Annotated in this window: 51 protein-coding genes and 3 tRNA genes (1 of these 54 running past the window's edge); 21 read left to right on the top strand and 33 right to left on the bottom strand. The window is 65.2% G+C overall.

Annotation, left to right across the window (positions count from 1 at the left end; genetic code table 11):
- Positions 1–146: 146 nt before the first annotated feature.
- From VGG47_RS07605 to VGG47_RS07720, 24 genes are all read right to left on the bottom strand, one after another.
- Positions 147–956, bottom strand: a complete 810-nt coding sequence (locus tag VGG47_RS07605; RefSeq protein ID WP_331537101.1) for a type III pantothenate kinase — start codon at positions 954–956, stop codon at positions 147–149.
- A 118-nt stretch (positions 957–1,074) separates the two neighbouring features.
- Complete coding sequence (locus VGG47_RS07610; protein ID WP_331537103.1) at positions 1,075–1,788, bottom strand: biotin--[acetyl-CoA-carboxylase] ligase; 714 nt, start codon at positions 1,786–1,788, stop codon at positions 1,075–1,077.
- The gene (gene nuoN / locus VGG47_RS07615) at positions 1,785–3,203 is read right to left on the bottom strand and encodes an NADH-quinone oxidoreductase subunit NuoN (protein ID WP_331537105.1); all 1,419 of its coding nucleotides are present in this window, start codon (positions 3,201–3,203) and stop codon (positions 1,785–1,787) included. Before nuoN ends, VGG47_RS07610 begins: the two co-directional genes overlap by 4 nt.
- Positions 3,200–4,717, bottom strand: coding sequence for an NADH-quinone oxidoreductase subunit M (locus VGG47_RS07620; RefSeq protein WP_331537107.1), 1,518 nt, complete (start codon positions 4,715–4,717; stop codon positions 3,200–3,202). The genes nuoN and VGG47_RS07620 overlap by 4 nt, the downstream gene beginning before the upstream one ends.
- 1 nt (position 4,718) lies before the next feature.
- A complete protein-coding gene (gene nuoL, locus VGG47_RS07625) occupies positions 4,719–6,641 on the bottom strand; it encodes an NADH-quinone oxidoreductase subunit L (RefSeq protein WP_331537109.1) in 1,923 nt (640 codons plus the stop codon).
- Position 6,642: 1 nt separating this feature from the next.
- Complete coding sequence (gene nuoK / locus VGG47_RS07630; protein WP_331537111.1) at positions 6,643–6,951, bottom strand: NADH-quinone oxidoreductase subunit NuoK; 309 nt, start codon at positions 6,949–6,951, stop codon at positions 6,643–6,645.
- Positions 6,951–7,586, bottom strand: coding sequence for an NADH-quinone oxidoreductase subunit J (locus VGG47_RS07635; RefSeq protein WP_331537194.1), 636 nt, complete (start codon positions 7,584–7,586; stop codon positions 6,951–6,953). The genes nuoK and VGG47_RS07635 overlap by 1 nt, the downstream gene beginning before the upstream one ends.
- A gap of 10 nt (positions 7,587–7,596) precedes the next feature.
- Positions 7,597–8,085 (bottom strand): NADH-quinone oxidoreductase subunit NuoI, encoded by a 489-nt coding sequence (gene nuoI, locus VGG47_RS07640; RefSeq protein ID WP_331537113.1) that lies wholly within the window; start codon positions 8,083–8,085, stop codon positions 7,597–7,599.
- Between the two features lie 12 nt (positions 8,086–8,097).
- Positions 8,098–9,114 (bottom strand): NADH-quinone oxidoreductase subunit NuoH, encoded by a 1,017-nt coding sequence (nuoH, locus tag VGG47_RS07645; protein ID WP_331537115.1) that lies wholly within the window; start codon positions 9,112–9,114, stop codon positions 8,098–8,100.
- A complete protein-coding gene (nuoG, locus tag VGG47_RS07650) occupies positions 9,111–11,165 on the bottom strand; it encodes an NADH-quinone oxidoreductase subunit NuoG (protein WP_331537116.1) in 2,055 nt (684 codons plus the stop codon). Before nuoG ends, nuoH begins: the two co-directional genes overlap by 4 nt.
- A 4-nt stretch (positions 11,166–11,169) precedes the next feature.
- A complete protein-coding gene (gene nuoF, locus VGG47_RS07655) occupies positions 11,170–12,462 on the bottom strand; it encodes an NADH-quinone oxidoreductase subunit NuoF (protein WP_331537118.1) in 1,293 nt (430 codons plus the stop codon).
- 5 nt (positions 12,463–12,467) lie between these two features.
- A complete protein-coding gene (locus VGG47_RS07660) occupies positions 12,468–13,082 on the bottom strand; it encodes a complex I 24 kDa subunit family protein (RefSeq protein ID WP_331537120.1) in 615 nt (204 codons plus the stop codon).
- 2 nt (positions 13,083–13,084) lie between these two features.
- Positions 13,085–14,284, bottom strand: a complete 1,200-nt coding sequence (locus VGG47_RS07665) for an NADH-quinone oxidoreductase subunit D (protein WP_331537123.1) — start codon at positions 14,282–14,284, stop codon at positions 13,085–13,087.
- Positions 14,281–14,856, bottom strand: coding sequence for an NADH-quinone oxidoreductase subunit C (locus VGG47_RS07670; RefSeq protein WP_331537196.1), 576 nt, complete (start codon positions 14,854–14,856; stop codon positions 14,281–14,283). Before VGG47_RS07670 ends, VGG47_RS07665 begins: the two co-directional genes overlap by 4 nt.
- 16 nt (positions 14,857–14,872) lie before the next feature.
- The gene (locus tag VGG47_RS07675) at positions 14,873–15,430 is read right to left on the bottom strand and encodes a NuoB/complex I 20 kDa subunit family protein (RefSeq protein WP_331537125.1); all 558 of its coding nucleotides are present in this window, start codon (positions 15,428–15,430) and stop codon (positions 14,873–14,875) included.
- Positions 15,431–15,434: 4 nt separating this feature from the next.
- Positions 15,435–15,764 (bottom strand): NADH-quinone oxidoreductase subunit A, encoded by a 330-nt coding sequence (gene ndhC, locus VGG47_RS07680; RefSeq protein WP_408841713.1) that lies wholly within the window; start codon positions 15,762–15,764, stop codon positions 15,435–15,437.
- Positions 15,765–16,043: 279 nt separating this feature from the next.
- Positions 16,044–16,120 (bottom strand) — tRNA-Asp (locus tag VGG47_RS07685).
- Between the two features lie 298 nt (positions 16,121–16,418).
- Positions 16,419–16,490, bottom strand: a tRNA-Val gene (locus VGG47_RS07690).
- A gap of 43 nt (positions 16,491–16,533) precedes the next feature.
- The gene (locus VGG47_RS07695; protein WP_331537198.1) at positions 16,534–16,797 is read right to left on the bottom strand and encodes an HU family DNA-binding protein; all 264 of its coding nucleotides are present in this window, start codon (positions 16,795–16,797) and stop codon (positions 16,534–16,536) included.
- A gap of 134 nt (positions 16,798–16,931) precedes the next feature.
- Positions 16,932–19,343 carry an endopeptidase La gene (gene lon / locus VGG47_RS07700; RefSeq protein WP_331537129.1) on the bottom strand — a complete coding sequence of 804 codons (2,412 nt, stop codon included), beginning with the start codon at positions 19,341–19,343 and terminating at the stop codon, positions 16,932–16,934.
- Between the two features lie 138 nt (positions 19,344–19,481).
- Positions 19,482–20,738, bottom strand: coding sequence for an ATP-dependent Clp protease ATP-binding subunit ClpX (gene clpX / locus VGG47_RS07705; RefSeq protein WP_331537131.1), 1,257 nt, complete (start codon positions 20,736–20,738; stop codon positions 19,482–19,484).
- Between the two features lie 221 nt (positions 20,739–20,959).
- Entirely contained in the window at positions 20,960–21,619 is a 660-nt protein-coding gene (gene clpP / locus VGG47_RS07710; RefSeq protein WP_331537133.1) for an ATP-dependent Clp endopeptidase proteolytic subunit ClpP, read from the bottom strand.
- A 283-nt stretch (positions 21,620–21,902) separates the two neighbouring features.
- On the bottom strand, positions 21,903–23,225 hold the full coding sequence (gene tig, locus VGG47_RS07715) for a trigger factor (RefSeq protein WP_331537134.1): 1,323 nt from the start codon (positions 23,223–23,225) through the stop codon (positions 21,903–21,905).
- Positions 23,226–23,267: 42 nt separating this feature from the next.
- Positions 23,268–23,352, bottom strand: a tRNA-Leu gene (locus VGG47_RS07720).
- A 96-nt stretch (positions 23,353–23,448) separates the two neighbouring features.
- Here VGG47_RS07720 and VGG47_RS07725 point away from each other — a divergent pair.
- From VGG47_RS07725 to gabT, 4 genes are all read left to right on the top strand, one after another.
- A complete protein-coding gene (locus VGG47_RS07725; protein ID WP_331537135.1) occupies positions 23,449–26,025 on the top strand; it encodes an AsmA family protein in 2,577 nt (858 codons plus the stop codon).
- The gene (locus VGG47_RS07730; RefSeq protein WP_331537136.1) at positions 26,022–26,714 is read left to right on the top strand and encodes an ATP12 family protein; all 693 of its coding nucleotides are present in this window, start codon (positions 26,022–26,024) and stop codon (positions 26,712–26,714) included. Before VGG47_RS07725 ends, VGG47_RS07730 begins: the two co-directional genes overlap by 4 nt.
- Entirely contained in the window at positions 26,711–26,998 is a 288-nt protein-coding gene (locus VGG47_RS07735; protein WP_331537137.1) for an acylphosphatase, read from the top strand. The genes VGG47_RS07730 and VGG47_RS07735 overlap by 4 nt, the downstream gene beginning before the upstream one ends.
- 205 nt (positions 26,999–27,203) lie before the next feature.
- Positions 27,204–28,481, top strand: coding sequence for a 4-aminobutyrate--2-oxoglutarate transaminase (gene gabT / locus VGG47_RS07740; protein ID WP_331537138.1), 1,278 nt, complete (start codon positions 27,204–27,206; stop codon positions 28,479–28,481).
- Positions 28,482–28,634: 153 nt separating this feature from the next.
- Here the strand turns inward: gabT and VGG47_RS07745 are convergent, their stop codons facing one another.
- On the bottom strand, positions 28,635–29,891 hold the full coding sequence (locus VGG47_RS07745) for a sodium:proton antiporter (RefSeq protein WP_331537140.1): 1,257 nt from the start codon (positions 29,889–29,891) through the stop codon (positions 28,635–28,637).
- 49 nt (positions 29,892–29,940) lie between these two features.
- Here VGG47_RS07745 and VGG47_RS07750 point away from each other — a divergent pair, with 49 nt between their 5' ends.
- From VGG47_RS07750 to VGG47_RS07775, 6 genes are all read left to right on the top strand, one after another.
- Positions 29,941–30,546 carry an SRPBCC family protein gene (locus tag VGG47_RS07750; RefSeq protein WP_331537141.1) on the top strand — a complete coding sequence of 202 codons (606 nt, stop codon included), beginning with the start codon at positions 29,941–29,943 and terminating at the stop codon, positions 30,544–30,546.
- Positions 30,547–30,735: 189 nt separating this feature from the next.
- A complete protein-coding gene (locus VGG47_RS07755) occupies positions 30,736–31,635 on the top strand; it encodes an AAA family ATPase (RefSeq protein WP_331537142.1) in 900 nt (299 codons plus the stop codon).
- Entirely contained in the window at positions 31,632–32,795 is a 1,164-nt protein-coding gene (locus tag VGG47_RS07760; RefSeq protein ID WP_331537144.1) for a vWA domain-containing protein, read from the top strand. The genes VGG47_RS07755 and VGG47_RS07760 overlap by 4 nt, the downstream gene beginning before the upstream one ends.
- Entirely contained in the window at positions 32,792–33,112 is a 321-nt protein-coding gene (locus tag VGG47_RS07765) for an XdhC family protein (protein WP_331537146.1), read from the top strand. Before VGG47_RS07760 ends, VGG47_RS07765 begins: the two co-directional genes overlap by 4 nt.
- Entirely contained in the window at positions 33,109–33,804 is a 696-nt protein-coding gene (locus VGG47_RS07770; RefSeq protein ID WP_331537148.1) for an XdhC family protein, read from the top strand. Before VGG47_RS07765 ends, VGG47_RS07770 begins: the two co-directional genes overlap by 4 nt.
- On the top strand, positions 33,801–35,396 hold the full coding sequence (locus VGG47_RS07775; RefSeq protein ID WP_331537150.1) for a molybdopterin-binding/glycosyltransferase family 2 protein: 1,596 nt from the start codon (positions 33,801–33,803) through the stop codon (positions 35,394–35,396). Before VGG47_RS07770 ends, VGG47_RS07775 begins: the two co-directional genes overlap by 4 nt.
- Positions 35,397–35,494: 98 nt before the next feature.
- Here VGG47_RS07775 and VGG47_RS07780 read toward each other — a convergent pair whose 3' ends face one another.
- Positions 35,495–36,265 (bottom strand): creatininase family protein, encoded by a 771-nt coding sequence (locus VGG47_RS07780; protein ID WP_331537152.1) that lies wholly within the window; start codon positions 36,263–36,265, stop codon positions 35,495–35,497.
- Positions 36,266–36,375: 110 nt separating this feature from the next.
- Here VGG47_RS07780 and VGG47_RS07785 point away from each other — a divergent pair, with 110 nt between their 5' ends.
- Positions 36,376–37,812, top strand: coding sequence for a mannose-1-phosphate guanylyltransferase/mannose-6-phosphate isomerase (locus tag VGG47_RS07785; RefSeq protein WP_331537154.1), 1,437 nt, complete (start codon positions 36,376–36,378; stop codon positions 37,810–37,812).
- Positions 37,813–37,907: 95 nt separating this feature from the next.
- On the opposite strand, the gene VGG47_RS07790 is transcribed toward VGG47_RS07785, so the two are convergent.
- Positions 37,908–38,195, bottom strand: coding sequence for a BolA family protein (locus tag VGG47_RS07790; protein ID WP_408841704.1), 288 nt, complete (start codon positions 38,193–38,195; stop codon positions 37,908–37,910).
- A gap of 61 nt (positions 38,196–38,256) precedes the next feature.
- Between VGG47_RS07790 and VGG47_RS07795 the strand changes: the two genes are divergently transcribed.
- The 3 genes from VGG47_RS07795 to cobT are packed head-to-tail and all read left to right on the top strand — an operon-like array spanning position 38,257 to position 41,796.
- Positions 38,257–38,850 (top strand): J domain-containing protein, encoded by a 594-nt coding sequence (locus tag VGG47_RS07795; protein ID WP_331537155.1) that lies wholly within the window; start codon positions 38,257–38,259, stop codon positions 38,848–38,850.
- Positions 38,851–38,910: 60 nt separating this feature from the next.
- Complete coding sequence (gene cobS, locus VGG47_RS07800; RefSeq protein ID WP_331537156.1) at positions 38,911–39,921, top strand: cobaltochelatase subunit CobS; 1,011 nt, start codon at positions 38,911–38,913, stop codon at positions 39,919–39,921.
- 6 nt (positions 39,922–39,927) lie between these two features.
- Positions 39,928–41,796, top strand: coding sequence for a cobaltochelatase subunit CobT (gene cobT, locus VGG47_RS07805; RefSeq protein ID WP_331537158.1), 1,869 nt, complete (start codon positions 39,928–39,930; stop codon positions 41,794–41,796).
- 77 nt (positions 41,797–41,873) lie between these two features.
- Here the strand turns inward: cobT and VGG47_RS07810 are convergent, their stop codons facing one another.
- Positions 41,874–42,830: a hypothetical protein gene (locus tag VGG47_RS07810; RefSeq protein WP_331537160.1), complete on the bottom strand. Its 957-nt coding sequence runs from the start codon at positions 42,828–42,830 to the stop codon at positions 41,874–41,876.
- A 170-nt stretch (positions 42,831–43,000) separates the two neighbouring features.
- A complete protein-coding gene (locus VGG47_RS07815) occupies positions 43,001–44,440 on the bottom strand; it encodes an MBOAT family O-acyltransferase (RefSeq protein WP_331537162.1) in 1,440 nt (479 codons plus the stop codon).
- A 116-nt stretch (positions 44,441–44,556) separates the two neighbouring features.
- On the opposite strand from VGG47_RS07815, the gene VGG47_RS07820 reads away from it, so the two are divergent.
- Positions 44,557–45,711 (top strand): ATP phosphoribosyltransferase regulatory subunit, encoded by a 1,155-nt coding sequence (locus tag VGG47_RS07820; protein WP_331537164.1) that lies wholly within the window; start codon positions 44,557–44,559, stop codon positions 45,709–45,711.
- Positions 45,708–46,997 carry an adenylosuccinate synthase gene (locus VGG47_RS07825; protein WP_331537166.1) on the top strand — a complete coding sequence of 430 codons (1,290 nt, stop codon included), beginning with the start codon at positions 45,708–45,710 and terminating at the stop codon, positions 46,995–46,997. The genes VGG47_RS07820 and VGG47_RS07825 overlap by 4 nt, the downstream gene beginning before the upstream one ends.
- 150 nt (positions 46,998–47,147) lie before the next feature.
- Here VGG47_RS07825 and VGG47_RS07830 read toward each other — a convergent pair whose 3' ends face one another.
- On the bottom strand, positions 47,148–47,942 hold the full coding sequence (locus VGG47_RS07830) for an FAD binding domain-containing protein (protein ID WP_331537168.1): 795 nt from the start codon (positions 47,940–47,942) through the stop codon (positions 47,148–47,150).
- A 10-nt stretch (positions 47,943–47,952) separates the two neighbouring features.
- Positions 47,953–48,450, bottom strand: a complete 498-nt coding sequence (locus VGG47_RS07835) for a (2Fe-2S)-binding protein (RefSeq protein WP_331537170.1) — start codon at positions 48,448–48,450, stop codon at positions 47,953–47,955.
- A gap of 249 nt (positions 48,451–48,699) precedes the next feature.
- Here VGG47_RS07835 and VGG47_RS07840 point away from each other — a divergent pair, with 249 nt between their 5' ends.
- From VGG47_RS07840 to VGG47_RS07850, 3 genes are read left to right on the top strand one after another with little or no spacing between them, the layout of a single operon-like run.
- Complete coding sequence (locus VGG47_RS07840) at positions 48,700–49,152, top strand: GtrA family protein (RefSeq protein WP_331537172.1); 453 nt, start codon at positions 48,700–48,702, stop codon at positions 49,150–49,152.
- A 50-nt stretch (positions 49,153–49,202) separates the two neighbouring features.
- Entirely contained in the window at positions 49,203–50,606 is a 1,404-nt protein-coding gene (locus VGG47_RS07845) for an exopolysaccharide biosynthesis polyprenyl glycosylphosphotransferase (protein WP_331537174.1), read from the top strand.
- Positions 50,596–51,591: a glycosyltransferase family 2 protein gene (locus tag VGG47_RS07850; RefSeq protein WP_331537176.1), complete on the top strand. Its 996-nt coding sequence runs from the start codon at positions 50,596–50,598 to the stop codon at positions 51,589–51,591. Before VGG47_RS07845 ends, VGG47_RS07850 begins: the two co-directional genes overlap by 11 nt.
- Positions 51,592–51,645: 54 nt before the next feature.
- Here the strand turns inward: VGG47_RS07850 and VGG47_RS07855 are convergent, their stop codons facing one another.
- On the bottom strand, positions 51,646–52,527 hold the full coding sequence (locus tag VGG47_RS07855; RefSeq protein ID WP_331537178.1) for a tyrosine recombinase: 882 nt from the start codon (positions 52,525–52,527) through the stop codon (positions 51,646–51,648).
- Positions 52,528–52,555: 28 nt separating this feature from the next.
- On the opposite strand from VGG47_RS07855, the gene aroB reads away from it, so the two are divergent.
- On the top strand, positions 52,556–54,199 hold the full coding sequence (gene aroB, locus VGG47_RS07860; protein WP_331537180.1) for a 3-dehydroquinate synthase: 1,644 nt from the start codon (positions 52,556–52,558) through the stop codon (positions 54,197–54,199).
- Between the two features lie 146 nt (positions 54,200–54,345).
- Here aroB and VGG47_RS07865 read toward each other — a convergent pair whose 3' ends face one another.
- Positions 54,346–55,611 (bottom strand): transglycosylase SLT domain-containing protein, encoded by a 1,266-nt coding sequence (locus VGG47_RS07865; protein WP_331537182.1) that lies wholly within the window; start codon positions 55,609–55,611, stop codon positions 54,346–54,348.
- Positions 55,612–55,784: 173 nt separating this feature from the next.
- Between VGG47_RS07865 and VGG47_RS07870 the strand changes: the two genes are divergently transcribed.
- Positions 55,785–56,084, top strand: the 5' portion of a protein-coding gene (locus tag VGG47_RS07870) for a hypothetical protein (protein WP_331537184.1). 93 nt of this gene lie beyond the right edge of the window; 300 of the gene's 393 nt are visible here — the first part of the coding sequence; it begins with the start codon at positions 55,785–55,787; the stop codon falls past the right edge of the window.

Consider the following 56,084-nt stretch of genomic DNA (forward strand, 5'->3'; position numbering starts at 1 on the left):
GCCATAGAGGTTGAAATTCATGCCGATCTCCCCGGTGCCGCCGAGGGGAATGAAAATGAACCCGCCCGGGGCATCGCCCCGGATCGGACCCGAGGATTTGCCGGTGGATTTTGCCATCAGATAAAAAGCTCCTGGAATAAAAGTGTTCAGTCAGTCTCGATAAACCGCGCACGGTCGCGCGGCAAAGGCGGCGGGGAATTGCGCAGCGAGAGCAGGCGCAGCCCGTCCAAAGTCAGATCGGGGTCGATGGCGGTGAATTGCGTGGTCCCCTCGGCGAAGAGCGGAGCCAGGCCGCCGGTGGCGATGGCTTTCAGGGGCGCGCCGAATTCCCCTTCGATGCGCACCAGCAGCCCCTCGATCAGCCCGACATAGCCCCAATAGATGCCCGAGCGCATGGCTGGGATGGTGGAGCGGCCGATCACCGCCTGCGGCCGGCCGATGCCGATGCGCGGCAGCCGCGCCGCCGCCTGATGCAGCGCCTCGATGGACAAATTGATGCCGGGCGAGATCACCCCGCCAAGATAGGCGCCGGTGCTGTCGACCACGTCGAACGTGGTGGCGGTGCCGAAATCCACCACCACCAGCGGCCCGCCATAATGGTTGTGCGCGGCCAGCGCGTTGAGCAGCCGGTCGGCGCCGACCTCGTCGGGATTGTCGACCTTGATCTCAAAGCCCCAATCCAGCGAGGCCTGGGCCACCAGCGGCTCGGAGTCGAACCATTCGCGGCAGAGCCGCCGCAGATGATACAAAGCCGCCGGTACCACGGTGCCGATCACCGCGCGGTTGACCTGGCCGGGCGTGATGCCGGCGCGGGTCAGCAGCGCCTCCAGCCATACGCCGTATTCATCCGAGGTGCGCTGCGCCGAGGTCGCGAGACGCCAGGCGCCGCGCCATTCCGTGCCGTCATGCACCGCGAAGACGATGTTGGTGTTGCCGGCGTCAATGACCAGTAGCATGGGCTCCCGCTTCCCTAGAGCAATGTGCGTTTAGATGGAATCGACCGTTGCCATCTAAACGCATGAAATTGCTCGCCAAAAATAGGTTAGAGCATGATTGATGCAAAGCAATCATGCTCTAGGCCTGCCCGAGCAGGATGTCGCCCGTGCTGATGGGTTCGATACGATCTTTGTCCTGCAACAGCAATTCGCCGGCGTCGGACAGGCCCGCAAAGGCGCCATGACGTTCACCCCGTGCGCCGCGCACGATGAGCTTCGTGCCCACAGGATGCCCCCAAGCCTGCCATGATTCGCAGATTTTCGCGCCCGGCGCGTCGTGCCATGCCGCGATGCGCGCCAGGATCGCGTCGGCGGCGTCATCGGCACTGAGGCTGCCGCCATGATCCCTCAGCGAGGTGGTGCGGCGCCCCGCGATGTCGGGTGCGGCCGCCAGATTCACGCCGATCCCGACCACCACCCACTCAATTTTTGCACCGTCCGTCGCGGCATCGATGAGGATGCCGGCGAGCTTGGCGCCGTCCAGCAGCACGTCATTCGGCCATTTCAGCATCGGCAGCGTTTTGCTCCACGGCGCCAACGCCTCGACCAAAGCGATGCCGGCGATAAGCGAAAACAGCCCTGCCTCGGCGGCGGGTCGGTCGGGGCGGAGCAAAAACGAAAAGGAAAGATTACCTTCGGGCGCGGTCCATTCCCGCCCGCGGCTGCCGCGGCCGGAAACCTGCCGCCGCGCCTGCACCGCCAGTCCGGCTGCCGCCCCCGCTTTGGCGCGGGCGACGCATTCATCCGAAGTCGAGCCGAGTTCGTCGTAACGTTCGAGCCGCCAGGCGATCACCCCATCAAGGCCCGGGCTGCGGCATCGGCGGCGCTGACCAGCGGGCCGGGGATGAACACGAACAGGCAGGTGACGATGGCGCCGACCGCCATGACGAAGCGCACGCCGCCCGCCATTGGGTCGAATTCCGGCCGCCCGGCGTCAAAATACATCACCTTGATCACGCGCAGATAATAGAACGCGCCGATGACGCTTGTCACCACCCCGACCACGGCGAGCGTGTCGAGACCCGCGTTCACCGCGGCGGAGAAGACATAAAGTTTGCCGAAGAAGCCGGAGAGCGGCGGGATGCCGGCCATCGCCCACATGAAGATCGCCAGCGCCAGGGCAAAGCCCGGCTTCTCGGCGGACAGGCCGGCAAGGTCGGCGATGGTCTCCACCGCCTGGCCACGGCGGCGCATGGCGATGACACAGGCGAAGCTGCCGAAGGACATGACCACATAGATCGCCATGTAGACCAAGGTCGCCTGGATGCCGGCCACCGTGCCGGCGGCGAGGCCCATCAGCGCGTAGCCCATATGGCCGATCGAGGAATAAGCGAGCAGGCGCTTGATGCTGGTCTGGCCGATCGCGGCCAGCGCGCCGAGCGCCATGGAGACGATGCTGAGGATCTCGACCAGCATCTGCCACTGATGCAGCAGCGGCCCGAACGGCCCGATCATCACCGCGAGCAGCAGCGCCATGGTGGCGACTTTCGGGGCGGTGCCGAACAAAGCGGTGACCGGGCTGGGCGAGCCCTCATACACGTCCGGCGTCCACATATGGAACGGTGCGGCGGAAATCTTGAAGGCGAGACCGACCAGCACGAAGACGATGCCGATCACCGTCCCGTAGCCCGCGCCATGCGCCAGGACGCCCGCGAGCGAGGCGAAATTGGTGGTGCCGGCAAAGCCGTAGACCAGCGAAATGCCGTAGACGAGCAGCCCGGAAGCAAGCGCGCCCAGGACGAAATATTTGAGGCCCGCCTCAGTGGAGCGCAGCGAATCCCGCGCCAGCGCCGCGCAGATATACAGCGCCAGCGATTGCAGCTCGAACCCGACATAGAGCGTCATGAGGTCCGCGGCGGAGATCATCACGATCATGCCGAGCACGGAGAACAGCACCAGGATCGGGTATTCGAAGCGGGCGATGCCTTCGCGGCGGTTATAATCGACCGAGAGGATCAGCGCCGCGGCAGCACCCAGCATCACCAGCACGTCGGCATAGCGGGTGAAGGTGTTGGTCTGCAGCAGCCCGCCGAACAACGGCCCATCGGGCGCCGCCAAGGTGAAGCCGGCGGCGAGGACCAGCAGGATCAACGCACCGGCGGTACAGCTGGTGGCACGCTCGCGTTTGGCGAACACGCCGAACATCAGCAGCGCCATGCCGCCGATACCCAGCAGCAAGGCAGGAATAAGGGGGGAGAAAGAGATCATTTGCTCACCATGGCGATGGCCGTGTGCGGCGTGAGGGCCGCGACATGCGCCTGCACCATGGCGGTGACCGGCGCATCGAAGATATGCGTGAAGCTGCTCGGATAGATGCCGAGCCACAGCACCATCACGGCGAGCGGCACCAGCATGGCGTATTCCCCGGCGGTGAGGTCTTTCAGGCTCGCCAGTTCAGGCCGCGTGAACTTGTCGAACAGCACGGCGCGCAGCAACACCAGCATATAAGCGGCGCCCAGAACCATGCCGGCACCGCCCAGCAGCGACACCCAGAAATTCACTTTCATCGCGCCGACGATCACGAGGATTTCACCGATGAAGCCCGAGGTGCCGGGCAAGCCCATATTCGCCAGCGAGAACAGCATCAAAGCCGCGGCATAGACCGGCATGCGCGTGGCGAGCCCGCCCAGCTTCGAGAGCGCCATGGTCTCACCGCGCGCCAGCAAAATCCCGGAGCAGACAAACAAGCCTGCGATAACGATGCCGTGCGAGAGCATCTGAAACAGCGCGCCCTCAATGCCCTCGACCGTGAAGGTGAAAATGCCGATCACGATCACGCCCATATGCGCGACCGAGGAATAGGCGATCATGCGCTTCATATCGGTCTGCGCCAGCGCCACGTAGGAGACATAGATCACCGCGACCACGCCGAGGGTGAACATCAGCGGTTCGGCGGCGGCGGAGGCCTGGGGGAGCATCGGCACGGCGAAGCGCAGAAAGCCGTAGGCGCCCATTTTCGACAGCACGGCCGCGAGCATGATGGTGCCCGGCAGCGGCGCCTCGCCATAGGCGTCCGGCAGCCAGGTATGCAGCGGCCACACCGCCGCCTTCACACCGAACGAGGCGAGGAAGGCGATGAACAGCCACATCTGGATGTGCGGCGGGATCGGCGTGTGCAGCAAGGTCACGATGTCGGTGGTGCCGGCGTTGCGCCACATCCAGACCAGCGCCAGCAGCATGAACAGCGAGCCGGCGAGCGTGAAGATGAAGAATTTCACCGCCGCGAAAATGCGCTTTTCGCCGCCCCAGACGCCGATGATGAGATACATCGGCAGCAGCACAGCCTCGAAGAAGATGTAGAACACGACGAAATCGAGCGCCGCGAACATGCCCACGGTCATCGTTTCCAGGAGCAGGAAGGCGATCATGAACTCGCGCACCCGGCGCGTGATCGACCAGGCGGAGAGGATCGCGATCGGCGTGATGAACACCGTGAGCAGGATCAGGGACAGGCTGATGCCGTCCACCCCCATGCGGTACTGCACGTCGATCCCGGAGAGCCAGGGCACGGTCTCCACGAACTGGAATCCTGCCACAGCGGGGTTGAATGCGCTCCAGAGATAAATGCCCAGCGCCAGCACCACGAGGCTGGTCCAGAGCGCGGCGTAGCGGGCGTTGCGCGCCACCGCCGCCTCGTCGCCGCGCAAGGTGACGAGGTAGAACACGCCGACCAGCGGCAGGAAGGTGATCAGCGAAAGGATCGGGAAACCGGCCTGGTTCATGTTAGCGGACCCACAGGAAGAGGCTGAGGAAGACGAGCAGGCCGATCAGCATGATGAAAGCGTAGAGGGCGATCGACCCGGTCTGCAGTTTCACGGTCTGTGTCGAGGCATCGGCAGTGAGCGTGGCGAGGCCTGTGGGCACACCGTCGATCACCTGCTCGTCGCCGAAGCGCCATGCGAATTTCGCGAGCCGCAAGCTCGGGCGAACCAGGAGCGCATCGTAGATTTCGTCGAAATACCATTTGTTCAGGACGAACAAATAGAGCGGCCTGAAGGCTTGCGAGAGCCGCCCCGGCAGCGAGGGGACCAGAATATACATGATGGCGGCGACGGCGAGACCGATGATCGCGGCGGTCAGCGGCGCCAGCGCCGCCCAGGCCGGGATCTGATCGATCGACTGCATGATCGTGCCCGGCACGGCGATGCTGCCGCCCCAGAAGGCGCTGAAGCCACCGCCGATAAAGGCGTTGCGGAACAGGAAGCCGCTGCTCACCGCGCCGATGGCGAGCAGCACCAGCGGCCCGAGAATCACCAGCGGGCTCTCATGCACATGCTCCTGCACATGTTTGGGCGCGCGCGACGTGCCGTGGAAGGTGAGCAGCACCAGCCGCGCCGTGTAGAACGCGGTGAGCCCGGCCGTGACGGTGCCGAGGACCCAGCCATACATGCCGACCGCGCTGTGCGAGGCAAACGCCGCGCCGAGAATCGCGTCCTTGGAATAATAGCCGGAGAAGGGCGGAATACCGGAGAGCGCCAGGCCACCGATCAGCAACGTCACCCAGGTGACCGGCAGCTTGCGCCAGAGGCCGCCCATCAGCCGCACATCCTGCTCGTCGGACATCGCATGGATGACCGAGCCCGCGGCCAGGAACAGCAGCGCCTTGAAGAAAGCGTGATTGATGAGGTGGAACATCGCCACCGGATAGGCGCCGAGCCCGGCGGCCAGGAACATGTAGCCGAGCTGCGAGCAGGTGGAATAGGCGATGATGCGCTTGATGTCGTTCTGCACGCAACCGACCGTGCCGGCGAAGAAGGCCGTGGTGGCGCCGATCACGGTGATCACCTCCATGGCCACCGGAGCGTGGTTGATCAGCGGCGACATGCGCACGATCATGAACACGCCCGCCGCGACCATGGTGGCGGCATGGATGAGGGCGGAAATCGGCGTCGGGCCTTCCATCGCGTCGGCCAGCCAGGTGTGCAGAAGGAACTGCGCCGACTTGCCCATCGCGCCGATGAACAGCAGGATCGAAATCACCTCCAGCGCCGGGAACTGGGTGCCGAACAGCGCGTAGCGGTTGCCGGCATGCGCCGTGACGGCGGCAAAAATGCCGTCGAAGGAGATGGTGTTGAAGACGAGATAGGCGAGCGCAATGCCGACCGCGAAGAACAGGTCCCCGATGCGGTTGACGATCATCGCCTTGATCGCCGCCGCGTTCGCGGCCGGCCGGTCATACCAGTAGTTGATGAGCAGGTAGGAGACGAGGCCCACACCCTCCCAGCCGAAGAACAGCTGCACCAGGTTGTTGGATGTCACCAGCATCAGCATCGCGAAGGTGAACAGCGAGATATACGCGAAAAAGCGCGGCGCGGTCTTGTCGTGCTCCATGTAGCCGACGCTGTAGATATGGATCACCAGCGAGACGGAGCTGACCATCGCCACCATCACCAGCGTCAGCATGTCCTGGCGCAAGGTCCAGCCCGGATTGAAGCCGCCGACCGCAATCCAGTCGGCGACATGCAGGGGCGCCGCCGGCACACCGACATGAAGCAGCGTCACGAAGGACGTCACCCCGGCGATGGCGGAGATGATCATGAACAGGATGCTGGCGCCGATCGCCAGCTGCCTGCCAAGGAACGGGCGGCCGACGCCCGCGAGCACGGAACCGAAAAGCGGTGCCAGAACGGCGATCAGCGTTAACATATCAGCCCTTCATCAACGTCACGTCCTCGACCTCGATCGAGCCGCGGTTGCGGAAATAGATGACCAGAATGGCGAGCCCGATCGCCGCCTCAGCGGCGGCGACGGTGAGCACGAACATGGTGAAGACCTGCCCGACCATGTCGTGCAGCGCGCCGGAGAAGGCGACGAAATTAATGTTCGCGGCGAGCAGGATCAGCTCGATCGACATCATGATGATGATGATGTTCTTGCGGTTCATGAAGATGCCGAAAATGCCGATCACCAGCAGCAGCCCGGCAACGATCAGATAGTGTGAAAGCGGCACGGTCATCACAGCGCATCCTCCTCATGACGCGGCATTTGCGCGCCCGCCCCGACCTTGGCCGGCACCATCACCAGCGTATCGGCCGGCACGCGGGCGTGCTGCACGTCGAGATCCTGGGTCTTGGCGCGGCGGCGCTCGCGATGCGTCAGCACGATCGCGCCGATCATCGCCACCAGCAGGATCACGCCCGCGAGCTGGAACAAAGGCAGATATTTCGTATAGATCAGCTCACCCAGCGCCTGGGTATTCGTCACACCCGCCGGCGTCGGGAACAGCCGCGCGCCGGCGGCACCGGGCGCGATGCTCCAGCCCGAAAGCACCAGCACGAGCTCGATGAAGAGAACCACGGCGACCAGGCCACCGACCGGCGCGTAACGCTGGAAACCCTCGCGCATCTTGGCGAAGTTCACGTCCAGCATCATCACGACAAACATGAACAGGACCGCGACCGCGCCGACATAGACGATGACCAGGAGCATCGCCAGGAACTCGGCGCCGCTCAGCAGGAACAACACCGCGGCGTTGATGAAGGCGAGGATCAGGAACAGCACCGAATGCACCGGGTTGCGGTTGCTGACCACCATCACCGCCGAAGCCAGCAGGATGAAGGAGGCGACATAAAAGACGAGATTGGGGATCATGGCTGGGATCTCACCGATAGGGCGCGTCAAGTTCCAGCCGCTTCGCCAGCTCCGGCTCCCACCGGTCGCCGTTGGCCAGCAGCTTGGCCTTGTCGTAGAGCAGTTCTTCGCGCGTCTCGGTGGCGAATTCGAAATTCGGCCCCTCGACGATGGCATCCACCGGGCAGGCTTCCTCGCACAGGCCGCAATAGATGCATTTCACCATATCGATGTCGTAGCGCGTGGTGCGGCGCGAGCCGTCCTCGCGCGGTTCGGCCTCGATGGTGATCGCCTGCGCCGGGCACACCGCCTCGCAGAGCTTGCAGGCGATGCAGCGTTCCTCGCCGTTCGGGTAGCGGCGCAGCGCGTGCTCACCCTTGAAGCGCGGGCTGATCGGGTTCTTCTCGAACGGATAGTTGATCGTGGCCTTGGGCTTGAAGAAATATTTCAGCGTGAGGCCGAGGCCGGCGACGATCTCGCTCAGCAACAGTCCACGGGCCATACGGTCGAGCCGGATCATGGTGTTGACCTATCAAGCATGGGGCAGCAGCCCGAAGATTTCCAGGAAGCCGGCGGTGATCACCAGCCAGGCGAGAGAGAGGGGCAGGAACACTTTCCAGCCCAGCGACATCAGCTGGTCGTAGCGCAGGCGCGGCAAGGTGGCCCGCACCCACACGAACACGAACAGGCAGATGAGGATTTTCACGAGGAACCAGATCACGCCCGGCACCAGGGTGAAGGGCACGAACGGCAGCGGCGAGAGCCAGCCACCGAGGAACAGCAGCGTGGTCATGGCGCTGACGAGGATCATGTTCGCGTATTCGCCGAGGAAGAACAGCGCGAACGTCATGGCGCTGTATTCCACGAAGAAGCCGGCGACGATTTCCGTCTCGCCTTCGGCCAGGTCGAACGGCGCGCGGTTGGTCTCGGCGATGCCGGAGATGAAGAAGATGATGAACATCGGGAAGAGCGGGATCGCGTACCAGAGGTGACGCTGCGCCAGCACGATGTCGTTCAAATTCAGGCTGCCGGCGCAGATCAGCACGGTGACGATGACGAAGCCCATGGAGACTTCGTAGGACACCATCTGTGCGGCGCTGCGCAGCGCGCCGAGGAAGGCGTATTTCGAGTTGCTGGCCCAGCCGGCGATGATGATGCCGTACACGCCGAGCGAGGAGATCGCGAAGAGGTAGAGGATGCCGACATTGATGTTGGCGACTGCCCAGCCATTATTGACCGGGATCACCGCCCAGGCGGTGACCGCCAGGCCGAAGGTGATCATCGGCGCCAAGGTGAACAGCACACGGTCCGCCCCGGCGGGGAAGATCGTCTCCTTGAACATCATTTTCAGCGCGTCGGCGAAAGGCTGCCACAGGCCGAACGGGCCGGTCACGTTGGGGCCCTTGCGCAACTGGATCGCGCCCATCACCTTGCGCTCGAAATAGGTGAGATAGGCGACCCCGACCAACAGCGGCACGACCACCGCCAGCGTCTTCAGCACCGTGAGAATGAGGAAGCCAAGGTCGGTATGAAAAAAGAACGCGTTCATTCCGCGGCCTCCAGCGCCGGATAATGCGCGGCGACGCAGGCCGCCATGGTCGGGCTGGCGCGGCTGATCGGGTCGGTCTGGTAGTAGTTCGCCAGCACCGGCACCAACGCCTCGCGGCCCACAGCGGAAACCTCACCTTCGGGTGCCGCCGGGTCCGTGCCCGCCAGGCGCCGCACCTCGCCGATGCGGGCAAACAGCTGATAGGTTTCCGCCAGATGCGCGCGCAATTCCGGCAGCGTGTCATAGGGCAGCGCATGGCCGAGATAGGCGCTGAGCGCGCGGATGATGCGCCAGTCCTCGCGCGCATCGCCGGGTGGCTTGAGCGCCAGCTGCGCCTGCTGCACGCGGCCCTCGGTGTTCACATAGGTGCCGTCTTTTTCCGTATAGGCCGCACCCGGCAGGATCAGATCCGCGCGCGCCGCCCCGGCATCGCCGGTATGGCCTTGATAGATCACGAAGGTGTCCGGTCCGATCGCCTTGGTGTCGAGTTCATCGGCGCCGAGCAGCCACAGAATGTCGGTCCCGCCACCCAGCATTTGCGCCGTGCTCTTGCCGCCGGCGCCGGGCAGGAACCCGATATCCAGTGCACCGACCCGTGCTGCCGCATGGTGCAGCACGTTGAAACCGTGCCAGTCCGGGGTGAGCATGTTGAACTGTGCCGCGAGCTTCCAGGCGGCAGCATGGATCGCCGCGCCATCCGGCCGCGCCAGCGCCCCTGCCCCGAGGATCACCATCGGGTTTTTGGCGGTCTTCAGCACTTCGGCAAACGCGTGCGAACCATCGAGGAGGGCCGAAATCGCCTCCGGCCCGGCGCCGAGATGGTCGAACCCGTAGGTCAGCTCATGGCTCTGGCCGATCAGCGCGACTTTCAGCCCGCCGGTCAGCCAGCGCTTGCGGATGCGCGCGTTCAGCACCGGCGCCTCGTGGCGCGGGTTGCTGCCGATGATCAGCAGCGCGTCCGCCTCCTCGATCCCGGCGATCGTGGTGTTGAACAGATAGAACGGCCGCCGGGAAGCGTCGAACACCGCTCCATCCTGCCGGCAATCCAGATTCTTCGAGCCGAGTGCTGTGAAGAATTCCTTCAGCGCGAGCATGCTCTCGACATCGCAGAGATCGCCGGCGATGGCGCCGATGCGCTCCGGCGCCGTGCCCTTGACCTTGGCAGCGACGGCAGCGAACGCCTCTTCCCAGCTCACCGCGCGCAATTTGCCGTTCTCGCGCAGCCACGGCCGGTCGAGGCGGCGGCGCTTCAGGCCGTCGATGGAAAAACGCGACTTGTCGCCCAGCCATTCCTCGTTCACGTCGTCATTCAGGCGCGGCAGAATGCGCAACACCTCAGCCCCGCGCGCATCGATGCGGATGTTCGCGCCGACCGCGTCGAGCACGTCGATGCTGTCGGTCTTGCGCAGCTCCCAGGGCCGCGCGGTGTAGGCATAAGGCTTCGAAGTGAGCGCGCCGACCGGGCAAAGATCGATGATATTGCCCGAAAGTTCCGAACTCAGCGCCTTCTCGATATAGGTGCCGACCTGCATGCTCTCGCCGCGCGCGGTGGCGCCCAGCTCGGCCACGCCGGCCACTTCGGTGGTGAAGCGGATGCAGCGCGTGCAATGGATGCAGCGCGTCATCGTGGTTTTGACGAGCGGCCCCCAATCCCCCTGCCCGACAGCGCGCTTGGCCTCGTCATAGCGCGAATAATCGCGGCCATAGCTCACCGCCTCGTCCTGCAGGTCGCATTCGCCGCCCTGGTCGCAGATCGGGCAATCCAGCGGATGATTGATGAGCAGGAACTCCATCACGCCGCGACGCGCCTTGCGCACGTTCTCGGTGTCGGTGTGGATCACCATGCCCTCCGCCACCGGCTGGCCGCACGAGGCCACCGGCTTGGGCATTTTCTCGACCTCGACCAGGCACATGCGGCAGTTGCCGGCGATCGACAGGCGCTCATGATAACAGAAGCGGGGGATCTCCTTGCCCGCCGCTTCCGCCGCCTGCAGAACGGTCGACCCGTTCGCGACCTCAACCTCGATGCCGTCGACGATGACTTTTGCCATGTTCTTACTCCGCCGCCTGCGCCACAACCGGACGCGGCGCGTCGATGGCACGCGCCTCGACCAGCGGCCTGAACGCCCGCATCAAACCCTGGATCGGCCAGGCCGCGGCATCGCCGAAGGCGCAGATCGTGTGACCCGCCACCTGCGACGTCACCTGCTCCATGAGCGCGATGTCGGCCATGCTGGCCTTGCCCTGCACGATCCGGTCCATCATGCGCATCATCCAGCCGGTGCCCTCGCGGCACGGCGTGCACTGACCGCAGCTTTCATGCTTGAAGAATTTCGAAAGACGCCAGATCGCCTTCACCACGTCGGCCGACTTGTCCATGACGATGATGGCGCCGGAACCCAGGCCGCTTTTCACCGCCGAGAGGGAATCGAAATCCATCAGCTGGGTGTCGCACATCGCCTTGTTCAGGATCGGCATCGACGCGCCGCCGGGGATCACCGCCTGCAGATTGTCCCAGCCGCCGCGCACGCCGCCGGCATGTTTCTCGATCAGGTCTTTCAGCGGAATGCCGAGTTCCTCCTCGACATTGCAGGGCCGGTTCACATGGCCGGAAATGCAGAATAGCTTGGTGCCGGCATTCTTCGGCCGGCCGAGTGCTGAAAACCACGCGGCGCCGCGGCGCATGATGGTCCCCACGCCGGCGATGGTCTCGACATTGTTCACCGTGGTCGGGCAGCCATAGAGGCCCATGGCGGCGGGGAAAGGCGGCTTCATGCGCGGCATGCCCTTCTTGCCTTCCAGGCTCTCCAGCAGCGCCGATTCCTCGCCGCAAATATACGCGCCGGCGCCGCGATGCAGGACGATGTCGAAATCCCAGCCCGAGCCCGACGCGTTCGGGCCGATCAGCCCGGCCGCGCGCGCCTCGTCGATCGCCGCCTGCAGGCGCACGGCTTCGTTGTAGTATTCGCCGCGGATATAGATGAAGGCGGTATGCGCGCCCATCGCGAAGGCGGCGATCAGGCAGCCTTCGACCAGCTTGTGCGGCTCATTGCGGATGATGTCGCGGTCCTTGCAGGTGCCGGGCTCGCTCTCGTCGGCATTCACCACGAGATAAGACGGCCGCCCGTCGCTCTGCTTGGGCATGAACGACCATTTCATGCCGGTCGGGAAGCCCGCGCCGCCACGGCCGCGCATGCCCGACGCCTTCATCTCCTCGACGATCGCGTCCCGCCCTCGCGCGAGAATATCGGCGGTGCCGTCCCAATCACCGCGCGCGCGCGCGCCGGGCAGCTTCCAATCGTGCAGCCCGTAGAGATTTTGATAGATCCTGTCAGCGTCGTTCAGCATCTGGGTTACTCCGCCGGACTGCCGTCTTGCAGCAACGTGGTCTGGTTGGACACCGGCGCCGAGGCGTGCCGGCCGATCGCCGAGCCCGCCGGCGGCAAAGGCTCGCCGGCCTTCAGCTGCAAAAGCAGCGCCTCGGTCTTCTCGGCATCGAGATCCTCGTAATAGTCGTCGTTGATCTGCAGGATCGGCGCGTTCACGCAGGCGCCGAGGCATTCCACCTCGGTCATGGTGAACAACCCGTCCTCGCTGGTCTGGCCGAAATCCTTGACGCCACCAGCCTTCTTGCAGGCCGCCACGATCTCATCCGAGCCGCGCAGCCAGCACGGCGTGGTGGTGCAGACCTGCAGATGATATTTGGCCACCGGCTTGGTGTTGTACATCAGGTAGAAGGTCGCGACCTCGTAGACGCGCACCGGCGCCATGCCGAGGCGTTTGGCCACCACATCCATGGCGATGCGCGGCACCCAGGCGGAGCCGGTCTGCCGGCCCATCTGGCGCTGCACGATGTCGAGCAGCGGCATCACCGCACTCGCCTGCTTGCCCGCCGGATAGCGCGCGATCATTTGAACGACGGCCGCCTCGGCGATCTCGTCAAAGACAAATTCCGTTGGCTCTGCCATATTCACCGGTCAATCTCACCAAAGACGATGTCGAGGGAGCCGAGAATGCCGACCATGTCAGCCAGCATATGCCCCTTGGAAAGCTTCTCCGTCGCCTGCAGATGCGCAAAGCCGGTCGCGCGGATCTTGCAACGATACGGACGATTGCTGCCGTCGGCGACCAGATACACGCCGAACTCGCCCTTCGGCGCCTCCACCACCGTGTAGGTGGCGCCGGCCGGCACGTGATAGCCCTCGGTATAGAGTTTGAAGTGATGGATCAGCGCTTCCATCGAGTGTTTCATCTGCGCGCGGGTCGGCGGCGTGATCTTGTGATCCTGCAGCTTGATCGGGCCCGGTTTCATTTTCGCCAGCGCCTGCTTGATGATTTTCACACTCTCGCGCATCTCGGCGATGCGTACGAGATAGCGGTCGTAAGTGTCGCCATGACGGCCGATCGGCACGTCGAATTCGACCTCGGCATATTTGTCATAAGGCTGCGCGCGGCGCAGATCCCAAGCCACACCAGAACCGCGCAGGCTCGGCCCGGAAAAACCCCAGGCCAGCGCATCCTCGGCGGAAATCACGCCGATATCCACCGTGCGCTGCTTCCAGATGCGATTGCCGGTGAGCAGCGCTTCCACGTCGTCGATGAACTTCGGAAAGCTCTCGGCCCAATCGGCGATCTTCTGCTCCAGCCCGGCCGGCAGATCTTTCGCCACGCCACCGGGGCGGAAATAATTGGAATGGAAACGCGCGCCGGACGCCGCCTCATGAAATTCCAGCAGCTTCTCGCGCTCTTCATAGCCCCACAGGCCGGGTGTCAGCGCGCCGCAGTCGAGCGCGAAATGCCCGACGCTGAGCAGATGGTTCAGCACGCGCGTGATTTCCGCGAACAGCACGCGGATCCATTGCGCGCGATCCGGCGCCTGGATGCCGAGCAGCTTTTCCGTGGCCAGCGCGAAGGCATGTTCGCAGGCCATCGGCGAGACATAATCCAGACGGTCGAAATACGGCACCGCCTGCATGTAGCTCTTGTACTCGATCAGCTTCTCGGTGCCGCGATGCAGCAGGCCAATATGCGGATCGGCGCGCTCGATGACCTCGCCATCCATCTCCAGGATCAGCCGCAGCACGCCATGCGCGGCGGGATGCTGCGGGCCGAAATTGATCGTGTGGTTGTCGACCTCGATCGTCTTGGTGGTCGGCGCCAGCTCGCTCATTTACGCTCTCCCCGCGCTTTCTCATCGCCGGGCAGCGTGGTCATGCCTTCCCACGGCGAGAGGAAATCGAAATTGCGGAATTCCTGCGTCAGCTTCACCTTGTCGTAGACCACCGCCTTGCGCTCGGCGTCGTAATGCACCTCGACATAGCCGGTGAGCGGAAAATCCTTGCGCAAAGGATGCCCCTCGAAGCCGTAATCGCTGAGGATGCGGCGGTGATCCGCCAGCCCCTCGAAGGCGATGCCGAACAGGTCCCACACCTCGCGCTCCCACCAGGTGGCGCACGGCCAGATCGCGGACACCGAGACGACCGGTGTCGCCTCATCGGTCTGCACGATCACGCGCAGGCGCTCGTTGCGGGTGACGGAGAGCAGATTGTAGACGACATCGAACCGTGCGGCGCGCTGCGGCCAGTCGACACCGCAAATATCCATCATTTGCTGGAAACCGAATTTGTCGCGCAGCTCCTGCAGCAGCGCATAGGCCCGGTCGCGCTCGACCAGCACGACCAGTTCGCCGATCTCGCGATATGCCTTAATGGCGCCCGGAAGGGCTGCCATGGTGTCGCGCATGATATCCACGATCTCTTCAGCCACGGAGAATCGTCCCTGTCCGGCGGATTTTCTTTTGCAGCTGCATGATGCCGTAGACCAGCGCCTCGGCGGTCGGCGGGCAGCCCGGCACGTAGATGTCGACCGGCACGATCCGGTCGCAGCCGCGCACCACGGAATAGGAATAGTGATAATACCCGCCGCCATTGGCGCAGCTGCCCATGGAGATCACCCAGCGCGGCTCCGGCATCTGATCGTAGACCCGGCGCAGCGCCGGCGCCATCTTGTTGGTCAGCGTGCCGGCGACGATCATCACGTCGCTCTGCCTGGGGCTGGCGCGCGGGATGACGCCGAACCGGTCGAGGTCATAGCGCGGCATGTAAGCGTGGATCATTTCCACCGCGCAACAGGCGAGACCAAACGTCATCGGCCAGAGGCTGCCGGTGCGCGCCCAGTTCACCAATTTATCCATGTTGGCGACGACGAAGCCCTTGCCGGCGATCTCGCCGGTGATGCCCTTGATCACAGCGTCCTGGGCGGACCCCTGGGGCAGGTGCTCGCGGTTCCAGGCGAGCGCGGTGTCCGGCACGTTCATGCGGCTACTCCCAATCCAGCGCGCCCTTGTTCCACTCATAGATGAAGCCGACGGTCAGGACCGCGAGAAAGCCAAGCATGGAGAAAAAACCAAGCAGGCCGATGCGCGCCAGGCTGACCGCCCAGGGGAACAGAAACGCGACTTCGACATCGAAAACAATGAAGAGAATGGCAACCAGATAAAAGCGTACATCGAACCGCCGACGCGCATCGCCAAACGCCTCGAACCCGCATTCATAGGCCGTGAGCTTGGCCGCATAAGGCTTCTGATGTGCCGCAAAAACCGAACCGAAAACCATCGCCAGACCAATCAGGGCCGCGAGCGCGGCAAACACGATGATCGGGAAATACTGCGAAAGTACCGGCTGCACGGCACGTCTCCCCACGGCTGGATGACAAATTCGTAAGCGCCATGTCGCACCGCAGCAGCCCGAGGTCAATAGTTATCAATCGCTTGATCGACATAGCTGATGGAACAGATTGTATGCGCTGGAATACTTGCACCGGGATCGCGCGACCGCATTATAACACAGCGGCACACGCGCAGACCATCGCAAAGGCTCTCGCCCTGCGATCCAAACGAAACAAATTTTCAAAGGAATTTTCTACCACACTGGCGCGAGTGACGGGGCTCGAACCCGCGACCTCCGGCGTGACAGGCCGGCGCTCTAACCAACTGAGCTACACCCGCGTGGCAGTGGGCGCGGTGTAATGCGTGACGCGCCGAGCGTCAAGCGTCTAAAGCCTGAAATCTATCCGCGCTGCTCAGCAATGAGAAAGGCAAAAGGAAAGGCTTCTTTTTGTGAACAAAAAGAAGCAAAAAAACTTTATTAATCTGGGTCATGGGCGTTGTCGCTGACACTGCCCATGGCCCAGCATCGCCAAAAGTTTTTGCGCCGCTTTAGCTCGAAAAGCGGCTACTTACTTCGCCAAAAAAAACCGCCGCAAGAGATTTGCGACGGCAGCAACGTCAACGAGACAAAATCGTATAGGCGGTGACGGGTTTGAACCGCCGACCCTCTCGGTGTAAACGAGACGCTCTACCGCTGAGCTAACCGCCCACAGGGAAAACGGACGGCTCGCGCCGTCCGAATCGCAAAGTCTTTAGTTCACTGCGTCCTTCAGTGTCTTGCCGGGCTTGAAGCGGACCGAGGTGGAAGCCGGAATGTCGATCTCGGCACCGGTGCGCGGGTTGCGGCCCTTGGAGGCCTCGCGCTCGGAGGTCGCGAACGTGCCGAAGCCGACGAGGCGAACCTCAAGCTTCTGCTTCAGGGATTTTTCAATCGCCCCGAACACGGCGTCCACGACTTCAGCAGCCTTCGCCTTGGAGATATCGGTTTCTTCAGCGACGGCGGCAATCAAGTCCATTTTATTCACGGGTAAACTCCCTGTTATGTGCATACAAAAGCGCCCACCCAGGTCCATCTTTGACCTAGGTGAGCCATGGTGAATAGCGAGCCCAGTTGATAGCCAATCTGGGCCGCGACCGTCAAACCGCTAGTTTAATGCGGCAAAACGGCAGCACGCGCATCGCCTGGGGCGGCCGCGAGATCGTCCGCGGCATCCTCCCAGTCGATCGGTTCCGGCTTCCTGACCAACGCCCGTCCGATGACGTCGTCGACATGCGAGACCGGGATAATGACCAAGCCCTTTTTCACATTGTCAGGGATTTCAATGAGATCTTTCTCATTGTCCTGGGGGATGATCACGGTCTTGATCCCCGCTCGCAGGGCCGCCAGCAATTTCTCCTTTAAGCCGCCGATCGGCAGCACCCGGCCGCGCAGCGTGATCTCGCCGGTCATGGCGATGTCACGGCGAATCGGGATGCCGGTGATCGCGCTGACAATCGAAGTCGCCATGGCGATGCCGGCCGACGGACCATCCTTCGGAGTCGCACCTTCCGGCACGTGGATGTGAATGTCGCGCTTGTCGAAGAAGGGCGGCTTGATGCCGAACTGCACCGCGCGCGAGCGGATATAGGAATACGCGGCCTGCACGCTCTCCTGCATCACGTCGCCGAGCTTGCCGGTTTGCTTGACGTTGCCCTTGCCGGGCAGCAGCACGCTCTCGATGGTGAGGATTTCGCCCCCCACTTCGGTCCAGGCCAGGCCGGTGACGACACCGACCATGTCCTCGGACTCGGTCTCGCCGTAGCGGAATTTCGACACACCGGCGAACTTCTCGAGATTTTTCTTGGTGATCGTCACCTTCTTGACCTTGGAGGTGACGATCTCCTTGACCGCCTTACGCGCCAGGTTGGCGAGCTCGCGCTCGAGGTTGCGCACCCCCGCCTCACGGGTATGCGTGCGGATCAGTTCGAGCAGCGCCTCGTCGGAAATCGACCACTCTTCCTTCTTCAGCCCGTGCGCTTCGCCTTGCTTGGCGATCAGGTGGCGCTTGGAAATCTCCATCTTCTCATCCTCGGTGTAGCCGGGAATGCGGATGATCTCCATGCGGTCGAGCAGCGGCTGCGGCATGTGCAGGCTGTTGGCGGTGGTCACGAACATCACGTCGGACAGGTCGTAATCGACCTCCAGGTAATGATCGGCGAAGGTCGCGTTCTGCTCCGGATCCAGCACCTCGAGCAGCGCGGAGGACGGATCGCCGCGCCAGTCGGCGCCGAGCTTGTCGATCTCGTCGAGCAGGAAGAGCGGATTGGAGGTCTTGGCCTTCTTCATGCCCTGGATGACCTTGCCGGGCATCGAGCCGATATAGGTGCGGCGATGGCCGCGCACTTCGGCTTCGTCGCGCACGCCGCCCAGCGACATGCGCACGAAATTGCGCCCCGTCGCCCTGGCGATCGACTTGCCGAGCGAGGTCTTGCCGACGCCCGGCGGGCCGACCAGGCAGAGAATCGCCCCGCGCAGTTTCGGGCTGCGCGCCTGCACCGCCAGATATTCGACGATGCGCTCCTTGATCTTGTCGAGCCCGAAATGGTCTGCGTTGAGAATGCGCTCGGCCTCGAGCACGTCGTTCTTGATCTTGCTGCGCTTCTTCCAGGGGATCCCGAGGATCCAGTCGAGATAGTTGCGCACCACCGTCGCTTCCGCGCTCATCGGGCTCATGCTGCGCAGCTTCTTCAGCTCCGCCACGGCCTTTTCGCGGGCTTCCTTGCTCAGCTTGGTCGCCTTGATCTTGGCTTCCAGCTCGGCGGTCTCGTCCTTGCCGTCCTCGCCTTCGCCGAGCTCCTTCTGGATCGCCTTCAGCTGCTCGTTCAGATAGTACTCGCGCTGCGTCTTCTCCATCTGCCGCTTCACGCGGTTGCGGATCTTCTTCTCGACCTGCAGCACGCCGATTTCGGATTCCATGTGGTTGAACACGCGCTCGAGCCGTTCGGCCGTGCTGTCCAGCTCCAGCAGTTCCTGCTTGTCGGCGATCTTTAAGCCCAGATGGCTGGCGACCGTGTCGGCCAGCTTCGAGGGCGATTCGATCTGATTGACCGAGACCAGCACTTCCGGCGCGATCTTCTTGTTCAGCTTGATGTACTGCTCGAACTGCGCGACCACGGTGCGGCCCAGCGCCTCGACCTCCTTGCCCTCATCGGCATGGTCCTCGATCGGCGTGGCGAGCACCTCGAAATACTGCTCGGTCTCCTTGAACTCGTCGATGCGCGCGCGCTTGATGCCCTCGACCAGCACTTTCACGGTGCCGTCGGGCAGTTTGAGCAGCTGCAGGATCGTCGACAGGGTGCCGATCCGGTAGATGTCCTCGGCGGCGGGATCGTCCTGTGCGGCGTTCTTCTGCGCGACGAGCAGGATCTGCTTATCCTCCTTCATCACGCTTTCCAGCGCCCGCACCGACTTCTCGCGCCCAACGAACAGCGGCACGATCATATGCGGGAACACGACGATATCGCGCAGGGGCAGAACCGCCAGCGTCTCGGGGGCGGAGGCAGTTTTGGTAACGTCAGCCATAGTGAATTCCTTGTCCTTGCAAAGGCTGCCCTGAAAGGCACAACCTCAGGTGCCGGGGCTCCCGGCCACACTCGACATATCGGCTCCCCATCGCGGGGCTGCAAGCCCCGCGACCCAGTCCCGCGCGCAACGTCTGCCTCAGGAGGCCGTCTCCACGCGTTTTTCGGAGTAGAGGAAGAGCGGCTCGGCCCGTCCTTCCGCCACTTCGCCGCTGATCACCACCTCGTCCACCCCATCCAGCCCGGGCAGGTCGAACATGGTGGTGAGCAGGATGCTCTCCATGATGGAGCGCAGGCCACGCGCGCCGGTCTTGCGCTTGATGGCGCGGCTGGCGACCACTTTCAGCGCGTCCTCAGTGAAGGTGAGTTTCACGCCTTCCATCTCGAACAGCCGCCCATATTGCTTGACCAGCGCGTTCTTCGGCTTGGTGAGAATCTCGATCAGCACGGTCTCGTCGAGGTCATCCAGCGTGGCGACCACCGGCAGGCGGCCGATGAATTCCGGGATCAGGCCGAATTTCAGCAGGTCCTCGGGCTCCACTTCGCGCAGGATGAGGCCGGTGCGGCGCTCGTCCTGGCTGCGCACATCGGCCCCGAAGCCGATGCCCGAGCCCTTGCCGCGCTGCGAGATGATCTTTTCCAGGCCGGCGAAGGCGCCGCCGCAAATGAACAGGATGTTGGTCGTATCGACCTGCAGGAACTCCTGTTGGGGATGCTTGCGCCCGCCCTGCGGCGGCACAGAGGCGACGGTGCCTTCCATGATCTTCAGCAGCGCCTGCTGCACGCCCTCACCGCTCACGTCACGGGTGATCGAGGGGTTGTCCGACTTGCGGCTGATCTTGTCGACCTCGTCGATATAGACGATGCCGCGCTGCGCCCGCTCCACATTATAGTCGGCGGCCTGCAACAGCTTGAGGATGATGTTCTCGACATCCTCGCCGACATAGCCCGCCTCGGTCAGCGTGGTCGCATCGGCCATGGTGAACGGCACGTCGAGGATGCGCGCCAGCGTCTGCGCCAACAGCGTCTTGCCCGAGCCGGTCGGGCCGACCAGCATGATGTTGGACTTCGCGATCTCGATGTCGTTGTTCTTGGTGGCGTGCGACAACCGCTTATAGTGGTTGTGCACCGCCACGCTCAGCACCTTCTTCGCGTGGCTCTGGCCGATCACGTAATCGTCCAGCACCTTGCAGATCTCGCGCGGCGTCGGCACGCCGTCGCGCGACTTCACGAGGTGCGTCTTGTGCTCCTCGCGGATGATGTCCATGCAAAGCTCGACACATTCATCGCAGATGAACACGGTCGGGCCGGCGATCAGCTTACGGACCTCATGCTGCGATTTCCCGCAGAAGGAACAATACAGCGTGTTCTTGGTGTCGCTCGATTTGCTGCTCATAAGCACTCCACAGCCCGAAATAAGTAAAAAGACTAGACCCCCGTCCGCGAGGGCACAAGCACCGATCTCAGGCCTAAAAAAGACCTTCTAAATCAAAAACTTGATACCCCTTGCGGCCCTCCCGAGGGGGGCCGCCGGCGCGCCAGGGTCAAAAAACTGTCAAAAACCGGCCATGTCGAGAGAACATGGCCGGCGTTTTCAGGAGGCGGCCGCGCTCGGCCTTATTTCGCCGTGGCCTTCTCGTCAGTGCCCGATTCGGGCACGATCGGCTGGCTCTTCACGACATCGTCAACGATGCCGAACTCCTTGGCTTCCTCGGCGGACAGGTAGGAGTCGCGCTCCAGCTTGGCCTCGATCGCCTCCAGCGGCTGGCCGGTGTGATCGACATAGATCTGGTTCAGGCGCCGGCGCAGGTTCAGGATCTCGCGCGCCTGGATCTCGATGTCCGTGGCCTGGCCCTGAGCGCCGCCGGAGGGCTGGTGCACCATCACGCGGGCGTTCGGCAGCGCGAAGCGCTTGCCCTTCTGCCCGGCGCAGAGCAGCAGGCTGCCCATCGACGCCGCCTGGCCGATGCACACGGTGCTGACCGGCGAGCGGATGTACTGCATCGTGTCATAGATCGCGAGGCCGGAGGAGACCACGCCGCCGGGGCTGTTGATGTAGAAGGAGATCTCCTTGTTCGGGTTCTCGCTTTCCAGAAACAGCAGCTGCGCGCAGATCAGCGAGCTGACCTGGTCATAAACCTGACCGGTGAGGAAAATGATCCGCTCCTTGAGGAGGCGGGAATAGATGTCGTAGGAGCGCTCGCCGCGCGCGGTCTGCTCCACCACCATCGGCACGAGGTTGTTGTTGAAAACCTCGACAGGATCCCGATCGAACATTTTTGTAATCCTTGTAAAATATAACCGCCTGCCCCGGCATCGCCGCACGCCTGATTGCAGGCCGCACGGCGAACGGAACAAGACGTCATGGACCCAAATTAGTGGATCGGGCGCGTTCGTCTAGTGCAGGAAAGAAAGCAGCCGTTTTTTGAAAAAAGCGGCGCAAAAACTTTTATTTATGCTGGGCCATGGGCGTTGTCGGCGACAAAGCCCATGGCCCAGATTCATAAAGTTTTTTTGCTACTTTTTGTTCACAAAAAGTAGTCTTCTTTCCTTTATTTCCTTAAACTTCCGGATCAGCGGCCAGCTCTTCCGGGGTCACGCTGGTCTCGTTCAGCGTCACCTGGCTGAGCACGTAGTCCACCACCTTGTCCTCGAAGATCGGGCCACGGAAGCGTTCCATCTCGCGCGGGTTCTTGCGGAAGAACTCCACCACCTGCATCGCCTGCTCGCGGTAGCGCATCGCCTCGGCGAACATCGCGCGCTGCAGGTCCTGGTCACCGACGGTGACGTTGTTGACGCGGCCGAGCTCGGCCACCAGCAGCCCCAGACGCACGCGGCGGTCGGCGATGGCGCGGTATTCCGCCTTCAGCGTCTCCTCGTCCTTCGCCGCATCCTCGGGATCGGCCCGGCCGGCTTCTTTCTCGGCCTCAACCTGGCGCCAGATTTCCGCGAACTCGGCATCGACCAGCGAGACCGGCGCCGGGAACGCCGCCCGCTCGGCGAGCACGTCCAGCAGGCCGCGCTTCAGCTTCATGCGGGTCATACCCTCATATTCGCGGCTGATCTGCTCGGACACCTTGGCGCGCAGGTCGGCTTCGGATTCCAGGCCCATCGCCTTGGCGAATTCGTCATCCACCGCCGGCACTTCGGCCACGGCCAAAGCCTTCACGGTGACCTCGAATTCCGCCGCCTTGCCGGCCAATTCCTTGGCGCCGTACTCTTCGGGGAAGGTCACGTTGATGGTGTGGGTCTCGCCCGGGGCCATGCCCACCATCTGCTCGGAGAAACCGGGGATGAACCCCTGGCCGGCAACGATCACGTTGACGTCCGACGCGGTGCCGCCCTGGAACGGCACGCCATCGACGCGGCCGATGAAATCAACGGTCAGCTGCTCGCCGGAAGCGGCCGGACGGGCCTCTTCCACCGGCTTGAAGCTCTGGCGCTGCTCGGCCAGGCGCTTGATCGAGTCGTTGACCGCCTCGTCGGAAATCGTGGCCACCGGCTTGGTCAGGCTGATGTCGGCGAGCTCCGGCAGGGTGATCTCCGGCAGCAGCTCCAGCTCCATGGTGAATTCGAGGTCCGAATTCTGCCCGGGCTTGGTCACTTCCAGCTTCGGCTGCATCGCCGGACGCAGGTTGCGCTCCTGCAGCAGGCGGTCGGTCGCCTCGTTCACCGCGCCCTCCACGATCTCCGCGGCCACCGCGTCGCCGTAGCGCTTGCGCACCATCGACATCGGCACCTTGCCGGGGCGGAAGCCAGGCATCTGCATGGTGCGGCCAAGTTCGGCCAAACGCTGCTCACGCTTGGCTGCAAGCTCGGGTTCGGGAACCACGACCGTGAAGCCGCGCTTCAAGCCGTCGGAGAGCGTTTCGGTAACCTGCATCGACGATAAATTCCTCAATTATCAACCACAACAACATCAACCTGGTGCGGGCGGAGGGACTTGAACCCCCATGACTTTCGCCACCAGAACCTAAATCTGGCGTGTCTACCAGTTTCACCACGCCCGCTTCGCGCCAGCTCAAGCCGCGCCCTCTAGCGCGACTCTGCGTCTTTCACAAGCGCGGGCCTCGTTTATCGGGGCGAATCACTATATCTGCCGGGTCATGAGCAAAAACACAGACCAAGCGGCGGCGCGCCGCCGCCGGCATCGGTTGATCCTCCTGGCGGTGGTCATCATCCTGGCGCTGCCGGTGCTTGGCGCCGCGGTGCTGATCGCCAGCTTCAACCCCAACCGTTACGCGCCGCAGATCATCGCCGCGGTGGCGCGGGCGACCGGGCGGCAGCTCACCATCGGCGGGCCGATCAGGCTGCGCCTGTCGCTTTCGCCGCTCATCGAGGCGCGCAGCCTCAGCCTCGCCAACCCGCCGGGCTTCCCCGACGCCAATCTCGTCACGCTGGACCGCGTGGACGCACAGCTGGCGCTGCTGCCGCTGCTGCTCTCGCATCGCCTCGACATTCTGCACCTGCATCTGGTCGGACCCAACATCGTCCTGGAGCGCAACGCAGCCGGCACGCCTGACTGGATTCTTGGTCCAGCCACCCCAGCCACCACCCCCACCTCAAGCGTAACGCCCGCCCCGGGCGCCGCACCGGCGGCGCAGGCGCAAAAATACACGGTCGCGCTGCAGGAGGTAGACATCAGCAACGGCCAGCTGACCATCAAAAACAAGGTCGGCGCGCCGGTTATCATCTCCCTGCCCAGCTTCACCGGCACGGCCACCGCGCTCGACGCCCCGCTGCGCCTCAAGGCCAGCGCGGAAATCGACGCCACCCCCTTCACCCTCGCCGGCACGGTCGGCCCGGTCGCTCGACTGTTCGGCACCGGCACCGGCCCCTGGCCGGTCGATCTCACTTTCACCCTCTCCGATGCCACCGCACATGTCAGCGGCACCATCGCACATCCGCTCAACCTCAAAGGCTATGACGCCACGGTCAGCGCCGACATCCCGGCGCTGAACAACCTCACCGGCAGCCTGCCGCCCGCCTGGATCGGCGGTCTGGCGCTGCCGCCGGTGCAAAATCTGACCGCCTCGGCCCGCATCGTCGACCAGAACTCCCTTGTCCCCGCGATCGACCATCTGGTCCTCAAAGCCGGCGTCGCCGATCTTTCGGTCCTCCGCCCGGGGTTGATGCTGAACAGTCTGGACATCGAGATGGCCTCGCTCGACCAGCCTTTGTCGCTGAACGCCGCCGCCACGCTGGATGGCACCGCGCTGACGCTGACCGGCCGTTTCGGCCCGCCCCAGGCGCTGCTGCCCACCGCCTGGCTGCCCGCCAGCATGCCGCCGCAGACGAATTACCCGGTCACCGCCAAGGCGGCCTTCGGCAATGCCTCCCTCACGGTCAACGGCGCCATCGCCACGCCGGAAACCCTCGCCGGCGCCGCTCTGGCGCTGAACGCGACCATCCCCGACCTCGCGGCGCTGAGCCCGCTCACCGGCAGCCCGCTGCCCGCCTGGAAGAACATCTCCGCCCAGACGACGCTGGTCGATCCCGGCGGCCAGGGCTTACGCAACGCCATCGGCCTGCAAGGGCTGGCGGTGACCATCGACAATGCCGCGTTCGGCGGCGATGCCAGCCTGTTTCTCGCCAAACCGGCAAATCTGAAGGCGGCGCTGACCGCCTCGCAGGTGAATCTCGACGCGCTGCTGGCGGCCATGCCGCACACAGGAGCGACCGCCGCCCCTGTTCCATCCCCCGCCGCCCCTCAACCCAATGCCGGCGCACAGTCCCCGGCGGTGTCCGGAGCAAAGATCCCGGTCTTGTGGCTGCACGAAGGCAATGCCGACCTCCAGCTCTCGGCCAACACGCTGGTCTGGAACCACACAACCTATTCGGCACTGCAGGCCCATGCAGTGCTGAACAACGGCGTGCTGACCCTCGCCCCGGTCACCGGCCAGTTGCCCGGCGGCAGCGTGACCGCCAGCGCCGTGATCGACGCCTCCCACGATCCCGCCACCGAAAGCCTGAAACTCAACGCGCCGGCCATGGCCGTGGCGCCGTTGCTGAAAACCTTCAACCTACCTAACGACGCGCAGGGCACGGTCCAGGTGCAGCTCAACGCCAGCGCAAGCGGCGATTCCCTGAAGCCGATCACCGCCAGCCTGAACGGCCAGTTCGGCCTCGCCATGGTCAACGGCATGGTCGACGGCACGGTGCTCAACCAGATGTTCGGTTCCGTGCTGAACACGGTCAACCTGCCCACCAGCATGGTCGGTTCGCAGGGCCCGGTGGCGGTGCGCTGCATGGCCGCCCGGCTGGACGCCACCAACGGCATCGGCACCTTCCGCGCGCTGGCCCTGGATTCCAGCCGGCTGCGGATGCAAGGCAGCGGTACGGTGAATTTCAGCAATGACGCGCTCAACCTCACTTTGCGCCCGCAGGTCCGCATCAGCGGCACCAACCTCGCCGTGCCGGTGCATGTCGGCGGCACGATTGCGGCCCCCACCACCTCGCTCGCGCCGGGTCGGTCCGGGCCACAATCCCTGCTCGGCGAACTCGCCGGCGATCTCGGCCTCGGCGGCGCGCAATCTGCCGCCGACATCTGCCCGGCGGCGCTGAGCCTGGCGCGCATGGGCCAGCCCGGCCCGGCCCCCGGCGCGATGACCAGCGCCCCGACCAGCCCGGCGGCGCTACCCGCCGGCCCGACCAACCTCCTGAAGTCAATTTTCGGCAAATGAAACGCTTCTGGTCCACCACCCGCGTCACCGCGCAGGACGGCGCGTTCGCCGTGCTGCTCGACGCGCGCCCGCTCAAACTGCCCGGCGGCGGCGCCCTGTCGGTCCCCTTCGAGCCCCTCGCCGAAGCCATCGCCGCCGAATGGGCCGCAGCGCCGGAGAGTTTCACGCCGGATGACCTGCCGCTCACCCGCCTCGCCACCACGGCCCAGGACCGCGTGCGCCCACACCGCGCCGCCATCATCGGCCAGCTCGCCGCCTATGGGCTGAACGACCTGCTCTGCTACCGCGCCGGCGACGGCGCCCTGCGCGCCACGGAAGACGCCGCCTGGACCCCCTGGACCGGGTGGGCCGAGCAGCGTTTTGGCATCACGCTCGCCGTCGCCGCCGGCATCATGCCGGTCGAACAAAACCCGGCCGTGCAAGACGCTTTCACGGGAGCTCTGGAAGGCATGAGCGAATACGCCTTGGCCGGGCTCGGCGTGATCGTCCCGGCTCTGGGCAGCCTGATCCTCGGCCTCGCCATCGAAGCGGGGTCTCTGGCCCCGGCCGAAGCCTGCCGCCTGGCCGCCCTCGAAGAGCTCACCCAGGAGCAACGCTGGGGCACCGACACGGAGGCCGAAACCCGCCGCCATAAACGCGCGGAAGACGTTGCGGAGAGCGCCCGTTTCATGGTCCTGTGCGGAGCATGAAAGCAACCCATATCCTCATCACCGGGCGGGTCCAGGGTGTCGGCTATCGCGACTGGCTGCTAACGGAAGCCCAGCAGCTCGGCCTGGACGGCTGGGTCCGCAATGTCGGGCACGACACCGTGGAGGCGCTGCTCGCCGGCGATACCGAGGCGGTAGAGGAATGCCTGCGCGCCTGCCGCCGCGGCCCACCAATGGCAGCGGTGGAGAGCATCACCGACACCCACGCCGAACCGCCCGGCGAGCAGGGCTTTTTCAAGCGCGCCTCGCTGCGCACCCCGCCCTAGAGTGATACCCAGGCAAGCGCAGGAAAGACTTCTTTTTGTGAACAAAAAGAAGCAAAAAAACTTTTTTATGCCGGGCTATGGGCGTTATCCCCGACAACGCCCATAGCCCAGCATAGAGGAGGTTTTTGCGCCGCTTTTTTCAAAAAGCGGCCGCTTTCCTCTATCTGAGATAGCCGGGATGCCCATCGCAGGAGTCGCGTACAGAATGAGCCGGAATAGTGAATTGATGGCACGGCGCGAGGCGGCAGTGGCCCGCGGCGTCAACAATGCCCATCCGATCTTCATCGCCCACGCCGAAAACGCCGAACTCTGGGACGCCGACGGCAAGCGCTATGTCGATTTCGCCGGGGGCGTCGCGGTGCTGAATACCGGCCACCGCCACCCGAAAGTCATGGCCGCCGTCGCGGAACAGCTTACCCATTTTACGCATACCAGCTTCCAGGTTACGCCCTATGAGAGCTACGTCGCTCTGGCCGAGCGGCTGAATGCGATCGCCCCGGTCGAGGGCCCGGCGAAAACCGTCTTCTTCACCACCGGCGCCGAGGCGGTGGAAAACGCCGTCAAAATCGCCCGCGCCGCCACCGGGCGCTCCGGCGTCATCACCTTCTCCGGCGGCTATCACGGCCGCACCATGCTGACCATGGCGATGACCGGCAAGGTGCTGCCCTATAAACGGAAATTCGGGCCGCTGCCGGCCGAGATCTTTCACGTGCCGTTCCCGCACGCGCCGTTCGGCGTCACCGTCGAAGACAGCTTCCGGGCCATCGAGATGCTGTTCCGCGCCGACATCGAGCCCTCGCGCGTCGCCGCCATCGTGCTGGAACCGGTGCAAGGCGAAGGCGGCTTCATTCAAGCCCCCACGGAACTGCTCCAGGGCCTGCGCGCGCTCTGTGACCTGCACGTCATCCTGCTGGTCGTCGACGAGGTGCAGACCGGCTTCGGCCGCACCGGCAAGATGTTCGGCGTCGAGCATTCCGGCGTGAAGCCCGACATGATCACCATCTCCAAATCGCTGGCCGGCGGCTTCCCGCTCTCCGCCGTGGTCGGCCGCGCCGCGGTGATCGATGCGGCAGAGCCGGGCGGGCTCGGCGGCACCTTTTCCGGCTCGCCGATCGCCTGCGCCGCCGCCCTGGCGGTGCTGGACGTAATCGCGGAGGAGAAACTCATCGACCGCGCCAACGTCATCGGCGCTGCCATGAAAACCCGGCTGGAAGCCATCGCCCGCCGCAACGATACCGTGCCGATCGCCGGCATCCGCGGCCCCGGCGCGATGGTCGGCTTCGACATCGTGAAAACCCGCGGCAGCGACGAGCCGGACCCCGAGACCACAAAAAAAGTGCTGACAGCAGCCCGCGAGCAGGGACTGGTCCTGCTCTCTTGCGGCATGTTCGCCAACACCATCCGCCTGCTGGTGCCGCTGACCGTGTCCGATGCCGTGCTGGCGGATGGCCTGACGATCCTGGAAAGCGCTCTGGCGGCTTGAGATAAAAGAAAGCAGCCGCTTTTTGAAAAAAGCGGCGCAAAAACTTCTTCGACTCTGGGCCATGGGCGTTGTCGGCGACAACGCCCATGGCCCAGATTAACAAAGTTTTTTGCTTCTTTTTGTTCACAAAAAGAAGCCTTCCCCTTCGCTTCCTTAAAAAAACACCAAACTCATCAGCCCATAGATCGGCACCAGGACGAGAATCATAATCCCGGCGAAGGCGAAGAAGCCCGGCATCCGCACGCCGCGCCGGGCGGCGATTTCGCGGATCATCAGGTTCGGCGCGTTGCCGAGATAGGTGACCGGCCCGAAGAACACCGATCCGGCGGCGATCGCCGTGAGCAGCCGCGCCGGCCCCTGGGTGAGCGCCGCCGCATGGCCGCCCGCCGCCTGGAAGAAGATGAGATAGGTGGGGGCGGCGTCCAGCACCGCCGAGGCGATACCTGAAGCCCAGAACCACGCGAGCGGCAGCGGCGGGATCTGCGCCGCCTGCAGCAGGGTGAAAGCCGGGCCGATCGTCGCGAAAATGGCGAAGAACAGGATGATGATCTCACGCATCGCCTGCCAGGCGAAGCGGTTCTGGCTGCGGATCGAATTCGGCGTAAAGAGTTCGGAAACCAGGATGCAGCCGGCCTCGACCAGCATCACCGCCAGATGCTCACCCGGGATGGTCGCCCACAGCACGGTCACGTTGCCGGGATGCCAGATCCCCTCCAGCGGAATCACCGCGATCAGCAGCAGCAGGAGAAGGATATTGAGCAAGCCGCGGACGCGCAGCCTCTCCGGGCGCCGGCGCGGCTCCCGGCGCGCCAGCCAGGCATCGAGCCCGAAGGTGAGCGCCAGCACCGGCACCGCCAGCAGCAGCAGCGGCAACAGCAGATGGGTGAACGGCCAGAAGAACGGCACCCCGCGCAAGTACCCCACCAGCAGCGGCGGATCGCCGAGCGGGCTGAGCGCGCCCCCGCAATTTCCCACCAGGATGATGAAGGCGAAGACCAGATGCCGCTTCTCGTAGCGGTAGCCATTGGCGGCCAGCAGCGGATGGATCAGCAGCAGCGCGGCGCCGATCGTCCCCATCACCGAAGCCAGGACCGTGCCGGCGATCAGGAGCAGCAGATTCCCCACCGGCCGCCCCAGCGCGCCGCCGCGGATCGAAATGCCGCCACCCAGCGCATAGAGCGCCAGGAGCAGAACGATGAAGGGCAGGAACTCCGCCAACGTCACCTGCCACAGCGCCAGCGCCGCCGCCCGCCCCCCGCGTTCGAAGGTTTGCAGCAGAAACCCCAGCACCACCCATAAGCCGATAATCGAGGCCATGCGGCGATGCCAGAAACGCGGCAGCAGGCCGGGCAGGATGGCAAAGCTGACGAGAACGCCGGCGAAGGGAATGATCTGCGTGAGTTGCCCCATCAGCACAACGCCGATACGTTACGGCCCAGCATAAGGGAGCCCGTTCTTCATGGACATGTCAGGTGAACGACTGATCGATGCCCCGCGCGCAAAAGTCTGGGAAGCGCTGAACGATCCGGAAATTCTGAAGGCCTGCATCCCCGGTTGCGAGACGATCGAAAAACTGTCCGAGACAGAGATGAAAGCCACGGCGGCCGTTAAACTCGGGCCAATCGCGGCGCGTTTCGCGGGCAAGGTACTTCTCTCCGATCTCGATCCGCCGAACGGATACACTATTTCCGGCGAGGGCCAAGGTGGTGTCGCCGGATTTGCGAAAGGCGGCGCCACGGTCGCGCTGCTGGACGCGGCGGGCGCAACCAGGCTCACCTATGCGGTGAAGGCGCAAGTCGGCGGCAAGATGGCCCAGCTCGGCGCCCGGCTGATCGACTCCACCGCCAAGCAATACGCGGAAACCTTCTTCACCAAATTCTCCGCCCTCGTCGCCCCACCCCCCGTCGCAGCCGCACCCGCGGCGCCGGCCTACCATCTGGTGCATGAGGACCACGACCACGACGCCAGCAACCCGCATTATTTCGGCCTGCCGCTGGGCGTGATCATCGCCGCCGCCGTCGCCATCGTCGCCATCGGGCTCACTTTGGCGAAGTTCCTGCATTAACATGCGCCCTGGACCGGCTATTTCAGGTCAAGGAAAGTGGCCGCTTTTTAAAAAAAGCGGCGCAAAAACTTTTGTTATGCTGGGCCATGGGTATCGTCGGCGACAAAGCCCATGGCCCAGCATAACAAAGTTTTTTTGCTACTTTTTGTTCACAAAAAGTAGCCTTCCCCTTCGCTTGCCTGGGCTTTCATGACCCCCACCACCATCGCCGAGACCGCCTCGCTGCTGGCCGCGCAGGGCTATATTGCCGACCGGCAGCTCGCCACCACGGTGCATCTGGCGCTCGCCATGCAGCGTCCGCTTTTTCTCGAGGGCGAGCCCGGCACCGGCAAGACCGAGATCGCCAAGGTTCTGGCCGCCGGGCTCGGCCGGCGTCTGGTGCGGCTGCAATGCTATGACGGGCTGGACCTCGCCGCTTCCGCCTATGAATGGGATCATGCCAGCCAACTGATGGCGATCCGCCTGGGCGAGGCCGCCGGTGCCGGGGAACATCTGGCCGCCAGCATCTACAGCAGCGAATTCCTGCTCCGCCGCCCGCTGCTCTCCGCCATCGATCCGGACCTGCCGCCGGCGGTGCTGTTGATCGACGAGCTGGACCGCGCCGATGAGCCGTTCGAGGCGTTCCTGCTCGAGCTGCTGGGCGACTTCCAGCTCAGCATCCCGCAATTCGGCGTGGTGCGGGCGCAGGAGAGACCGGTGGTGGTGCTGACCTCCAACCGCACCCGCGAGGTGCACGACGCGATCCGCCGCCGCTGCCTGTATCACTGGGTGGACTACCCCGACGCGGCGCGGGAGGCGGCGATTCTCCGCAACAAGGCCCCCGGCGTGGACGCACAACTCTCCGCCGAGGTGGTCGCCTTCGTGCAGCGCGTCCGCGGCGCGGACATGTTCAAGCCCCCCGGGGTCGCCGAAACCATCGACTGGGCGCTGGCCCTGGCGGCTTTGGACCAGCGCGAGCTGGGGGAACAAATGGTGGAAGACACGCTCGGCGTGCTGCTCAAATACCAGGACGACATTGCCGCCCTGCAGGCCGCGGGACTCGCCGCGCGGGTGGCCCAGGCGAAGAGCGAGGCCCGCATCGCGCCATGATGCTCGCGCAGAATGTCCTGCATTTTGCGCGCCTGCTGCGACGGATCGGCCTACGCGTCGGCGCCTCCGAAAGCCTGGCTGCCGTCCAGGCCCTGACCCTCATCGATATTTCCGACCGCGACAGCGTGCATGACGCCCTGCGCGCGGTGATGATTCGCACCCGCGAAGACCTGCCGCTCTTCGACCAGGCCTTTGCGCTGTTCTGGCGCGCCCCACAGGATTCTGCGCCCGCCGCCCCGGCCACTCTGGAAAAAATGGCACCCGGCGAGCGCCGTCTGGCCGAGGCGATGGCACAGGCAGGACGATCGGACGCCGTGCAAGTGCGGGAGGCGGACCAGAAAGATGCGGCCGGCACCGCCAACGCCCGCGAGCGGCTGGACCGCATGGATTTCGAGGCGATGGGGGCGGCAGACATCACCGCCGCGAAAGCCGCGATCAAAACGCTCCGGCTGCCGCTGGATGAGCGGCGCACCCGCCGCTGGCGCCCCGCCCCCGGCAGCCGCGTCGATCTCCCCGCCACCATCCGCGCATCTTTGCGCACCGGCGGCGAGATCATGGCGCTGGAGACGCGCCGGCGCCGCACGCGCCCGCCGCCGCTGGTCGTGCTCTGCGACATTTCCGGTTCCATGAGCCGCTACGCGCAGATCCTGCTGCACTTCCTGCACAGCGTCGCCAACGACCGCGACCGCGTGAGCATTTTCCTGTTCGGCACGCGGCTCTCCAACGTCACGCGCCCACTCAAGCACCGTGACCCGGAGCTTGCCTTCCAGATGGTGTCCGCTTTGGTGCCGGACTGGTCCGGCGGCACGCGCATCGGCGCTGTGTTGCAGGATTTCAACCGCCTTTGGGCACGGCGCGTGCTCGGTGGGGGCGCGGTGGTGCTGCTGGTGACCGACGGGCTGGACCGCAGCGGCGGCGCCGGCTTAAGCGAGGCGATGGCCCGGCTGCACCGCTCCTGCCGCCGGCTGATCTGGCTCAACCCGCTGTTGCGCTGGGACGGGTTTTCGCCGAAAGCGCTCGGCATACGCGCAATCCTGCCGTATGTTGATGAATTCCGTCCGGTGCATAACTTAGAGAGCCTCAAAGAGCTGATTGCCTGCCTCTCGGCCCCGGCCGGGGCGCGCAACGCGGCGTACAACGCATGGAAGGAACGGCTATGACCGACTCCGAGAGTGTTCTGAAAACGGCCGCCAGTTGGGCCCGCGCGGGCGAGAGTGTCGCGCTCGCCACGGTGACCACGACCTGGGGCAGCTCCCCCCGCCCCGCCGGCAGCCGCCTGGCGGTGACCAGATCCGGCAAGATGGCCGGTTCGGTCAGCGGCGGCTGCATCGAAGGCGCGGTGGCCGACGCTGCTCTGGCGACCCTGCAATCCGGCCAGCCCGCTTTGCTCGCGTTCGGCGTGACCGACGAGCGCGCCTGGGAAGTCGGCCTCGCCTGCGGGGGCAAAGTTGAAGTGTTCGTGGAGCCGCTCTCGTGAAACTCGCCACCATCGACGCGCTGGCCGAAGCCGCCGCCGCCCGCCGCCCGCTCGCCTTCGCCAAGCGCCTGAGCGATGCCGCGGAATTTCTGCTCCCCGATGCGTCTGCGCCCGCCGCCCTGAACGAAGCCGGGACCAAGGTTTTGGCCTCGGACAAATCCGCCACAGTCGCGATCGGCACCGAGAACTGGTTCATCGAGCCGCGCAACCCGCCGCCCCGGCTGATCCTGGTCGGCGCCGTGCACATCGCCCAGAGCTTGGTGCCGCTCGCCGTCATGACCGGTTTTGCGGTCGTGCTGGTCGACCCGCGCCGCGCCTTCGGCAACCAGGAGCGTTTTCCCGGCGCGGACATCAATAATGACTGGCCGGATGAGGCGATTCGGGCGCTGCGCCCGGACCTGCGCACCGCCATCGTCACCCTCACCCATGACCCGAAGCTGGACGACCCGGCGCTGGATGCGGCGCTGCGCTCGGAGGCCTTTTATATCGGCTCGCTCGGCTCGCGAAAAACCCATGCCGCCCGGCTGGAGCGGCTGGCAGCCCTCGGCCATGACGCGGCGACGCTGGCCCGCATCCACGGCCCGGTGGGCCTGAACATCGGCGCGATCAGCGCGCCGGAGATCGCGCTGTCGGTGATTGCGGAACTCGTCGCGGTGCGGCGCCAGGGCGGGCTCGCCCCGCGGACCACGTGATTTTCGGGCGCGTCGCGCTGGACCAGGCACGCGGCGGAATTCTCGCGCACAACACCAAAACTGCCAACCGCGTGCTGCGCAAAGGCGCACTGCTCGACGACGCCGCCATCGCACTACTGCGACAGGCCGGCGTCGCAGAGGTGACCGTCGCCCGGCTGGAGCCCGGCGACGTGCCGGAGGGCGAGGCCGCCAGCCATCTCAGCGACCTGCTGCTCGGCCCCTTCCTGCGCCGCTCGGCGGATGTTCATGGCCGGGTCAACCTGATCGCGACCACGTCCGGCCTGCTGCGGCTCGATGTCGAAGCGCTCCACGAATTCAACCGCATCGACGAATCCGTGACCCTGGCGACGCTGCCGGACCGCGCCGTCGTGGCGCCAGGCGACCTCGTCGCCACACTAAAAATCATCCCTTTCGCCGTCACCGCCGCCACCATCGCAGCCGCGAAAGACGTGATCGCCCATGGGGCACTATCCATCGCCCCGTTCCGGCCGCTTCACATGGGGCTGGTCCTCACCACGTTGCCGCAGCTCAAGGAGGCGGCGCTCACGCAGACGATCGAGGCGACGAGCACCCGCATCACCGCGCGTGGCGGTTTTTTGCTCCCCCCGCGGCAAACCCCGCATGAACCCGCGCCCCTGACCGAGGCCATCACCGCGCTGCTGGCCGCCGACGCCGAGCTCATCCTCATTTCCGGCGCCTCGGCGGTGACCGACCGGCAGGACATCGCCCCCGCCGCCATCGTCGCGGCGGGCGGACAGATCACGCATTTCGGCATGCCGGTCGATCCCGGCAACCTGATCTGCTTCGGCAGGATCGGCGACCGCCCGGTGATCATCCTGCCCGGCTGCGCCCGCAGCCCGGCGCTGAATGGCATCGACTGGGTACTGGACCGGATTTTCGCGGGCGAAATTTTGGGCCCACGCGAGATCGCGAGCATGGGCGTCGGGGGGCTGTTGAAGGAGATCGAGTCTCGTCCGGATCCGCGCGCGGCCAAAAACGGCGCCAGCGTCGCCGCCCTGGTGCTGGCGGCCGGACGCTCGACCCGGATGGGACACAACAAGCTGCTGACGCGCTTGAGGGACGGGCGGACGATGATCGAGCACACGGTCGACCACGTGCTCGCCGCCGCGGCGCGTCCCGTGCTGGTCGTTACCGGGCATGACGGCGCCGCAATCCGCGCGGCGCTGGCGGGCAAGCCGGTGCGCTTCGTGGCGGCGCCGGACTACGCGCTGGGCCTCGCCAGCAGCCTGCATGCCGGCATAGCAGCCCTCCCACCCGAGAGCGGCGCGGCGCTGATCTGCCTCGGCGACATGCCGCTGGTCGAGCCCGGCGTGCTGAACCAGCTCGTGGCCGCCTTTGCGCCGCAGGAAGGCAGAGAGATCGTGCTGCCGAGCGTCAACGGCCAGCGCGGCAACCCGGTCCTGTGGGGGCGGCGCTTCTTCGACGAGCTGCTGGCCCTGACCGGCGATGCCGGAGCACGGCAAATCCTGCACCGACACATGGAATTCGTGGCCGAGGTACCGGTTCAGTCCGACACGGTGCTGCGCGATTTCGACACGCCGGAGGACCTGAAGAAAGGCTACTTTTTGTGAACAAAAAGTAGCAAAAAAACTTTATTACTCTGGGTCATGGGCGTTGTCGCCGACAACGCCCATGACCCAGCATCACAAAAATTTTTGCGCCGCTTTTTTTAAAAAGCGGCTGCTTCCTTGCTTTTCTTGTCCACGTGAGCGACGAACCGCGCCCCCAGCGCCACCAACTCATCGGCGACCTCTTGTCCCAACGCGGCGGAGGCCTCTGGCCACGCCGCGGTCACCGCCGCGCGCGGCACCGCGTCGAATTCCGCCGGCGCGTCGATGTCCACGCCCTCGAAATCCAGGGTGCCGAAATTGCTCACCTTCAGCCCCAGCATGGTCTGCGGCGGGGGCGCCGCATCGTCCGCGTGCACGGTCTCGCCCCTTAAGGCCATAGTGAGCGAGAGCAGCGGCTCCGCGCCATGGCCGAAACGCGCCACGGAAACACGCTTTTCCATCAGTTTCCGGGCGATCTTCCACAGATAGAAAGACGGGATCACCAGCCCCCGTTCACGGCGGAGTTGCAGGGTCACCTCATGGATCACCGGCACGTTGCCGCCATGGCCGTTGAGGATCACGATCCGCTCCAGACCGTGACGCAGCAGCCCCTCCAGTAGGTCGGCCAGCGCGGCGCGGAAGGCGGCGGGGGACAGCGCCAGCCCGCCCGGGCTGCAGCCGAAATAATCCGCCACGCCGAACGGCAGGCAGGGCGCCACGAAACTTCTGCTCCCCTGCGCCGTGGCAGCCGCGGCGATGCGGCCTGCCAGCAGATCGGCTAACCGATAGTCACCCATCGGCAAATGTGGGCCATGATCTTCCTGGCTGCCGAGGGGGAGCAGAATCACCGGCTTGGACGCCGCGGCTTGCGCGAAATCGAGCGCTGTCATATCGCCAAGATGGGGGGATTGTCCGGGTACATTCATGGGACCATTCTGCCGGTTTCGCGGGACAAGCGCAAAGTCCGACCATCGATTTGCAACCGAAAACAAGAGGTTTCATGACACTCGCTGACCTTGGCAGTAAAATCGTTCCGGTCATCCTGTCCGGCGGCTCGGGAACACGGCTCTGGCCGGTCTCGCGCAAGAGCTTTCCCAAGCAGTTCTGGCCCCTGATCTCCGAACAGTCGCTGCTGGCCGAGACGGCGCTGCGCGCCCATACGCCCGCCTTCACCGCGCCGATCGTCGTGGCGAACCAGGAGCACCGCTTCGTGGTCGCTGAGCAGTTGCGCAATGCCGGCGTCAAGGGCGCGCAGATCCTGCTCGAACCCACGGGCCGCAACAGCGCCCCGGCGATCACCGCCGCCTGCCTGCTGGCGGCCGAGACCAATCCGGACGCGGTGCTGTGGATCATGGCCGCCGACGCTTCGATCAATGACCAGGCGGCGTTGCAGACCGCGCTGAAATCCGCCGCCGCCGCCGCCCGCGCCGGCTATTTCGTGACCTTCGGCATGCAGCCGACCACGCCGGAAACCGGCTATGGCTATATCACCGAGGGCGCCCCGATCGACCGCCTGCCGGGCGTGTTCTCGGTGCATCAATTCATCGAGAAGCCGGACGCCGCCCATGCCGAAGCACTGCTGAAAGAGGGCAACAACCTCTGGAACTCCGGCATGTTCATGTTCCAGGCCGGAATGCTGCTCGCCGAGATGGAAAAACTGGCGCCGGATGTGCTGAGCGCGGTGCAGGCGGCGATGAACACCCGCACCACCGACCTCGACTTCCTGCGACTCGGCGCCGCCGCGTTCGAGGCTGCCCCGGATATCAGCATCGACTACGCGATCGCGGAAAAAACCGACAAGGCAGTGGTGGTGCCGGCCTCCCTCGGCTGGTCGGATGTCGGCTCGTGGACGGCGCTGGCCGACATCGCGCCCAAGGACGACGCCGGCAACTCCGCCCTCGGCGACGTGCTGCTGGAAGGTGCGACGAACAGCTATGTGCGCAGCGACGGGGCGATGACCGCCCTGCTCGGCGTGCGCGACCTGGTAGTCGTCACCACCAAGGACGCGGTGCTGGTGGCGCACAAAAACGAATCGCAGAACGTCAAAAAAGTCGTGGACCGGCTGAAGAAGATGAAGCGCCCGGAGGCGGACACGCATAACCGCACCTACCGCCCCTGGGGATTCTACGAGAGCCTGATCCAGGGCGACCGCTTCCAGGTCAAGCGGATCGTCGTCTGGCCGGGCCAGAAACTCTCGCTGCAGAAACACTTCCACCGCGCCGAACACTGGGTCGTGGTGGCCGGCTGCGCCGCCGTCACCTGCGACGCCGAGGTGCGCATGGTGCACGAGAACGAGAGCATCTATCTGCCGCTCGGCTGCGTCCATCGCATGGAAAATCCCGGGAAAATCCCGCTCACCGTGATCGAGGTGCAGTCCGGTCCGTATCTGGGCGAGGATGACATCGTCCGCATCGAGGATACGTACGGCCGAAACTAGAATCCGGGCCATGGGCATTGTCGCCGACAACGCCCATGGCCCAGCATAAAAAAGTTTTTTTGCTACTTTTTGTTCACAAAAAGTAGTGCTTTTCCTTACTTGGCGGCTTCATCCGGCGTCTGCAATTTCAGCGACAGCGCGTGCAGTCCGCTCTTGAACTCCGGGTCCAGCGCCTCGTGCACGGCGCGCGACCGGGCGAGGCGGGACTGTCCTTGCAGCGCCGTCGCGACCATCCGCACCTGATAATGCGTCTCGCCGGCGGGCAGACCGTTGCGGCCGGCATGGTTGGCATGCTTGGCGCTCTCATCGACGATCTCGAGCAGCGTCGGCTTGAAGGCGGTTTCGAGGATTTCTTGAATCCGCGCATATCGGTTTTTCATCATCGGCAGCATCCCAGGTCCAGGTCAGTGTTGCTTATTCGGGTCAAGCGCGCACATTAGGGACATGATTGCCTCGTCACGCAAGCCGCGCGCTTTCGCGCCCGACCCGAATGCCCCGGGCCGGTTCTGCGACATGCCGAACTGCCCCAACCAGGGCGAGTTCCGCGCGCCCAAATCGCGTTCGACGCTGCGCGAGTTCCACTGGTTCTGCCTGGACCATGTGCGCGCCTACAATGCCTCCTGGGATTTCTACAAGGACATGTCCCCGGAAGAGATCGAGGCCAATCTGCGCGCCGATTCGTCCTGGCAGCGCCCGACCTGGCCGCTGGGCCGGCTCGGCGGCCATTCGCGCATGGACGAGGCGCTGGAGGCCGAGCTGCACGCCTTCGCCTTCGGCCCGCGTCCGAAAGCCCCCTCGCAGGCCAGCGCCCCGCCGGAATTGCGCGAGGCGCTTAGCACCCTGGCGCTGGACTGGCCGGTGACGCTGGACGACGTGAAGACCCGCTACAAGGAGCTCGCCAAGCGCCATCACCCCGACGCCAATCATGGCGACAAGCGTTCCGAGGAACGTTTAAAGGTCATCAACCTTGCCTATGCGACGCTTCGTGGCAAACTGGCCTCGAACCTTGCGCGTACCGCCGAGACCGTGGCGGATTAAGTCTGGTTGAACCGCCGCCCGAAGCCGCTCATTCTAAGAAGCAACAGGATTGAAGATTCGATGAACAACGTCGCCGCACTCGCTGAAACCCGGAACACGCCGACCTCGGCGGTGAACCTGCCCGACATCAAGGTGGAGGCGGGCGAGGTGTTCGGCATCGACATCGACATGGAGGTCCCGGCCTTCTCGATCCGCACCGAACATGTGCCGGAGATCGACCCGGCCTATCAGTTCGACCGCGAGACCACGCTGGCGATCCTCGCCGGCTTCGGCTTCAACCGCCGCGTCATGGTGCAGGGCTATCACGGCACCGGCAAGTCCACGCATATCGAGCAGGTCGCGGCGCGGCTCAACTGGCCCTGCATCCGCGTCAACCTGGACAGCCATATCAGCCGCATCGACCTCGTCGGCAAGGACGCGATCGTGCTGAAGGACGGCAAGCAGGTCACCGAATTCCGCGAGGGCATCCTCCCCTGGGCCCTGCAGCACCCCTGCGCCCTGGTGTTCGACGAATACGATGCCGGCCGCCCGGACGTGATGTTCGTGATCCAGCGCGTGCTGGAGGTCGAGGGTAAATTGACGCTGCTCGACCAGAACCGCGTGATCCGCCCGCATCCCGCCTTCCGGCTCTTCGCCACCGCCAACACGGTGGGGCTGGGCGACACCACCGGCCTGTATCATGGCACGCAGCAGATCAATCAGGGCCAGATGGACCGCTGGAACATCGTCGCCACCCTCAATTACCTGCCGCACGCGCAGGAGGTGGCGATCGTCATGGCCAAGCTCGGCATCCCCGCCTCCGACAAGGAAGCCAAGAAGCGCACCGAGAGCATGGTGGCCCTGGCCGACCTGACCCGCGCCGGCTTCATCGCCGGGGACATCTCCACCGTCATGTCGCCGCGGACCGTCATCACCTGGGCGGAAAACACCCGCATCATGGGCGATATCGGCTTCGCCTTCCGCCTGACCTTCCTTAACAAATGCGACGAGGCCGAGCGCAACACGGTGGCGGAGTACTACCAGCGCTGCTTCGACGAGGAGATCGCGACCGGCCTGCGCGCCGCAGGGTGACGCGACATGGCCGCTAACGACCAGGGCAAGGCTGAAGATTTCAAGCGCGCCACCGCGAGCGCGCTGCGCGCCATCGCCCAGACCGACGACGTGCAGGTCGCCTACCAGCCCGGCCCGTCGGGCCTGGCCGGCAAGCGGGCCCGCCTGCCGCCCCCGACCCGGGCGCTGCCCGCCACGGAGATGGCCAAGCTGCGCGGCATGGCCGATGCGCTGGCGCTGCGCCTGCGCCACCATGACGACGCGCTCCACACCGCCCGCGCCCCGGCCTCGCGCGAGGCCAAGGAGGCTTACGACGCCCTGGAACAGGCGCGGGTAGAGATCGTCGGCGCCGCCCACATGGCAGGCGTCTCGGCCAATCTGCGCGGCAAGCTGAACGAGGAATGCGAGAGCGAGGGGCTGAGCCGCATGACGCGGCGCGACCAGCTGCCCCTGCCCGCCGCCCTTTCGCTGCTGGCGCGCGACCGCATGGACCCGCAAGCGGTGCCGGACGCGGCGCAGCATATCCTCTCGCTCTGGCGCGATACGCTGGGCCCGGAGGCCGAGACGGCGCTGGCCGAGCTCGCCGCTGCGCGCGGTGACCAGTCCCGCTACACCAAGGCCTCCCGCAAGCTGCTGGCGGCGTTGGACATGGCCGAAGCCGACGCCCAGGAAGACAGCGAAGGCGACGACAACGAGGACGGCGGCGAGGACACCTCGCAGCAGGACAATTCGCAAGACGGCGAGGGCCAGACCGAAAGTGCGGAGCAGGCCATGCTCGCCGCCCAGCCGGAGACGTCCGAGGCTGAAGGGGCGGCGCAGGAGACCGAAGCCGAGGGCGACGCCGACGATGTTTCCGACGAGGCCGACGAGGCCCCGGCCGGGCCGCAGCAGCGCCGCGCCGCACCTCAGGATGACGGGCGCACCGCCTACCGCGCCTTCACTCGCACTTTTGACGAGGAAATCGACGCCGAGGAACTCTGCGACCCGGAGGAGCTGAGCCGGCTGCGCCAGCAGCTCGACCAGCAGCTCCAGCATCTGCACGCCGTGGTCTCGAAACTCGCCAACCGTCTGCAGCGCCGCCTGCTGGCACAGCAGACCCGCGCCTGGGAGTTCGACCTGGAAGAAGGCATGCTGGATGCCGCCCGGCTGTCGCGCATCATCGTCGATCCGCTGCTCGCCCTCACCTATAAGCGCGAGCGCGACATGGAGTTCCGCGACACGGTGGTGACACTGCTGATCGACAATTCCGGCTCCATGCGCGGCCGCCCCATCACCGTGGCGGCGATGTGCGGCGACATCCTGGCCCGCACGCTGGAGCGCTGCTCGGTCAAGGTCGAGGTGCTGGGCTTCACCACCCGCGCCTGGAAAGGCGGGCAGAGCCGCGAGCAATGGGTGGCCGCCGGCAAGCCGCCCAGCCCCGGCCGGCTCAACGACCTGCGCCACATCATCTACAAGGCCGCCGACACCCCCTGGCGGCGGGCGCGGAAAAATCTCGGGCTGATGCTGCGCGAGGGGCTGCTCAAGGAGAACATCGACGGCGAGGCACTGCTCTGGGCCTATCGCCGCCTGCTGGCGCGCCCCGAGCACCGGCGCATCCTGATGGTGATCAGCGACGGCGCGCCGGTGGATGATTCCACCCTCTCGGTCAACACCGGCAGCTACCTGGAACGGCATCTGCGCGACGTGATCCACGAGATCGAGTCGCGCGATCTGGTGGAGCTGATCGCCATCGGCATCGGCCACGACGTGACGCGCTATTACCGCCGCGCCGTGACCATCGTCGATGCCGAGGAGCTGGGCGGGACGATGATGCGCAAGCTGACGGAACTTTTCGACGAGGACGAGGCCGCGGCCTGGTCACGCCTCGCCGGGCAGCGCGCGGCTTTGGTGGTTTGAAGTAAGCAGCCGCTTTTTAAAAAAAGCGGCGCAAAATTTTTGTTATGCTGGGCCGTGGGCGTTGTCGGGGACAACGCCTACCGCTCCGCCAGCACGCTCGGGCAGGAGGCCGCGACCCGCCGGATCGCGAGACCTGGCGGCAGGACGGCACGGTGCAGCAGTTCGGCCAGCCCTTCCGCCACCGCAATCGAGTGCAGATACTGGCAAGGCCGGGCCAGGTGGTCCTCGCCGTTGAAGAAATCCGCGGCGGGATAGAGGCTGCGGTTGGGCAGGACCAGAAAAGCCCCGCCATGCGCGGTGTAAATGCCGGCAACGGCCCGGACCAGAATATCGTTCAGCGCCAGGGTAGAAAAATCCGTCGGCAGCCCGCCGATCACGATCACCCCGCGCGCCGTCTCCGCCGCGACGAAACGGGCAATGAGCGCCGCACCATAACCCTGCGCGATCTCCTGCGCGCCCGGCACAACGCGGGGCGGATGGCGCAGCAGGCCCGGCATGGCGCCGGCCGGGTCGTTGTCGATCCGGTCGCCCTCTTCATTATATTCCCGCGCCATCAGGGCTGCTGGCGAGACGTCGTGCCGCGCCAGCGCCATTTCCGCGAGCGAATCCAACGCGTCGGCCAGCGTGCAGCAAAACAGCGCGCCCAAAATCCGGTCCGGCGGCAACCGGGCCAGCAAGGCCCGGTCATGGCGCAGGAGCAAAAAACCATCCTGCGCGGCGTCGTACTGGGCGCGCGACGCTGTGTACTGCGCAAGCTCCATGGGCAAATAGACAACGTCACCGCGGCGCAAAAACGGCGTATCGCGGACCAGGAGTTCGTCCAGCTCGATGCCGACGGTGATGCCGCCATTCTCACACGGCATCGCCAGCATCGCGCCGATGACCACGCAGGAATGCGAATACGGCCCGTTGGAACCCGCCAGCACTAGAATTTTGGGCGATTTCAGGGTGGCGAGGCGCGCGGTCTTTTGCAGCAGTTCCGTGCGCATGAGGCCGAGCGAGAGCGGCCGGTCGAGCCAGAACGCGAAGGCCATGACGTAGAGGACGACCGAGAGCGCGCAACAGGCGAGAAAGCTGCCGCTTTTTAAAAAAAGCGGCGCAAAAATTTTTGTTATGCTGGGCCATGGGCGGTGTCGGGGACAACGACCATGGCCCAGCATAACAAAGTTTTTTTGCTTCTTTTTGTTCACAAAAAGAAGGCTTCCTAAAACTGGAAATACAGAAACGGCACCGTCGCGGGGGCGAAGAACAGCGCCTGCAGGCAGAAGCCGAACCCCGCCACCAGCGCCACGCTCCGCCCGCGCCGGCCCAGCGCGGGAACCTCCGGCACCCGCAGTGCCACAAACCAGGCGAGCGCCAGCAGCAGGCAGGCCTGCGGCAGGCTGACCGTGCGCGCATCGCCCAGCCAGGGCAGCACCGGCACGGCCTGCACGAATGTGCCCAAGCCCGGCACAAGCCCGACATAAAAGCCCGGCAGCGCGAGACCATGCGCCCCGCACAGCCCGGCATAAAAATCCATCGCCGCACCCAGTCCCGGCGCGCGGAACGGCACCCAGGCCAGCAGCACGCACAGCAGCGTCACCCCCCAGGCGAGCGGGGTGGGCAGCCGCCAGCCGAGCCTGCGCCAAAAACCATGGACCACCAGAAACACCCCGTGCAGCCCGCCCCAGAACAGGAACCGCCAGGCCGCGCCATGCCACAGCCCGCCCAGCAGCATGGTGATCATGAGATTGGCCACCCGCCGCCCCTCGCCCCGGCGGTTGCCGCCGAGCGGGATGTAGAGATAGTCGCGCAGGAAGCTGCTCAACGTGATGTTCCAGCGTCGCCAGAAATCGCTTACGCTCGTGGCCGTATAAGGCCGGTCGAAATTTTGCGGGAAGGAGATGCCGAACAGCCGCGCGAGGCCGACCGCCATGTCGCAATAGCCTGAAAAATCGAAATAAATCTGTGCGCCGTAGGCCAGCAAAGCGACCCAGGCCTCGATGAAGGTGATCGGGTCGAGCCTGCCGGCGGCGGCAAAGCCGGGTGCTGCGAAGTGCTGCAGCCCGTCCGCCAGCACCAGTTTTTTTATCAACCCCAGGAGAAACAGTTCCGCCCCCTCGGCCAGCCGCGCGGCCACATCCCGGCGCGGCGCCAAGGCGGCGAACTGCGGCAGGATGTGGGCGGGCCGCACGATCGGCCCGGAAATCAGATGCGGGAAGAAGGCAATGAAGCAGGCGTAATCGAGCAAGCCGGGCAGCGGAATCACGCCGCGCGAAAGATCGACCAGAAACATCACCTGCTGAAAGGTGAAAAAACTGATCCCGAGCGGCGCCAGAAAACCTCCGAAGGGCGCGGGCAGACCCAGCGTCACGACCAGGAACCCAGCATATTTGAAAACCCCGAGAAGCAGAAGATTGCCGGCCAGCCCCGCCACCAGCCAGCCCCGCCCGGCGCCACAAGCCAACCGCCGCGCAACGCTGAAATTGGCGCCGATCGAGCCCAGCAGCACCAGCAAAAACAAGGGATTCCCCGAGGCGTAAAAAACCAGGCTTCCGCCCAGGAGCCAAAACTTCGCCGCCCGCCCGGACCGCCCGACGGCGAAAAACCCGCTTAAGGTCAGCGGCAGGAACGCCAGCATGAACAGCTTGCTGTTGAACAGCACGGGCGCCAGGGCCCCCTTCAGGTTGCAATACGGCCATTTAGTACGATACCGAAACGGATGCAATTGGACCTGAGACGTAGCAATGCTATAGCGCCGCGCCAAAGAGATTGGGTCACATGAACGAAACACCGCTCACCCACCCTGCCCTTCTGCCCGCCGGCCTGCGCGACGTGCTGCCGCCGGAGGCAGAACTGGAAGCCCGTTCCGTCGGAGCGATCATGGATTGCTTCGCCGCGCACGGCTATCAGCGCGTCGCAGCACCGCTGATCGAGTTCGAGGACAGCCTGTTTGCCGGCTCCGGCGCCGCCACCGCCGAGCAGACCTTTCGGCTCATGGACCCGGACAGCCAGCGCATGATGGGCCTGCGCGCCGACATCACGCCGCAGATCGCGCGCCTGGCCACCACCCGCCTGGCCACGGCGCCGCGGCCGCTGCGCCTCACTTATTCGGGCCAATGCCTGCGCGTGCGCGGCAGCCATCTGCAGCCGGAACGGCAGATTTCCCAGGCCGGCATCGAGCTGATCGGTCCCGACACCGCCGAGGCCGATGCGGAGATCATCCTCACCGCCGTGGCGGCCCTCGCGGAGATCGGCATTTTTGGCATCAGCGTCGACCTCACCGCGCCGCGCCTCGTCACGCATCTGCTGGAAAGTGTGGCGGAACACGACCGCCGGCTCCTCGCCCGCGCGCTGGACCGCAAGGACGCGGCGGCGGTCACCGATGTCGGAAGCCCGCTCACCCGGCAACTGCTGGACCTGCTGGACGCCACAGGGACAGCTGAACGCGCGATCCCCGCACTTCTGGCGATCGACCTGCCGGAGGAACCGAAAAAACAGGCGCGGCGGATCGCCGAAACCGTGGCGGTGCTGCGCCAGCGCCAGCCGGACCTGCAGATCACCGTCGATCCCGTGGAGTTTCGCAGCTACCAGTACCATACCGGGCTGTGCGTGACGCTGTTCGCCCTCGGCGAGCAGGCCGAGCTCGGCCGCGGCGGACGGTATCTGTGCGGGGACACCGAGCCCGCGACCGGCATCACGCTGTATCCGGATACGATTGTCCGCGTCGCCCCGCCGCAGCCGCTGCGCCCCCGTTTGTACCTGCCGTACGGCACGCCGGCGGCGACCGGCGCGCAATACCGGGCGCAAAACTACGCCACCGTGGCGGGGCTGGCACCGCATCCGTCGCCCAAGGACGAGGCGGCGCGGCTGGGCTGCTCCCACGTGTTTCAGGACGGGGCAATCTCCCCCCTAAATCAAGGACCAGAAGAATGACCAACGTTACCATCATCGGCGCGCAATGGGGCGACGAGGGCAAAGGCAAGGTGGTGGACTGGCTCGCCAGCCGGGCCGACATCGTGGTGCGCTTCCAGGGCGGGCATAATGCCGGCCACACGCTGGTCGTCGGCAGCCAGACCTACAAATTGTCCCTGCTGCCCTCCGGCGTGGTGCGCGGCAAGCTCGGCGTGATCGGCAATGGCGTGGTCATCGACCCCTCCGCCTTGCTCGCCGAGATCGAGCGCGTCGGCGCCCAGGGCCTGCCGGTCACGCCGGCCTCCTTGCGCATCGCCGACAACGCGCCGCTGATCCTGCCGCTCCACGTGGCACTCGATTCCGCGCGCGAGGCAGCCCGGGGGAGCCGCAAAATCGGCACCACCGGACGCGGCATCGGCCCGGCCTATGAGGACAAGGTGGCGCGCCGCGCCATCCGCGTCTGCGACCTGGCTGAGCCGGAGACGCTCTCGGCCAAGCTCGACGAGCTGCTGCTGCACCACAACACCCTGCTGGCCGGGCTCGGCGCGCCGACCTTCGACAAGGCCGACCTGCTGAAAAGCCTGCTCGAGCTGGCGCCGAAAATCCTGCCTTTCGCCGAACCGGTCTGGGAGCGCCTGGCGGCAGCGCGGCTGGCCGGGTCGCGTATCCTGTTCGAGGGCGCGCAAGCGGTGATGCTGGACGTCGATCACGGCACCTACCCGTTCGTCACCTCCTCCAACACCGTGGCCGGCACCGCCGCCTCGGGCAGCGGCATGGGGCCGGATGCGGTAGGCCGCGTGCTCGGCATCGCCAAAGCCTATACCACCCGCGTCGGTTCCGGCCCGTTCCCGACCGAGCTGCACGACGACACCGGCACCCTGCTCGGCGAACGCGGCCGTGAATTCGGCACCGTCACCGGGCGCAAGCGCCGCTGCGGCTGGTTCGACGCCGCACTGGTGCGCCAGGCGGTGAAGGTCGGCGGCGTCAACGGCCTGGCGCTGACCAAGCTCGACGTGCTGGACGGCTTCAAGACGCTGAAGATCGGCACCGGCTACATGATCGACGGCAAGGCTTATAAGCACCTGCCCGCCGGCATGGCGGCACAGGCGGCAGCCACACCGATCTACGAAGAGCTGGATGGCTGGGACAGCTCCACCCGCGGCGCCCGCTCCTGGGCGGAACTGCCGGCGGCAGCGATCAAATATGTGAAGCGGATCGAGGAACTGGTGGAAGCGCCGGTGACCCTGCTCTCCACCAGCCCGGAACGCGACGACACCATCCTCGTCCAGGACCCGTTCGCGAACTGAGCGGTAGAAAGTAAGCGGCCGCTTTTTAAAAAAAGCGGCGCAAAAATTTTGCTCCGCTGGGCCACGGGCGTTGTCAGCGACAACGCCCGTGGCCCAGGTTAGCAAAGTTTTTTTGCTACTTTTTGTTCACAAAAAGTAGCCTTCCCTTCCTTAGACCATGGCCTGCACGGCGCGTTTGGCCATCACGCCTACCAGATGCGCCCGATAGGCGGCGCTGCCGTGGATGTCGGCGTTCATCAGGTCCTCGTCGGTGGGGACGCCGTCCAGCGCGGCGGGCGTGAAGGATTTGTCCAGCGCCTGCTCCATCGCCGTGTGGCGGAACACGCCGTTTTGTCCCGCCCCCGTCACCCCGACCCGCGCGCCTGCGGTGGTCTTGGCGACGAACACGCCGACCATGGCGTAGCGCGAAGCCGGGTTGGCGAATTTGGCGTAAGCGGCCCGCTCGGGGGGAACAAAAGTCACTGCGGTGATGATTTCGCCAGGCTCCAGCGCCGTGGTGAACAGGCCCTGGAAGAAGTCCGCCGCCGGGATGTCGCGTGTGTTGGTCCGGATCACCGCATCCAGCGCCAGCGCGGCGGCCGGATAGCAGGCGGAAGGGTCGTTATTGGCGAGCGAGCCGCCGATGGTGCCGCAATAACGCACCTGCCGGTCGCCGATATTGCCGGCGAGTTCGGCCAGCGCCGGAAACGCCTGTTTCACTTCCGGCGAGGCGGCGACCTCGGCATGGGTCGTCATCGCGCCGATCTCGATGCTGTTCCCCACGCGCTTGATGCCGGCGAGGTTCAGCCCCGCCAGATCGACCACCACGGACGGCTTGTTCAGCCGCTGCTTCAGCACCGGCACGAAGGTCTGGCCGCCGGCCAGGGCCTTGGCCTCCATGTCCCCGGCCAGGATTTTCGCGCCCTCGGCGAGGGTTGCGGGTTTGCTGTATGCGAAATTATACATCCGTCCCTCCCTATTCCGCCGCGTGCGATACGCTCTGGCCATGCATCAGCGGCCAGGCGGCGGCGATGGCTTTGACGATATTGTGGTAGCCGGTGCAGCGGCAGAGATTGCCGTCCAGCCCGTGCCGGATCTGCGCCTCGGTGAGGCCCTCGGGATGGCTCTGCACCAGATCGATCGCGCTCATCACCATGCCGGGGGTGCAAAAGCCGCATTGCAGCGCGTGGTGCTCGCGGAACATCTCCTGCATGGGATGCAGCGTGCCGTCCGCCGCGGCCAGACCCTCGATGGTGGTGACATGGCCGCCATCGGCCTGCACCGCCAGCATCGCGCAGGATTTCACGGATTTGCCATCGATGCTGATCACGCAGGCGCCGCACTGGCTGGTGTCGCAGCCGATATGCGTGCCGGTCAGGCCGAGCGGACCACGGAGAAATTCGACGAGCAGCGTCCTCGCCTCGACCTCTGCCGTTACCGGTTGGTTGTTCACGGTCAAGGAAATCTGGGGCATTTTTCGGCTCCATTCATTTCGTATGACATATGTGAGCGTCCCCGGGCCGAAGCGTCAAGCCGAGAGAGGAAAGCAGCCGCTTTTCGAGCCAAGCGGCGCAAAAACTTTTGTTATGCTGGGCCGAGGGGCTCAAGGTTCCGGCGGTGCGTAGCACCGTTGGAATAGCCCCGGAGGGCATGGGCGTTGGCGCCGACAACGCCCTTCGCTCCCTTGCCGGCGCCGCCAGCCTCGGCTAGGCGCGGAGCAGAAATGTCCCGAAACTCCTTCGCCCGACAGGTCCTGTCGCTCCTCGATGCCGGCGTGGTGCTGCTGGCGCGCACCGGGCTCAGCCAGGATTTCATCCGCTTCGGCGCGGTCGGCGCGCTCGGCTTCTGCTGGGACACCGCGACCGTCTACGCCACGAGAAACCATTTCGGCTTGTATGTCGCCGGCACGCTGGGCTTTTTTGTCGCCGCCACGGTGAACTGGGCGATCAACCGCTGGTGGACGTTCCGGCACCACACGCATGGCGCCGCGCATGTGCAATGGCTGAAATTCCTCGCCACCAATCTCGTCGGCTTCATTTTCAACCGCGGCACATTCTTCGCGCTGGTCGCCATCAGCCCGCTATGCCGCGCGCAACCGGTGCTGGCGATCGTCGCCGGGACCGCTTCCGGGCTGGTGTTCAATTATTTTCTTTCAAAAAAATTAGTTTTTCGTTAACTCTACCTCAGATTTACGATGCGATGTCGTAACAACTTGAGGGCGACAGGATGGCTGGGCTGCAGGCCGCCGGGCTGGGACTAAAACAGAAGCCTTACCAACCGGCGGAGCAGAAACTGCCGCACGGCGCGCGCGCCGCCGCCGCGGATTTCTGTGCGGTCATGGTGATCCCGCTTTACGGCAGCCTGCTGCGGCAGAGCTCCGAGAATCTGCCCCGCAACCTGGTTTTCTGGACCTTTCTGGCCCTGATCACGGTGGCGCTGATCGCCTCGCATGGCGGCTACGCCATGCGCCTGCGCACCGCCCACCAGGCGACGGGCCTCGCGATCAACTGCTTTCTCGCCACCAGTGCGGCGATGCTGCTGCTCGCTCTGTCACTCGGCCATCCGCATATCCTGACACGGTGCTGGACCGTGGCGGACCTGATCCTGACCCCCGCCGCACTCGGCCTGGCACGCAGCGCGCTCGCCACACGCGCGACCGATCCCGCCTTTGGCCCGGCGGGCCGGACGCTGATCGTCTGCCAAGATGCATGCCCCGCCGGGCTGCTTCAGGCCCTCGCAAGCCAGGGCATCTCGGCGAAAAACCCGGAATTCGTGCTGCTCGCGCGGCGTCCCGGTCGGGACGACATCCCCCACCGTCTGCGCGCGCTGGCGCACAGGAAAATCCAGGACATCGTGTTCCTGTACCATCCGGGACTGGAGCGCCTCACCTCCACGCCCGAACTGCTGAGCGAATTCCTCACCTTTCCGGCGCGGATCTGGATCGGCTTCGACATCGCCGGGAGTTTTTCCGAATTTTTGCCGAGCGCGCGGGACACCTACCGCATCGTGCCGGTGGCGGGCGATTTCGTGTCCTCGCTCAACCTGACGAAACGGGTGTTCGACGTCCTGGCCGCCTCACTCCTGGTCCTCGCCCTCTCGCCGCTGGTGCTGTTCGCCGCGGTGCTGGTCAAGGCCAGCGGCGACGGGCCGGTGATCTTCCGGCAGGCCCGCATCGGCGCACAGGGGCGGGTCTTCACCGTGCTGAAATTCCGCACCATGGTTTTTACGCCCGGCGCGCCCTTCACCCAGGCCAGGCACGACGATGCGCGGGTGACGCGGATCGGGCGTTTTCTTCGGCGCTTCTCGCTGGACGAGTTGCTGCAGCTCATCAACGTCATCAAAGGCGAGATGTCGCTGGTCGGGCCGCGCCCGCACGCACCCGAAACCGCCGTGGAAGGGGTGCAGTTCGAGGATGCGGTACGGCTGTACCGGCTGCGCCACCGGGTCAAGCCGGGCATGACCGGGCTGGCGCAGATCCGCGGCCAGCGCGGCGCCACACCGCATGTGACGACCCTGGAACAGCGCCTGGCCAGCGACCTCGAATATATCCACTCCTGGTCGCTCTGGCTGGACGTTCTAATCCTGCTCCGCACCGTTCCGGCGATTTTGCGGCCGCAAAATGCCTTGTGAGGCGCCGCTTCTGATTGCCGGCACAAAACCCGGCTTTGGCGCCTATGACGCAGATATCGTGATCCTGTGCCTGGAACGGCCGGAGGAAACGCGGGCGGCAATCCGCTCGGCGCTGGCGCAGCGCGGCGGGGTTTTTCACGTCAGCGTGTTGGACCAGAATTCTGGTCCGGACACGACCCGGGCCTTGACCACGGAATTCGCCAACACGCCGCATTTTTCCCTGTATCGGGCGGCGCAAAATCTCGGGGTCGGCGGGGGCCGGAATTTCCTGGCCGGATGCGGTCATGGCCGGATCATCGTCGGGCTGGACAATGACGCGGTGTTCCGCGACCCGTGGATTGTCGCCGGCGCGGTAGAAGCCTTTAACCGCCGGCCGGACCTTGGGGCGCTCGGCTTCAATATTCTGGCCGCCGACGGGTCTGCGCCGGACCTGTCGAGCTGGGGCTATCCGCAGCGATTGCGGCCGAAATTTCGCGAAAAATTCGACGCCACCACCTTCGTCGGCGCCGGCCACGCGATCCGCCGCGCCACCTGGCAGGCGGTCGGCGGCTATGACCCCAGCCTGTTCTTCACCTGGGAGGAATATGATTTCTGCCTCGCCGCGATCGCCCGGCGTTGGCGGATCGCCTATGACGGCTCGCTGGCGGTGCGGCATCGCCCCGCCCCCGCCGCCCGCCTCGGCGGAGACGCGCGCATGACCTGGCACGTCCGCAACCGGCTGGTGATCAGCCGCAAATGGGGTGCGTCCTGGCCTGCCCTGGCCCCACGAATTTTATCCTATGCCCTCCGGGGCGCCATAACCGGGCGCTTGCCCGCCACAATCCAAGGCATCGCCGCCGCATGGCGCGCCGAAATCCCGCCGCCCGGAAAAATGCCGAAAGCGATGCGGGCCTATATCCGCACGCACGAAAGCCGGCATCGCGGCTCCTGGCTCGACCGGCTATGGCTGGAAGTCTTCAAGAGGAAGGAAGGCTACTTTTTGTGAACAAAAAGTAGTTTTTTTGCGCCGCTTTTTTTAAAAAGCGGCCGCTTACTTTCTTTAACCTTGGGCCAGTGGGTGATGCGCCTGCACCAGAAGCTGCAGCCGCTCCGCCAGCACATGGGTATAGATCTGCGTGGTGGCGATGTCGGCATGGCCGAGCAGTTTCTGCAGGCTGCGCAGATCCGCGCCATGCGCCAGCAGGTGTGACGCGAAAGCGTGCCGCAGCACGTGCGGCGAGAGCCGCGCCGGATCAAGGCCGGCTTTGAGCGCCGCCGCCTTGAGCAGCAAGGCGAAACCCTGCCGCGTCATCGGCTGCTTGGGGTCGCGCCCGGCGAACAGATAGCGCGGTTTTTTGTTCCCATAGCCGGCGCGCAGGGCCAAGGCCGCGTCCTTGGCGGCGTCCGACAGCGGCACGATGCGCTCGCGCCCGCCTTTGCCCTTGATCAGCAGCATCGCCGCGTCGGTGGCCAGCGCCGCTGCCGGCAGGCTGATCAGCTCGGTCACGCGCAGCCCGGTGGCATAGAGGATTTCCAGCCCGGCGAGGGTTTTCAAACCCGGAACGCCCTCGATCGCCCGCGCGGCGACAAACAGCTGGTCCACTTCCGCCTCGCTGAGATTCTTGGGCAAGGATTGCGGCAGGCGCGGCGTGGCCAGTTCCTGCGCCGGGTTGTCGGCGCGCATGCCCTCACGGAGCAAGAACAGGAAAAATTGCCGTAAGCTGGAAAGCCGCCGCGCGGCGGTGCGTGCACTGAGGCCGTCGGCATGCAGCGCTTCCAGATAAGCCCCGATCTCAGCGGCACTGGCTTGTGACGCCGGCCCCCTCAAAAACGCGGAAAAACCCTCAAGATCCGCCTGATAGGCCGCCAGCGTGTTGCGCGCCGCCCCGCGCTCCGCGGCGAGCATTTCCAGGAAGGCTTCGGTCGGGCCATCTATCGTCATGTCAATCTTGTGATAAGCCTTGGGGAACATGCAAGACAACAGTGAACAACTCCCCAAGGCCGAACGCAGCATCGTGCTGGTGGGCCTGATGGGTGCGGGCAAGACGGCGATCGGCAAACGGCTGGCCGAACAGCTCGGCCTGCCGTTCTTTGACGCCGACCACGAAATCGAGAAAGCCGCGGGCACGACCATCGCGGAGATTTTTGCCCAGCACGGCGAGGCGCATTTCCGCGCCGGGGAAAAGCGCGTGATCCAGCGCCTGCTGGCGGAAGGGCGCATCGTGCTGGCCACCGGCGGCGGCGCCTTCATGGACCCGCAAACCCGCGCCGCGATCCGCGCACGGGGGCTCTCGGTCTGGCTGCGCTGTGCGCTGCCGATCCTGCTCGCCCGCACCCAGGGCCGCACCCACCGGCCGCTGCTCAATTCCGGCAACCCGGCGGAGACCCTGGCGCGGCTTTCCGCGCTGCGCAGCCCGGTCTATGCCCAGGCCGACATCATCGTCGACGGTTCAGAGGACCCAGCCCACGTGACCACCAGCAACGTCATCGCCGCCATCGCCGCCTATACCGCGCCGCTGCGCGTGCCGGTGGTGCTCTCCCAGAGCCGTTACGAGGTGGTGATCGGCGCCGATCTGCTCCCCCGCGCCGGGGCGCTGATGGCGCCGGTGATGCCGCAGCCGCGCTGCGTGATCATCACCGACGAGACGGTCGCAACCCTGCATCTGGCGACGCTCGAGGCCAGCCTCGACGAAGTCGGCATCGCCCATGCCGCGATCACCGTGCCGCCCGGCGAGACATCCAAGAGCTTCGCGACGTGGCAGCACGTGGTGGACCAGTTGCTGGAGCAGAAAGTGGACCGCTCCACCAGCGTCATTGCGCTCGGCGGGGGCGTGATCGGCGACCTGGCGGGCTTCGCCGCGGCGTCCACCTTGCGCGGGCTGCCCTTCATCCAGATCCCGACCACCTTGCTCGCCCAGGTGGATTCCAGCGTCGGCGGCAAGACCGGCATCAACGCGAAGCAGGGCAAGAACCTGATCGGCGCCTTCCACCAGCCGATCATGGTGCTGGCCGATACCGCAATCCTCGCCACCCTGCCGGCGCGCGAGCTTGCCGCCGGCTATGCGGAGATTTTCAAGGCCGGGCTGATCGCCGATGCCGGCCTGCACGCCTGGTGCGAGGCCAACGGCAAGGCCATGCTGGCGGGCGATGCTGCGCTCCTGGCCGAGGCGGTGCGGCGCGCGGTCACGTTCAAGGCGGAAGTGGTCGGCGACGACGAGCGCGAGACCAAGCCGAATGACGGCCGCGCGCTGCTGAACCTGGGCCACACCTTCGCCCATGCGCTGGAAGCGGAAACCGGCTACGGCAAGGGGCTGTTGCATGGCGAGGCGGTGGCGACCGGGCTGGTGCTGGCCGCGCACCTCTCCGCCGCACTGGGCCTGTGCCCGCAGGAGGATTCCCCGCGCATCGCCGCACATCTGGCCGAACTCGGCCTGCCGGTGCGTATCAGCGGATGGGAGGCGGACAAGCTCATCGCCCACATGGCGCGCGACAAGAAGATGCGCGGCGGCAAGCTGACCTTCGTGCTCAGCCGTGGCATCGGCCGGGCTTTCACCAGCAGCGACGTGCCGCCCGAGGCGGTGCGCGCCACGCTGCTTGCCAACGGCGCGGTCTGAAAAAGAAAGAAGCCGCTTTTTGAAAAAAGCGGCGCAAAAACTTTTGTTATGCTGGGCCATGGGCGGTATCAGCGACAACGCCCATGGCCCAGCGTTAGCAAAGTTTTTTTGCTACTTTTTGTTCACAAAAAGTAGGCCTTTCTTACTTAAGACTGATCGTCGGGCGAGAGCACCATGCAGCCGGTCGGGCCAGAGGAGAGCCGGTCGCAGGCGCTCACCGCCGCCTCGTGTGCCAGGCCCGCCACCCGCGCCCGGTAATATCTGTGGCCGCGGACATCGACCGACACGACCAGAGGCCGGCCGTTGAGCAGCATCTGCACGGCGGAGAGCTCGGCGATGCCGAGTGCGGCCTTGGCATCGCCCGGATTGTTATAGGCCCCGACCTGGATCGCCCAGCCGCTCGACACCGGAGCAAAATCACGCGACGGCGGCGCCGGCCTCGGCTCGACCGACGGCGGCGTGTCGGCCATGGCCGCCGGGATCAACGTAAAATGATGCTGTGGCGCAGGCGCCTGCGGAGGTGGCGGTGGCGGCTGAGGGGCCGGCACATAGATGGCGGACACAGGCGTGCTGGACGCCAGCGCGGCCATCTGCACCGGGGGAGCCGGCGCGCTTGACACCGGGGCCGGCACCGCGGCCTGGGCGACGGGCGCAGTCTGCGGCAGGCCCGTCACCGGCGCGGGCGGCATCGCAGCCTGTGGCAGCGCAGGGCCGCTCGCGGGCGAGGTGTTCGTCGCCACCTCCTCATCCGCAGTGTTTCCCCCCGGATAATCGCCCTGAATGCGCGGCGCGATCATGGCCAGATAGGTCTGCGTCTCCTGCGGCAGCGGGACGTGGTCGTTCACATATTCGTTCAGCCGCCCCGGCCCGGCATTATACGCGGCCAGGAAGCCCGGCGAGCCATAGATCACGTACATCTGGTGGATATAGGCGGTGCCGGCCATGATGTTGTCGTACGGGTTGAACGGGTCGGAGCCGAGGCCGAACTGCGCCGCCATCTCGCGATAGGTTTCCGGCTCCAGCTGCATCAGTCCCATGGCGCCGGCGGCGGACACCGTGAGATGGCCATCCATATATTCGTTGCCGCCGGATTCCACGCGCATCACATTGCGGATCCAGGAGCCCGGCACATCGAAACGCTGCGACGCGGCACTAATATACGGCCCCCAGGGATCGCCGGGCGGTCCCGGCGGCCGATAGCTCTCCGGCGTGGCGTGATTCACGTAATAACCCGCGGAGGGGCCCAGCGCCGGATTGCGGCCGCCGCTCGAACAGGCGGCCAGCAGCGCCAGGCTGGCGCAGCCGGCCGCCAGACGCGCCATCCGCGCGGTACCAGCCGGCACCGGCCAGGCGGCCAGTCGATGCGCGGCCTGGGGGCGAACGGCCACACAGCCGCTTGATGTCGTCGTCACGGGAGAGCCTCCAACTAGAACACCATTGCTTGGTAGAGTTTTGTAGGGTTTAGCTCAATAATGGCTTAAACAAGGCGCTCTAACCCCCTAAACGAGAACAGAACTCGCAGCAAGATAAACCTGCCGGGACGAGGCTCCTATCCGCCCCCGAGCGACGATGATAAGAGCGTGCCATGGGTGAAATGAACTGGTTGAAATTTGTTCCGCGCCGAACATGCCGGGTGCTGCCGTTCGTCTGGCTGGCGCCGCTGCTCGCCGCCTGCGCCGGGAACATGACGCAGCCGGCCGCCCAGGCGACATCGCTCACCGGCCAGTTGCGGCTCGGCACCGTGATTTCGGTGCGGCCGGCGGTTTTCGATGGCACCGACGCCGTCGTACAAAAAATTCTCGTGACCTTGAATGTCTCCGCGCCAACGGAGCAGGAAGCGGTGGAGCTGGTGATCCGCCGGCAGGACAATTCCGTGGTGTCCATC

Origin of the sequence: Acidocella sp., from assembly GCF_036489515.1 — a bacterium.
GTDB lineage: Bacteria > Pseudomonadota > Alphaproteobacteria > Acetobacterales > Acetobacteraceae > Acidocella.

What these genes read in the sequence shown, in the direction of transcription:
- VGG47_RS07825 (WP_331537166.1), top strand. Translation starts at nt 45,708, where the DNA reads ATGACCAACGTTACCATCATCGGCGCGCAATGGGGCGACGAGGGCAAA.
- gabT (WP_331537138.1), top strand. Translation starts at nt 27,204, where the DNA reads ATGAGCCGGAATAGTGAATTGATGGCACGGCGCGAGGCGGCAGTGGCC.
- VGG47_RS07850 (WP_331537176.1), top strand. Translation starts at nt 50,596, where the DNA reads ATGCCTTGTGAGGCGCCGCTTCTGATTGCCGGCACAAAACCCGGCTTT.
- cobT (WP_331537158.1), top strand. Translation starts at nt 39,928, where the DNA reads ATGGCCGCTAACGACCAGGGCAAGGCTGAAGATTTCAAGCGCGCCACC.
- VGG47_RS07745 (WP_331537140.1), bottom strand. Translation starts at nt 29,891, where the DNA reads ATGGGGCAACTCACGCAGATCATTCCCTTCGCCGGCGTTCTCGTCAGC.
- VGG47_RS07605 (WP_331537101.1), bottom strand. Translation starts at nt 956, where the DNA reads ATGCTACTGGTCATTGACGCCGGCAACACCAACATCGTCTTCGCGGTG.
- VGG47_RS07695 (WP_331537198.1), bottom strand. Translation starts at nt 16,797, where the DNA reads ATGGACTTGATTGCCGCCGTCGCTGAAGAAACCGATATCTCCAAGGCG.
- VGG47_RS07675 (WP_331537125.1), bottom strand. Translation starts at nt 15,430, where the DNA reads ATGAACGTGCCGGACACCGCGCTCGCCTGGAACCGCGAGCACCTGCCC.
- cobS (WP_331537156.1), top strand. Translation starts at nt 38,911, where the DNA reads ATGAACAACGTCGCCGCACTCGCTGAAACCCGGAACACGCCGACCTCG.
- clpX (WP_331537131.1), bottom strand. Translation starts at nt 20,738, where the DNA reads ATGAGCAGCAAATCGAGCGACACCAAGAACACGCTGTATTGTTCCTTC.
- VGG47_RS07660 (WP_331537120.1), bottom strand. Translation starts at nt 13,082, where the DNA reads ATGGCAGAGCCAACGGAATTTGTCTTTGACGAGATCGCCGAGGCGGCC.
- VGG47_RS07620 (WP_331537107.1), bottom strand. Translation starts at nt 4,717, where the DNA reads ATGAACCAGGCCGGTTTCCCGATCCTTTCGCTGATCACCTTCCTGCCG.
- nuoH (WP_331537115.1), bottom strand. Translation starts at nt 9,114, where the DNA reads ATGAACGCGTTCTTTTTTCATACCGACCTTGGCTTCCTCATTCTCACG.
- VGG47_RS07730 (WP_331537136.1), top strand. Translation starts at nt 26,022, where the DNA reads ATGAAACGCTTCTGGTCCACCACCCGCGTCACCGCGCAGGACGGCGCG.
- VGG47_RS07750 (WP_331537141.1), top strand. Translation starts at nt 29,941, where the DNA reads ATGGACATGTCAGGTGAACGACTGATCGATGCCCCGCGCGCAAAAGTC.
- VGG47_RS07785 (WP_331537154.1), top strand. Translation starts at nt 36,376, where the DNA reads ATGACACTCGCTGACCTTGGCAGTAAAATCGTTCCGGTCATCCTGTCC.
- VGG47_RS07855 (WP_331537178.1), bottom strand. Translation starts at nt 52,527, where the DNA reads ATGACGATAGATGGCCCGACCGAAGCCTTCCTGGAAATGCTCGCCGCG.
- nuoF (WP_331537118.1), bottom strand. Translation starts at nt 12,462, where the DNA reads ATGCTGAACGACGCTGACAGGATCTATCAAAATCTCTACGGGCTGCAC.
- VGG47_RS07830 (WP_331537168.1), bottom strand. Translation starts at nt 47,942, where the DNA reads ATGTATAATTTCGCATACAGCAAACCCGCAACCCTCGCCGAGGGCGCG.
- nuoN (WP_331537105.1), bottom strand. Translation starts at nt 3,203, where the DNA reads ATGATCTCTTTCTCCCCCCTTATTCCTGCCTTGCTGCTGGGTATCGGC.
- VGG47_RS07735 (WP_331537137.1), top strand. Translation starts at nt 26,711, where the DNA reads ATGAAAGCAACCCATATCCTCATCACCGGGCGGGTCCAGGGTGTCGGC.
- VGG47_RS07820 (WP_331537164.1), top strand. Translation starts at nt 44,557, where the DNA reads ATGAACGAAACACCGCTCACCCACCCTGCCCTTCTGCCCGCCGGCCTG.
- VGG47_RS07665 (WP_331537123.1), bottom strand. Translation starts at nt 14,284, where the DNA reads ATGAGCGAGCTGGCGCCGACCACCAAGACGATCGAGGTCGACAACCAC.
- VGG47_RS07795 (WP_331537155.1), top strand. Translation starts at nt 38,257, where the DNA reads ATGATTGCCTCGTCACGCAAGCCGCGCGCTTTCGCGCCCGACCCGAAT.
- nuoL (WP_331537109.1), bottom strand. Translation starts at nt 6,641, where the DNA reads ATGTTAACGCTGATCGCCGTTCTGGCACCGCTTTTCGGTTCCGTGCTC.
- nuoK (WP_331537111.1), bottom strand. Translation starts at nt 6,951, where the DNA reads ATGACCGTGCCGCTTTCACACTATCTGATCGTTGCCGGGCTGCTGCTG.
- clpP (WP_331537133.1), bottom strand. Translation starts at nt 21,619, where the DNA reads ATGTTCGATCGGGATCCTGTCGAGGTTTTCAACAACAACCTCGTGCCG.
- VGG47_RS07755 (WP_331537142.1), top strand. Translation starts at nt 30,736, where the DNA reads ATGACCCCCACCACCATCGCCGAGACCGCCTCGCTGCTGGCCGCGCAG.
- aroB (WP_331537180.1), top strand. Translation starts at nt 52,556, where the DNA reads ATGCAAGACAACAGTGAACAACTCCCCAAGGCCGAACGCAGCATCGTG.
- VGG47_RS07780 (WP_331537152.1), bottom strand. Translation starts at nt 36,265, where the DNA reads ATGACAGCGCTCGATTTCGCGCAAGCCGCGGCGTCCAAGCCGGTGATT.
- nuoG (WP_331537116.1), bottom strand. Translation starts at nt 11,165, where the DNA reads ATGGCAAAAGTCATCGTCGACGGCATCGAGGTTGAGGTCGCGAACGGG.
- VGG47_RS07790 (WP_408841704.1), bottom strand. Translation starts at nt 38,195, where the DNA reads ATGATGAAAAACCGATATGCGCGGATTCAAGAAATCCTCGAAACCGCC.
- VGG47_RS07670 (WP_331537196.1), bottom strand. Translation starts at nt 14,856, where the DNA reads ATGCGCGACACCATGGCAGCCCTTCCGGGCGCCATTAAGGCATATCGC.
- VGG47_RS07845 (WP_331537174.1), top strand. Translation starts at nt 49,203, where the DNA reads ATGGCTGGGCTGCAGGCCGCCGGGCTGGGACTAAAACAGAAGCCTTAC.
- tig (WP_331537134.1), bottom strand. Translation starts at nt 23,225, where the DNA reads ATGCAGGTTACCGAAACGCTCTCCGACGGCTTGAAGCGCGGCTTCACG.
- lon (WP_331537129.1), bottom strand. Translation starts at nt 19,343, where the DNA reads ATGGCTGACGTTACCAAAACTGCCTCCGCCCCCGAGACGCTGGCGGTT.
- VGG47_RS07765 (WP_331537146.1), top strand. Translation starts at nt 32,792, where the DNA reads ATGACCGACTCCGAGAGTGTTCTGAAAACGGCCGCCAGTTGGGCCCGC.
- VGG47_RS07725 (WP_331537135.1), top strand. Translation starts at nt 23,449, where the DNA reads ATGAGCAAAAACACAGACCAAGCGGCGGCGCGCCGCCGCCGGCATCGG.
- VGG47_RS07840 (WP_331537172.1), top strand. Translation starts at nt 48,700, where the DNA reads ATGTCCCGAAACTCCTTCGCCCGACAGGTCCTGTCGCTCCTCGATGCC.
- nuoI (WP_331537113.1), bottom strand. Translation starts at nt 8,085, where the DNA reads ATGATCCGGCTCGACCGTATGGCCCGTGGACTGTTGCTGAGCGAGATC.
- VGG47_RS07760 (WP_331537144.1), top strand. Translation starts at nt 31,632, where the DNA reads ATGATGCTCGCGCAGAATGTCCTGCATTTTGCGCGCCTGCTGCGACGG.
- VGG47_RS07810 (WP_331537160.1), bottom strand. Translation starts at nt 42,830, where the DNA reads ATGGCCTTCGCGTTCTGGCTCGACCGGCCGCTCTCGCTCGGCCTCATG.
- VGG47_RS07835 (WP_331537170.1), bottom strand. Translation starts at nt 48,450, where the DNA reads ATGCCCCAGATTTCCTTGACCGTGAACAACCAACCGGTAACGGCAGAG.
- VGG47_RS07635 (WP_331537194.1), bottom strand. Translation starts at nt 7,586, where the DNA reads ATGATCCCCAATCTCGTCTTTTATGTCGCCTCCTTCATCCTGCTGGCT.